The sequence below is a fragment of the Streptomyces sp. NPDC002788 genome (assembly GCF_053592115.1).
The window spans coordinates 111,712-169,382 of the sequence record NZ_JBSFVB010000017.1; the positions used below are offsets into that span (position 1 = coordinate 111,712).

Sequence of the window (57,671 nt, forward strand, 5' to 3'; positions counted from 1 at the left end):
ACCAGGTCGACGAAGCCCCAGGTGCCGCCGTGGCCCGGGTCCTTCACCGGGTTCCAGCCGGCCATGAACATCATCGCCAGCACCAGCGCGCTGAACGCCCAGAGCGGGGGCAGGAGCCGGCGGATCCGGCCCCGGATCACACCGAGCGCCGGGCGGTTCAGCGAGCGCGCCATCAGGGCGCCGGCCAGCGCGAACATCACGCCCATCGACGGGAACACCACCGTCAGCCACGCCCAGCCGAACAGGTGGTAGACGACGACACGGACCAGGGCGATCGAGCGCAGCAGGTCGAGGTAGCGGTCACGGCCGCCGCCCCGGGGCGCCGACGTGGTGGGGGCGGGCGCGGTGGCGGTTTGACCCTCGGGTGCGGGGTGCGTCGTGCGCTGCTGCGGGATGCCGGAGGACGGCCCCGGCGTGCCGGACGCCGCTGATGACGTGTGGATCGGGTTTCCGTGGGTCATGCCACCGGCCTCCGCTCGGAACTGCTCTGGGACCGCTGGGACGGCACGGGGCCGCCGCCGGGCGCGTCGACCACGCCGGTGCGCCGCAGCTTCTGCCAGCGCAGCCGGCCGCCGGTGAGGGCGGTGATCCAGGACTGGAGCAGTACGACGTACATGAGCTGGCGGTAGAGGATCTGCTGCAGGGGCAGCGAGATGAGGTGGGTCATGCGCTCGCGGTCGAGTCGGAAGGCGTAGGCCGCGCAGAACGCCTGGATCGCCAGGACGCCGAGCCACGCCATGATCGTCTTCTGGGTCGGGCCGAACACGAGGCCGTAGACGAGGAACACGTCGATCAGCGGGGCCAGCAGGGGCGCCACGACCATGAAGAGGGACACCAGCGGCAGGCCTACGCGGCCGAAGCGGCCCGAGGGGCCCTTGTCCACCAGGGCCCGGCGGTGTTTCCAGATGGCCTGCATGGTGCCGTACGACCAGCGGTAGCGCTGGGACCACAGCTGCTGGACCGTCTCGGGCGCCTCGGTCCAGGCACGGGCGTTCTCCGCGTAGACCACGCGCCAGCCGTCGCGGTGCAGGGCCATCGTGATGTCGGTGTCCTCGGCGAGCGTGTCGTCGCTCATGCCGCCGACCCGTTCCAGCGCGTTGCGGCGGAAGGCTCCGACCGCGCCGGGGATCGTCGGCATGCAGCGCAGGACGTCGTACATCCGGCGGTCGAGGTTGAAGCCCATCACGTATTCGATGTGCTGCCAGGCGCCGATGAGGGTGTCCTTGTTGCCGACCTTGGCGTTGCCCGCGACCGCGCCCACGCGCGGGTCGCCGAAGGGCTGCACCAGTTCGCGCACGGTGGACGGTTCGAAGACCGTGTCGCCGTCCATCATCACGATCAGGTCGTACCGGGCGTTGGCCACACCGCGGTTGAGCGCGGCCGGCTTGCCCGCGTTGAGCTGGCGGACCACCCGGACGTTCGGCAGGCCCATGACCTCGACGATCCGTGCCGTGCCGTCGGAGGAGCCGTCGTCGATGACGAGGACCTCGATGGGGTGGTCACTGGCGGCGAGGGAACGGACCGTGTTCTCGATGCACTTGGCCTCGTTGTACGCCGGGACCAGGACCGACACCGGTTCGGTGATCGGCGCTCCCCAGCGGAAGCCGCGGCGGCGCACCCGGCGTGCGTGCACCCCGGAGAGCAGCAGCATCAGCACGAAACGGCCGATGACGAGGGTGCCGACGACCGCGAGGCCGACGACCAGCCCGTCGGTGAGGTGCTCCGAGGCCTGGACCAGGAAGATCCACGCCGTGCCCTTCCACCGGTCGAGGCCGGTGACCTGGGAGTGCGCGCTCGGGGCGTCGAGGGCCTCGGTGAGGTTGTGGAACTCGTAGCCCTGCTCGCGCAGGTCGGGAAGCATGCGGTCCAGTGCCTCGACGGTCTGGTGGCGGTCGCCGCCGGAGTCGTGCATCAGCACGATCGCGCCCTTGCCGCCCTTGGGCGTGGCCTTGCGGATGATCTCCTCGACGCCGGGCTTGCGCCAGTCCTCGCTGTCGGTGTTGTTGACGACGGTGATGTAGCCGCGGTCGCCGATGTACTCGGTCACCGGCCAGGACATGTTGTCCATGGCGCCGGCGAAGGAGGAGTACGGCGGCCGGAAGAGAGACGTGCGGATACCCGCGGCGCCCGAGATCGCGAGCTGGTTCTGGGACAGCTCCCAGTCGATGCGCCTCTTGGACTGGTAGGACAGGTCGGGGTGATTGAAGGTGTGCAGGCCGACCTCATGGCCTTCCGCGACCATGCGCCGGACCAGGTCCGGGTAGCGCGAGGCCATGGTGCCGGTGACGAAGAAGACGGCGTGCGCGTCGTGCTTCTTCAGTACGTCCAGGACTTTCGGCGTCCAGACCGGGTCCGGGCCGTCGTCGAAGGTGAGGACCAGGCGGCGGTCGGGCAGGCGCAGGCTCTCGGTGCGGCCGCTGCGGGTGTCGATGACCGGGCCGCCCTTCATGATCTTCTCCGGCACCTGGTGGGTGGCGGCGGGCGGCCGGACCCGGTGGTCGGCGAGGATCTCGCTGTGCACGTAGCCGCGCAGCATCAGCATCGCCATCAGCGCGACCAAAACGAGCAGAGGCAGCAGCAGGCGAAGCGGCAGGCGGCGCCTGGAGCCGCCACGGGCTCGGGGCGCCGGCCCGGAACGGCGGGTACGGGATGCCATGGGTGGTGGTACTCCGGGGTGGTGCGGGATGAAGTGCTGCGGGGACGGTGGGTGGTGCCGGGGGGTGCGGGGAGACGGTGCCGACGTGCTCCGCGGCGCCGTCGGCGGATCCCTCTGGTCAGTGGGGCCGGGAGCTCGGAGCCCGCGACATGAGGCGCCGGAGCGCCCTTCCCCCGGACTTCCCCGGAGGGCGGGCGCGGCAGGCACCGCCCTCCCGGCCGTGCCTAGACGGCGGGCGTCGGTTCGGCGGGCGGCGTCTCGGCCGGGCCTTCGGCGACTGTGCCGGTGTCGTCGCCGTCGCCGGTGCCCGTGGTTCCGGTCGGCTCGGGCGTGGGCTCGCCGGTCGGCGTCGGGTCGGTGGCCGGCGTGGTCGGCGGGTCGGCCGGCTTGGTCGGGGCCGGGTCGGTCACGCCGGTGCCCGGGGCCGGTGTGGTCCGGGTGGCGCTCGGCGAGGGGCCCGCCGTCGCGCCGCCGCGGCCGGGTTCGGCTGTGGCACCGGGTTCGAGGGCGCCGGGATCGCGCGAGGGTGCCGTGGCCCCCTCGGCCGTCGGCGCGCTGCCCGGGGCGGTGGTGCCGGTGCCGGTGGCCGTGGCCGACTGCTCGGGCAGCGGCGGGGTGTCGACCTGCCCGGCCGGCGGATCCTGCTTCTGGCCCGGTACGGGCAGCCAGGGCGCATTGGAGTTGCCCGACAGCAGTGTGGCGACGATGACGACGGCGTAGACCCCGCAAGCCAGGGCGATGACTATGCCGATCCGGCGGAAGCGGCGGCTTCGGCGGCCCGACTCGTCGACGAAGACCGGCCGGTCGGCGGAGGCTACGGGGCCCGCGACCGGGCCTTCCTCGACCTGCCGTACGAACCCGTCCCCGAACTGCACGGCGTCGAGCTGGACGGTGACCTCGTGCGGGTCGTGGGTGTGCCCGGCAGAGCCGGCCGGGTCGTGAGAGTGCCCGACCGGGTCGGCGCCCTCCTGCCAGGGGTCGCGGACGGCGGTCCGGGACCCGGTCTCGGAGGTGAGCGAGTCGGCATCTCCCTCGCTCTGCCGGGGGATGCCGCGCAGTATCTCCGTACCGGCGTGCAGCCGGAAGTCGCTCACCTGGACGTCCCCGCCGGGGAAGGCCTGCGTGACTCTCCGGTCCCGGCCTCTGCCGTCCGCGGAGACCTCACCGCTCACCGTCGCGGCCTCGGGCCATTCAGGTTGGGCGTCTTCTCGCCAATTCGTCACGCGCACGCACTTCCCCCCACGGGATGGTTCAGGTGCGCGTACGACCTGAGCACCCGTCGTCGGATCGGGCCCCCACCCGTCCGAGCGCCCCCCGCTACCACACCGTGCTCAGGACACGAATGTAGCGCACGCGGAGGTTATGTGTGAGCGGCGTATCGAATCGTGTCAGTCGCGAGACGCCATGAGGACATCATCCGCGGCCGGAATCCATCCCCCGGCGGGCCGCCGCAGCCACCCCTCCGCCGCCGCGAGCCGGGCCGCGGCCCGCCGCAGCGCGTCGAACGCGGGGTGGGTCAGACCCTTGCGCCACACCAGGGACAGGGGGGACAGCGGCACGGGGTCGACCAGGGGCGCGACATTGTCGGCGGCAGGGCCAGTGGGTGGGCACGCCCTGAACCTACAGCGGCCGGCGGTCCCGGAGGTCAGGTGGTGTTCCGGGGGTCTCGCCCTCGCCCGGCGCGACGTCCGCACCGGCAGGCTGGGCGACCTGCCCGAGCCGGTGGCGGGGCACCGACCGCAGCGGCGGGCGGGTCAGGGTGATCTGGCGGACGACCTGCTGGAAGCACGCCAGGGCCGCGATCCCGGGCAGGGCCGCCGCCGCGGTGCCGAGGACGGTCCTGGGCGCCTGGACGACACACAGCAGCACGGCGACGCACGAGAAGACCAGCACCACGCACCAGGAGTGCACGGCACGGCGCTGGTGCAGCGCGGCCCGCAGGACGGACAGGGAGGCCACCAGCCAGGGGCCGTACACCAGCAGCGGCCACCAGGTGTGCAGGTTCCGCCCCGCGGGGGACACCGCGACCAGGCGCAGGGGGTCGTAGGCGACCATGCCGCTCAGCAGGCCCACCGCGGAGGCGATGACGGCGGCGAGGGCGGCGACGAGGAAGCTGGTCGTGCGGAGCACGGCCGGGGACTTGGGGTCGCGGACCTTGCGGTGGCGCCTGGTGACGTCCCGCACGGGCGGCAGTTCCTCGGTGATGTCCTGCAGCCGCCGCATGTGGGCGTCCGGGGGCGGGTCCGCCGGCGGTGGCTCGTCGCGGGGGACGGGGACCCTCGCCGCCTGCTCCCCGAGGGCCTCCTCGAGGATGAACGCCAGTTCCTCGGCCGGGTCCCAGGTCGGGTCCGGCGGCGTCAGGGGGGTGATGAAATCCCGGGCCGGGGCCCGGTGCCGGCCGGTGCCCTCGATTCGCTGCTCGTACATGACGCGCCCCGCTATTCCGCAAGAGCGAAAGCGGGCCATTCCGTCGCACTGATCCACCGCCGGGCGAGATCCTTTTCCAGCGTGCTCACGGTGTCGATGAAATCGCGCAGCACCGGTTCGGTCACCTGCAGCGTGACCGGGCAACCGCCCTTGGTGAGCGTGCCGTTGACAGTGGCCGACGAGTGTGCTGGGGCCGGAATATAGGTGTACGGGCCGAGCGTTACCGCCCAGCCGTCTTTCCTGGTCGCCTCGGTCATGTACTGACTAACCGCCGTCCCACTGCGGCGGATGCGCGGCAAACGAGTGAAGGATTTCCCGAATGAACATCTTTTCCATGCGTCATGAGAACCATTAAGAATCTCCATATCGCTGTATGAAGAACAGGCAGCGAACATTTTTCGCCACTGCCTTTCGGCCGTCCTGCAACCCAGGTGCGTGATTCCGCACGGAACAGGTGTCGGACGGCTCGAGCACCCCCGGGCGACGGTGGGCGCATGCCGCAACTCACCCCGTGTCTCCGCCTGTTCCGCCTGCCTGGCGCCCGTGCGTTCACCGCCGGGAACCTCATCACCCGGCTGCCGATGGGCATGTTCAGCGTCAGCGCGGTCGTCATGATCGCCGGCACACGGGGGTCGTACGCGCTCGCCGGTGCCGTCACGGCGACGGGGCTCGCGGCGACCGCGGTGGTCGCGCCGTGGACCACGCGGCTCGTCGACCGCCACGGCCAGGCCCGAGTGGCCCTGCCCGCCACGGTCTTCGCCGCCCTCGGCTCCCTCGCCCTGCTGCTGTGCGTCCGCTACGACGCCCCGGACTGGACCCTGTTCGCCTCCTACGCCGCCACCGCCACGACCCCCAAACCGGCGGCATGTCCCGGGCCCGCTGGGCGCATCTCCTCGCCGGTGACGCGAAGGCCCTGCACACCGCCGACTCCTTCGAGCAGGCGGCGGACGACCTGCGCTTCATGCTGGGCCCGGTGCTCGCGGCGTTCCTGTGTCGGTGGAACTCCGGACGCGGAAACTGAACGGCACCCCCGTGCCGGAGAGCACGCCGCCGCCCCGTCTGACGGAGCGGGCCAGTACGAGCCACGCATGACAAAGGCCCCGCCGCTCGAAAGCGGCGGGGCCTCTGCCCACATGGGATGAGTGGAGATGGCGGGAATCGAACCCGCGTCCAACGGTGTGGAATCAGGGCTTCTCCGTGTGCAGTCGGCTGTGCTTTTCTCGGCCCCGGAGATCACGCCGACAAGTCTCCGACGGGCCCAGTCACTGTGTGGTTTCCCTCTTCACCCCGTGACCGGGATCAAGGTTTAGTTCCCTAAATGATGCCAGGATCCGGGTCGGGAACACCCCCGGGCTGACACTCCCTTAAGTAGGGGAGCCGCTGCTCGCTACCTGAAGATCAGGCAGCGAGGGCGAGCTCGCCCTGGGAGATGGATCGCTTGGAATTGGCGATTATTTTTTTCGGCCTGTGGTTTACGAGATCATGGCCGCTTCCTCGACACGCTTCCCCTGCTTCGACAGCCGCTGTCGAAACCGATCATCCCCATGTTGATTTTTCAAACCGCCCCCGCGAGGGCGCTCGCACCCGCTGTGAGGTGCAGGTGCCATCGTACGTGACCAACGCCCGACTATGCCACCGTATTCCCCGCCGTCGCCCCGTCCTACCCCCGGGCCTTGCGGCGCACCGCCGAGATCGCCCGCTCGGTCTCGCGGCGGTCCTGCTTCTCCCGGAGCGTCTGCCGCTTGTCGTACTCCTTCTTGCCCTTGGCCAGCGCGATCTCGACCTTGGCGCGGCCGTCCTTGAAGTACAGGGCGAGGGGCACGATGGTGTGGCCCGTCTCGCCGGACTTCGACTGCAGCTTGTCGATCTCCTCGCGGTGCAGCAGCAGCTTCCGCTTGCGCCGCGCGCTGTGGTTGGTCCACGTGCCCTGGCTGTACTCCGGCACGTGCACGTTGTGCAGCCACGCCTCGTGCCCGTCCATCTGCACGAAGCCGTCGACCAGCGACGCCCGCCCCTGGCGCAGCGACTTCACCTCGGTGCCGGTGAGGACCAGGCCGGCCTCGTAGGTGTCGATGATGAGGTAGTCGTGCCGCGCCTTCTTGTTCTGCGCGATCATCTTGCGCCCTTTTTCCTTAGCCATAGTGCCGACCATTTTCGCACTACGGAGGGGGCTCGCGGGAAGTCGATTACGAGGGACCGGCCAGGCCGCGCAGTACGGCCTCGGCCCGCCGCAGGGCGCCTTCGTCGCTCTCCAGGTCGGGCGTGATGCCCCGGCCGTCGACCCCGCGGCCGGAGGGGGTGCGGTAGTGCCCGACGGTGAGCTCCGCGACGGAGCCGTCGGGCAGCCGGCTCGGCATCTGGACCGAACCCTTGCCGAAGGTGCGGGAGCCCACGACGAGCGCCCGTCCGCGGTCCTGCAGGGCGCCGGTGAGGAGCTCGGCCGCGCTCATCGTCCCGCCGTCGACGAGCACGACCAGGGGTCTCGTGGTGTCGCCGCCGGGCTCGGCGTGCAGGACACGCTGCTCGCCGTCGACGTCGTAGGTGGCGACCAGACCGGCGTCGAGGAAGGCGGAGGCGGCGGTGACGGCCTCGGAGACGAGGCCTCCGGAGTTGCCGCGCAGGTCGAGGACGATCCCGGCGCCGCCAGGGGCCCGCCGGACGGCTGCGCGGACCTGGTCGCCGGAGTCCCGGGTGAAGGTGTCGACGCTGATGAGGGTGACCGCGCCCGCGAGTTCGCGGACGGTGACCGGATCCGTGGACAGCTGCGCGCGGCGCAGGGTCTCGGTCCATGCGCGGGTGCCGCGTTCCAGGCCGAGGCGGACGGTGGTACCGGCGGGGGCGCCGGTGGCGTCCCCGCGCAGTAAGGAGACGACCTCCGTGACGGGCCGCCCGTCGGTCTTCTCGCCGTCGACGCTGCGCAGCAGGTCCCCGGGGCGGATCCCGGCGCCGGCCGCGGGCGAGCCGGCGCGCACCTTGGTCACCTCGATACGGCCGTCCCGGTCGCTGCGGGCCCACAGACCGACGCCGGTGTACTGGCCGTCGAGGGCGTCCTCGAACTCCTCGTACTCGCCCCGGGAGTAGACCGCCGCCCAGCGGTCCCCGCTGCGGCTGACGGCGCGCTTCGCGGCCTCCATCGGGGACTTGCCGTCGGCCATGGCCTCCTCGGCCGCCCTGGTGACGTCCGCGTGGCGCCCGGCGGTCGCGGCCGAACGGGCCTCGTCCGGCACGGACTTCCGGTCGGCCTGCGGCAACGCCCCGGTGGCCGCACCGGCGACGAGCACGCTCGCGAACACCAAGGTCAGGGCGGCCCCGCGGCGGACGCGGCGGGGCTGACAGAACGGGTCACGACCTGACATGCCGGTGAGTCTAGGACAAGGGGAAGGGCCGTACGGCCGGTTGACCGTACAGCCCCTCTTGGCATGCGTCACACCTTCAAGTACTTGCGCAGCGCGAAGAACGCGGCCAACGCGGGCATCAGAAGGCTCGTCGCGAGGATGAGCGGCAGGGTCTTCAGCACGGCGTCCCAGCCGATGAAGTTGATCAGTGTGAGCTGGTCGGCCAGGGCCAGCCCGTGGTCGATGAGGAAGTACCGCGCGACCAGCAGGAAGGTGCACGCCAGGGTGCCGCCGATGAGTCCGGCGACCGCGGCCTCCGCGATGAACGGCGCCTGGATGTAGAAGCCGGAGGCGCCCACCAGGCGCATGATGCCGGTCTCACGCCGGCGGCTGAACGCCGAGACGCGCACCGTGTTGACGATCAGCATCAGCGCGACGACCAGCATCAGCGCCATCACCGCGCGGGCGGCCCAGTTCATGCCTTCCAGCAGCTTGAAGAGGTTGTCCAGGATGCCCTTCTGGTCCTGCACGGACTGCACGCCGTCCCGGCCGTTGAAGGCGGTGGCGATGACCTTGTACTTCTCCGGGTCCTTCAGTTTGATGCGGTACGACTCCTGCATCTGGTCCGGCGTGAGGGAAGCGGCCAGCGGGGAGTCGCCGAACTGCTCCTTGTAGTGCTTGTACGCCTGATCCTGCGACTCGTACGTGACCGTCTGGACCACGCCCATCTTGTCGAGGTCGGCCTTGATCTGCTTCTTCTGCTCGTCGGTCACCGCTCCCTTGGCGCAGTTGGGATCGGACGCGGCATCGCTCTTGTTGCAGAGGAAGATCGAGACGTTGACCTTGTCGTACCAGAAGCCCTTCATCGTGTTGACCTGGTCGCTCATCAGGAGCGACCCGCCGAACAGGGCGAGCGACAGGGCGACGGAGACGACGACCGCGAAGGTCATCGTCAGGTTGCGGCGGAGACCGACACCGATCTCCGACAGGACGAACTGGGCGCGCATGGCGACTGGTTATGCCTTTCCGTGGATCTCGGGTGCGGTATCAGTGCTGGTAGCCGTAGACACCGCGGGCCTGGTCGCGGACGAGGCGGCCCTTCTCCAGTTCGATGACGCGCTTGCGCATCTGGTCCACGATGTTCTGGTCGTGCGTGGCCATCACCACGGTCGTGCCGGTCCGGTTGATGCGGTCGAGCAGCTTCATGATGCCGACGGAGGTCTGCGGGTCGAGGTTGCCGGTGGGTTCGTCGGCGATGAGCAGCTTGGGCCGGTTGACGAAGGCGCGCGCGATGGCGACGCGCTGCTGCTCACCACCGGACAGCTCGCCGGGCATCCGGTCCTCCTTGCCGCCGAGCCCGACGAGGTCGAGCACCTGCGGCACGGACTTGCGGATCTCGCCGCGCGACTTGCCGATGACTTCCTGCGCGAAGGCGACGTTCTCGCCGACCGTCTTGTTCGGCAGCAGGCGGAAGTCCTGGAACACCGTCCCCAGCTGGCGTCGCATCTGCGGCACCTTCCAGTTGGACAGGCGGGCGAGGTCCTTGCCCAGAACGTGCACCTGCCCGTGACTGCACCGCTCCTCGCGGAGGATCAGCCGCAGGAAGGTGGACTTTCCGGAGCCCGAGGACCCCACGAGGAACACGAACTCGCCCTTCTCGACCTCCAGGGAGACATCCCTGAGGGCGGGGCGGGTCTGCTTGGGGTAGACCTTGGAGACATTGTCGAATCGGATCACGGATGCACCACGGGTCGCCGGGGGTAGATGAGCGTGACCATACGCGAACCGGGTAGGGGGCCGCAGTCACCGACCGCGGTTGCGCCACGGATATGCCGTTTTGCACCGCTCCCAGGGGCGCGGGAACGCACCTCAGGGGCCCTCCGGCCCGCAGCCGCGCACCGATGCACGACCACCCCTTTGAGAGCGAGCCGCGCACCCTCGGGTGGAACCTGGCACAGTGGAGGCGGGGAACATTCCCGTCCCCCCACACGTTGGACACGTGGAACCGGCGCAAGGAGGGCGAGCGCATGACGTACGACCGGCTGGTGTGCGCGAACTGCGCGGCCCCCGTGACCGAGGGCCGCTGCCCTGTGTGCCGCGCGAACCGCGAGCGCCTGCAGCAGGAGAGTTTTTTCGGGAATCTGAACCCCCTGGCGCTGATCGCCCTGCTGACGGTGCTGATCGCGGCCGTGGCGCTCTTGGCGCATCAGACGGCGTGACGCCGTAGGAAGCAGCCCGAAGACACGGCCGAGGGCCCGGAGCGTGACGCTCCGGGCCCTCGGTGTTGAGCTGTGCCCACGGTCCGTGCGGACGTGACTACGGTCAGGCGGCAGCCCCGCCACGGCCGCCCACGAGGCGCGGCAGCAGACGGAAGCCGACACCGCCGGCGATCATCGTGGCGGCGCCGATCACCAGGAAGGTGGTCTGCGCGGCACCGGTCTCGGCGAGCTCCGCGCCGCTGCCCTGGGCCTGCGGCGCCGGGGTGTTGTCCGAGCCGACGTCGGTGAGGGCCGAGGAGCCCTCCTCCTGGGTGGAGGCGCCACCGTCGGGGTCGGTGTTGTTGCCGCCGCCGTTCCCGTTCCCGTTGCCCGGGGTGGTCGGCGCGTCCGTCGGGTCCTCGGTGGGCTCCGTCGGCTCGTCGGTGGGCTCCGGGACCACCGTCGGCTCGGGGTCCGTGGGGGTGCCCGGGTCGGTGGGCGCGGGGTCGGTGGGCGCCGGGTCGGTGGGCGTGCCCGGGTCCGTCGGGTTCGGCGCCGTGGGAATGCCCGGGTCGGGCGGGGTGCCCGGATCGGTCGGGGCGGGGTCCGTCGGGGCGTCCCCGCCGACACTCACGCCGACACCGACATTGGTGTCGCCGAGGCCGACGTTCACGCCCAGGTCGAGAGCGGATGCGGCACCCGCGGCGGTCAGCGAGGCACCGGCGGCGATCACGGCACCGGCCGCTATCCGCGCGACACGGATCCGTGTCTTCTTCGTCATGTGGTTGCTACCCCCAGTAGCTCATCGTCATTAGGCAGCGTTCGGGGCTGTGCTCGACGGGGGAAGCTGCGGTGAAAGGCCCCCCCGGTTCACATGCGCCCCAGAGATACGCATGCCGCGCTTTACCTTTCCCATTTTCCAAGGACACGTCAAGGCCGTTTGCGGGCACCATGTCCGACTACGGGGGCTATGCCGGGAGTCTGACTGTGTGAGTGTGATGCAAAACCCAGACATGCAGGCGCAGAAAAGGCAACTGCCGCCCCGAGGGCGGCAGTTGCCTTGTCGACAAACTTACTTCTCCTGCTGCTTGCGCCAGCGAATTCCGGCCTCGAGGAATCCGTCGATCTCACCGTTGAAAACGGCCTCCGGGTTACCGACCTCGAAGTCGGTGCGCAGGTCCTTGACCATCTGGTACGGGTGCAGCACGTACGAACGCATCTGGTTGCCCCAGGAATTGCCGCCGTCGCCCTTGAGGGCGTCCATCTTGGCCTGCTCCTCCTGGCGGCGCCGCTCCAGCAGCTTCGCCTGGAGCACGTTCATGGCCGTCGCCTTGTTCTGGATCTGCGACCGCTCGTTCTGGCAGGAGACGACGATGCCGGTGGGGATGTGGGTGAGGCGCACGGCCGAGTCGGTGGTGTTGACGCCCTGACCGCCGGGGCCGGACGAGCGGTACACGTCCACCCGCAGTTCGGACTCGTCGATCTCGATGTGGTCGGTCTGCTCGACCACGGGAAGGATCTCGACGCCCGCGAAGGAGGTCTGGCGCCGGCCCTGGTTGTCGAAGGGCGAGATGCGCACCAGCCGGTGCGTGCCCTGCTCGACCGACAGAGTGCCGTAGGCGTAGGGCACCTGGACGGCGAAGGTGGTCGACTTGATGCCGGCCTCCTCCGCGTACGACGTCTCGTAGATCTCGGTCTTGAAGCCGCGCTGCTCTGCCCAGCGCAGGTACATGCGCTGGAGCTTCTCGGCGAAGTCGGCGGCGTCGACGCCACCGGCCTCGGCGCGGATGTTCACCAGCGCCTCACGGGAGTCGTACTCGCCGGAGAGGAGGGTGCGGACCTCCATCTCGTCCAGCGCCTTCTTGACGGCGGCGAGCTCGGACTCGGCCTCGGCGCGGGTGTCCGGGTCGTCCTCCTCCTCGGCCATCTCGAAGAGGACGCCGAGGTCGTCGATACGACCGCGCAGGGCCTCGGCCTTCCTCACCTCCGCCTGGAGGTGGGACAGCTTGCTGGTGATCTTCTGCGCCTCATCGGGGTTGTCCCATAGGGACGGCGCGGCCGCCTGCTCCTCGAGCACGGCGATGTCTGCCCTCATCTTGTCGAGGTCCAGAACGGCCTCGATCGACTCCATGGTCGAGGAGAGGGACTTGAGCTCTTCGGATACGTCGACGACTGCCACGCCCTCCAGCGTAACGGCTCCGCCCGGCGGCCATCGCCGGGCGGCCCGGGCCGGCCGGTGCGGGCGGGGGTCAGGGGGACTGCGGGGCCGAGTTCTTCGTGTCCTGCGGAGGGGCGCTAGCGTCGTCGCCCGACGCGGACAGCCACGCACCGACGCCGACCGCCGCCGCCAGCACGACCGCGCCCGCCCCCAGGGCCACCCGGCGCCGCCGGGTCGCGGCCCGGTTGCGGGCCGAGCCCGGGCGCGGGGCACCGGGGGCGCGCGGGGCCCGGGCCGTGCCGTGGGCGCCGCCGGCCAGCTCGTCGGGGGCCGGGACGCGCATCGAGGTGTGGGTGTCCCGGTTGGAATCGGCCGGCTTCGCGCCCGGCACCAGGGGGACCGCGCCGCGCCGCCGGACCCGCTCCCCGGCCGGTTCCGCTCCGGCGGGCTGCTCCTCGCGCTCGGTCTCCTCGTCGGCCTCCGGGTCCGGCTCGTCCACCTCCAGCGGCGGCATGCCCGCCAGCATCGGCAGCAGCTCCCGCAGCCGGACACCCAGCTCCGAGGCCCGCAGCCGTGAGGCCGGCGCCTTGGCCAGGCACTGCACCAGCAGCTGCCACAGCTCGTCGGGGATGCCGGGCAGCGGGACGACCGTCTCCGTGACGTGCCGGCGCAGGACCGCGCCGGGGTGGCCGCCGCCGAACGGGGTGAAGCCCGCGAGCAGCTCGTAGAGGACCGTGGCGAGTGCGTAGATGTCGACGGACGCGCGCGGGGGCAGGCCCTCGACGATCTCCGGGGCGAGGTAGTCCGGTGTGCCGATGATCTTCGTGGCCTTGGTGCGGCGCGGGGTGTCGATGAGTTTGGCCACGCCGAAGTCGGTCAGCAGCGCGCGGTGGGAGCCGCCGGGCCCGAGGGGGCCCTGCATGTCCAGGAGGACGTTCTCCGGCTTCACGTCCCGGTGCACGACGCCCGCGGCGTGCGCGGCCGCCAGTCCGTCGGCGACGTCGGCCGCGATCGCGACGGCCGCCTCGGGCGCGAGGCGCCGGTCCCGCTCCAGCCGGGTCCGCAGGTCCGTGCCGCGGACGAGGTCCATGACGAGGGCCAGGTCGTTGCCGTCGACGACCAGGTCGCGCACCGACACCACGTGCGGGTGCTCCAGACCGAGCAGCGCCGTCCGCTCCTGGACGAAGCGCCCGACGAGTTCCTGGTCGGACGCGAGGTCCTCGCGCAGCAGCTTGATGGCGACGGGGCCTTCGGGACCGTCACCCAGCCACACCGTGCCGGCGCTGCCCCGCCCCAGGATCTGGTGGGCGGTGTACCGGCTGCCGATCTTCCGTGCCAAGGCTGCTCCTACCGACGCGTGTTGCCGCTAAAACTACGCGTCCGGAGAGCCAACCTTCACCGTGGAGGCGGAAATCACCCCGCCGGTGTCGACAAATCACCAACCTCGCAGGTCGGTTCGGGTCAGTTCGTGCCCGAACCGCTCCCGCCGAGCTTCTCCAACCAGCCGGTCACCGTGCTGAACCAGTCGGTGAGCTGGTCCCAGTAGCCCTTGGTGGTGCCGATCCACTCCTGGAGCGGGCTCAGTTCCCAGATCAGCCAGCCCGCGACGAACAGGATGACGATCGTGAAGAGGCAGCCCTTCAGGCAGCCGAGCCCGGGGATCCGCATCGGGTTGGCGCTGCGCTGCCGCGGCTGCCGGGGCTCGCGCTGAGGAGGCTGCGGCTGCTGGGGCTGGGCCGGCGGCGCGGGCGGGGCGTAGCGCTGCGGCGGCTGGGGCCGCTGGGGCTGGGGGGCGTACTGCTCGGGCTGCTGCTGGGGATGGCCGTAGCCGGGTCCGGGCGGGGGCGCCTGGTGCCGCGGGGGCTGCTGCTGCGGCCGGGCGACCTGGCGCTGGGGGCGGCGGCGCAGCGGGTCCTGGCCGGGGTCGAGGTACTGGACCTGCGTCTGCTCGTTGCGGTCGCGGGCCGCCCGCAGCTGGTTCTGCCAGGGGTGCGGGTCATCGGGCCCGCCTTGCCGGCCCTGCTGACCGGGGTGGCCGGGCGAGCCCGGCGGGACCGGCGGCATGACGGCGGTCGGGTCGGCCGCGCCCCGGCTGGGCAGCACGGCGGTGGGGTCGGCGGCACCGGCGGGGCCGCCGGTCTGCGGCAGGGCGCTGGTCGCGGCGTTCGGGTCGTACGAGCCGGCGCCCTGCGGGAGGACCTGGGTCGGGTCGGCCGCGCCGGGCGTGTCCGGCACGGGCGCGGGGTCCGGGTCGGGCACGAGGAGCATGCCGACGCCCTCGGCGGCGGCGATCTGCGCCGAGTTCGCGTGGACGCCGATGCCGTCGGCGACGACGCGCAGGCCGCGGGCGAGGTTCTCGGCGCTGGGCCGCTCGTCCGGGTTCTTGCGCAGGCAGCGCTCGATGACCGTCCACAGCGGGTCGGGGACGGTGGAGGGGCGGCGCGGCTCGGCGCTCAGGTGCTGGTGCAGCACCTCCAGCGCGGAGCCGCCGGCGAACGGCGGACGGCCGGTGACCAGCTCGTACAGCAGGATGCCGGCGCCGTAGATGTCGACGGCGGAGGTCTGCGGACGGCCCTCGGCGGACTCGGGCGCGACGTACGCGGGCGTGCCCACGAACTCCTGGGTGCGGGTCAGGCCCGGGGAGTCGGCCAGGCGGGCGATGCCGAAGTCGGTCAGCAGCGGGTGCATCTGCCCGTCGTACTGCTGGAGCAGCACGTTGGCCGGCTTGAGGTCGCGGTGGACGACGCCGTCGGCGTGGCTGGCGGCGAGCGCGTCGGCGATCTGGGCGGTGAGCAGCGCTGCGGCGACAGGGCTGAACGGCCCGTTCTCGCGCAGGTAGCGGTGCAGGTCGGGGCCCTCGACGAGGTCCATGACCAGCGCCAGCAGATCGCCCTCCACCACCAGGTCGCGGACCCGGACGATGTTGGGGTGGGTGAGCCGGAGCAGGACGGAGCGCTCCCTCAGGAACCGCATCACGACGTCCGCGTCGCCGGCCAGCTCCTCCTTGAGGACCTTGATCGCGACCGTCTCGCCGGGCTGTCCCGGCACGGCCGCCTCGGCGCCCGCGGTCTCGCGCTGGCGGGCTCGCCAGACGGTGCCCGTGGCGCCGCGTCCGAGCGGCTCCTCGAGCAGGTACTTGCTGCCTACCGGCCGCACGTCATGCGCTCCCTGGTGCTTGCCTTGCCTGCTGACCTGTCCGACCCACTGTAGTGCCGGGCCGCCGAAGACCGGAGTGTCGTCATTCTGTGGGTCTTACGTATCGGCTCTCGCACTCGTTCGACGGAAAGACGCTCACCTCGGTCTCGGGGTTGCCGGGAACGAAAGTGACCGGTCTCAAGAGGTCGCTCGTGGGGCATCTCTCAGGAACTTTTGGGGGCAGAGCCGACCAATCAAGATCACCTTTTCCGGAGCCAGGGGCGCGGTGTCAGTGGCAGGTGCAAGGATGCCTGCAGTACTGGCCGACGTGCTGGGGCGGGGTGGGGGACTCCGCGCCCGGGCAGAAGGGACCGCTGACGGCGATGCAGATCCGGCTGACCGTCGTAGATCCGCTGAGCGCATCGGCTCCGGGGCGGGAGAGCGCCCCGCGCAGCGACGTCCTGGTCACGGCGCCCGCCGGTACGGCGCTCGCGGCGGTTGCGTCGGCGCTCGTCCAAGCGGTCGCCGGCGGCGACGGCTCGGGCACACCGGTGCTGTACGCCGGGGAGCAGCGGCTCGACGCCCAGCGCTGCACACTCGGCGAGCCCCCGCTGACCGACGGTGCCGTGCTGTCCGTGGGGGCGCCGGGGGAACCCGAGCCGCACCCCGAGCTGGACGACGCCCCGGCCCAGCTCCAGGTGGTCGCCGGCCCGGACGCCGGAGGTGTCCATCTCCTGCACGGCGGCGAGATCCGCGTCGGCCGCTCCGCCGACGCCGACGTGCCCCTCGACGACCCGGACGTGTCCCGGCTGCACTGCGCGGTGACGGTGGGCGCGGACGGCCGCGTCTCGGTCGCCGACCTGGACTCGACGAACGGCACGACGCTGGACGGTGAGCGGGTGGGCGGCCGCGCGGTCCGTCTCGCTCCCGGGGCGCTGCTGCGGATCGGCGAGTCCGCCTTGCGGCTGGCTCCCGCCGGGGGGCCGGGGGGCCGGGTGGAGACGACTCCGGACGGGGAGGGGCATGTGCGCGTGCCCGGGCCGGCCGCGCACGCCTCTGAAGCCCGCCCGACGCCCGCCGGACCTTCCGGTCCCGCCTGTCACACCTATGGTTCGGCGGCCTGGGGCGCGCCGGTCAGCTCCGGGGAGCCCGCCGTGGTGCCGGGGCAGGGCGGGGCGCCGCGAATCGAGAGCCGGGGCGCGGACGCGAGGGCCGAGGCGCCGCGGACACATCCCGGGGCGACGGGGACCGCGCACGTCTCCCCGCCCCGGCAGGCACCCGCCGCCTCCCCCGATGCGGTACGGCCCGCCTCGCCCGGAGCAGCGCACAGCCGTCCCTCGGAGGACGTGGTCCGGACCCCCCGGCAGCGGGGGGCGTCACGGGCGGCATTCGGTGACGGGGACACACACGCGGGACGCTCCGGGGTCGAAGACCTGGGCGGGGCGTTCGGCGACACGGGTGCGGACGATGCCGGTGGGCACACCGAAGCGGCGCACGACGCCGACCATCCCGGCCGTGGGCGCAAGGGCACTCCCCTCCGGGGAACCGACGCGCCGCCGGGGACGCGCCGGCGGGGCGGGCTCGGAGCGTGGGCCCGGCGACTGGCCGGAGGGCGCGGTGAGCAGGAAGCGGACGCGCGCGGGACGTACGAGGACGAGCCGGCCGCGGTGGTGGTGGCGGAGCGCTCGGCCGCCGTGCCGGCCGCGCCGGAGACCTGGCCGGACCCGGCCGCGCTGCTGCTGACGGCCCTGGGGCCGGGGCCTCGGCTGTGGGAGCGCGCGCCGGGCCACCCGGAGGCCCTCGCCGTACGCCTCGGTACGGCCGACCGCGCGGCGCCCGACGGGTCGGGCCTGCTGCCCGCGGTGCCGGTGACCGCCGGGCTGCGTGAGGTCGGAGCGCTGGGACTGGCCGGGCCCCGGGGGCGGCTGTCCGGGCTGGCCCGTGCCGTGCTGGCCCAGCTCGCCGCGCTGCACTCCCCGGACACGTTGGAGATCGTCCTGATCGCCGCGGACCACTCCCGCCCTCTGGAGGAACGCACCGCCGAGTGGTCCTGGCTGGGCTGGCTGCCGCATGTCCGCCCGGGGCACGGGCAGGACTGCCGCCTGCTCCTCGCCCATGACCGCGAACAGGCCGCGGCCCGTACCGACGAGCTTCTCCGGCGCCTGGAGGACCAGGAGGCGGAGGTGGCGGGGCCGGGAGCCGCCGCAGGGGCCGGCCACGCCTCCACCCGCACCGCCCGGGCGAACGGCAGCCCGGTGACCGGCGCCCCGGAGGGCCGCAGCCCGCTGACCGGCACCGCGGGTCCCGGAGGCCCGCTGACCGCCACTGCGACCGCCGTCCCGACCGGCAGCAGCCCCCGCCGCCCCTCCTGGGCCCGGGACGACACCCCCGGCCCCGACCGCGCGGACGACTTCCCCGGCCCGTACACCGTCCTCGTGGTCGACGGCGACCCGGGCGGAGCCGCCCTGCGCGAGTCCGTCGCGCGGCTGGCGCTGGAAGGGCCCCGGGCCGGGATTCACGTCGTCTGCCTGGCCGAGACCGCCGCCGCCTCCCCCGCCTCACCGGTGACGGAGACCTACGAGGCGGCCTGCTCCGCCGCGCCGACGTTCCGGCGGTGCGGTGCCGTCGCCCTGCTCAGCGGGGACGTGGCGACGGCGCTGCGGCTGATGCGGGTGGCCCGGGGCGGGGGCGACAGCTCACCGGCCGGACCCGTGGGGCACGGCACCATCGCCACCGTCGACGCCGTCTCCCCCGCCTGGGCCGAGCGGTTCGCGCGGGCGCTGGCGCCGCTGCGGACGGACGGCGCGACGAGCGACCGGCAGCCGCGTGTCTCCGCCCCCTTGCCCCAGGCCGCCCGGCTGCTGGACGAGCTGGGCCTGGCCCGGGCCACCCCGGCGTCGCTGATGGCGCGCTGGGCGGACGCGGCCGACGACGCGGACGCGCTGGGCGGACGGGTGCGCGCGGTGCTGGGCGCCGGACCGCGCGGCCCGGTCTGCGCGGACCTCGCGGCGCAGGGACCGCATCTGCTGATCGAGGGCCCGCCGGGCAGCGGCCGTACGGAGTTGCTGCGGGCCGTCGTCGCCTCCCTGGCCGCGGCCGAGCGGCCGGACCGGCTGGGCATCGTGCTGGTCGACGGCCGGGGCGGCCCGGGCGCGGGCGGCGGGCCCGGCGAGGGCCTGCTGGTCTGTACGGACGTCCCGCACGTCACCACCTACCTCACGGCGCACGACCCGGTCCGGATGCGGGAGTTCGCGCAGTCCCTGAGCGCCGAGCTGAAACGGCGGACCGAGCTGCTGGGGCGGTCCGACTTCGCCGAGTGGCACGCCGGGCGGGAGCTGTCGGGCCGTATGGTCGCCCAACGCACGGCGACGGCCCGGGGCACACAGGAGACCGAGGCCGCCGCGGGGGCGGGGGACCTCGACACCCCGCCCAGTTCCACTCTGCGCCTGCGGCCCGGCGGGGCCCGGCGGCAGACGGAGGCCGCGGCACCCCCGCTTCCCCGGCTGGTCGTGGTCGTCGACGACCTCGACGCCCTGGTCTCCCCCGCCCTCGGCTCGACGGGGCGGCCCGCGGCCGGGTCGGTGATGCGCGCCCTGGAGGCCGTGGCCCGGGAGGGTGAACGGCTGGGCGTGCATCTGGTGGCCGCCACCGGGGCGTGCCCCCGGACGGCGGAGACCGAACCGGCGCGCCGGGCCACCCTGCGCGTGACTCTCGACGCCCCGGCCCCGGGACCGGACGAGCCCGCGCCGGGCCGGGGAAGCCTGAACTGGGCGGACGGGCGGATCACGACGTTCCAGGGCGGGCGGGTCACCGGCCGCATCCCCCGGACGGCGACGCTGCGCCCCACGGTCGTACCCCTCGAATGGCACCGCATGGGTGACCCTCCGGCCCGGCGTCCGGTGCGGGAACTCGGAAACGGCCCGACCGACCTGGCACTGTTGGCCAGCGCGCTGCAAAGGGCGGCGCGGGAGGTCGCGGCGGCGAAGGTGCCGTCACTGCTGTAACACCGGCACGGCCACCGGCCCCACCGGCGTCACGGGGCCGCGTCCCTGGTCACGAGGGAGTCACGATCCCCCGCTTGACAGCGGACGCCATCTTGCCGCCCAGCACACCCGGGCGTAGACCAGATCGCACGGGAGCGCGCTCGACGTTCGACGAGGAACGAAGAACGGGGCAGTCATGCGCATGACGAGCAGCACCATCCGGACACGCTGGTCGCCCAGGCAGGACAAGGCGACCCCCCAGAACCGCAGAGCCGCGAAGGCCGCGGCCGCCGTCGCCGCGGGAGCGCTCGCGCTCTCGCTCACCGCCTGCGGAGGCGACGACAACACCACGGAAAACCCCGACACCACCGAGGAGGTGGCCAACACCGTCACCCTCCCGAAGCTGGACGGCACGAGCCTGGAGATCGCCGCCGTGTGGAGCGGCACGGAACAGGCCAACTTCAAGAAGGTCCTGGCGGAGTTCGAGAAGCGCACGGGCGCCAAGGTCACCTTCGTGCCCGCCCAGGACCCGATCATCAACTTCATCGGTTCGAAGGTGGCCGGCGGGCAGCCGCCGGACATCGCGATGCTGCCGCAGCCGGGTGCCATCAAGCAGGCCGTGGACCGGGGCTGGGCCAAGCCGCTCGGCGCCGACGGCCTCAAGGAACTCGGCGAGAACTACTCGCAGGGCTGGCAGGACATCGGCAAGGTGAACGGCAAGCAGTACGGCGTCTACTACAAGGCCGCCAACAAGTCCCTGATCTGGTACAACAACCAGGTCTTCGAGAACGCCGGGGCGAGCGAGCCCGAGACCTGGCCGGATCTGCTGAAGACCGCCCAGACGGTCTACGACTCCGGCGTCACCCCGTTCTCCGTCGGCGGCGCCGAGGGCTGGACGCTGACCGACTGGTTCGAGAACGTCTACCTCTCCCAGGCCGGGCCGGAGAAGTACGACCAGCTGGCCAAGCACGAGATCAAGTGGACGGACCCGTCCGTGAAGGACGCGCTGACCACCCTCGCGCAGGTCTGGGGCAAGTCCGACTACATCGCCGGCGGGGCGAACGGGGCGTTGCAGACCGACTTCCCGGCGTCCGTCACGCAGGTCTTCACCGGCGGGGACCAGCCCAAGGCCGCCATGGTCGCCGCGGGCGACTTCGCGCAGGTCAACATCCCCTCCTCCATGAAGGTCGGCACGGACGCGAAGGTGTTCCCGTTCCCGGCGGTCGGTGACAACGGGCCGGTGGTCTCGGGCGGCGACGCGGCCGTGATCCTTCAGGACTCGAAGGGGGCGCAGGCCCTGGCCACCTGGCTCGCCTCGCCGGACGCGGCGACGATCCAGGCCAAGCTGGGCGGCTACCTCTCGCCGAACAAGAACGTCGAGAACTCCGCGTATCCGAACGCGGTGCAGCAAAGGATCGCCAAGGCGCTCATCGACGCCGGTGACGACTTCCGCTTCGACATGTCCGACCAGGCCCCGCAGGCCTTCGGCGGCACGCCCGGCAAGGGTGAGTGGAAGATCCTGCAGGACTTCCTGAAGAACCCGAAGGACGTGGCGGGTACGCAGCAGAAGCTGGAGACCGAAGCGGCCGCGGCCTACGGAGGCTGACGGCATGACGTCGGCCACGGCGGCAGGGGGCGTCAAGCCCCCTGCCGCTCCCAAGTCGCGCAGGAGTGTGACCGGCACCCGCAGGTTGGTCGCGGCGCTGTTCCTGCTGCCCGCGTTCGTCCTGCTCGGCGCGCTCGTCGTGTACCCGATCGGGTACTCGGTGGTCCGCAGCTTCTACGACCAGTCCGGCGCCGGCTTCGCCGGAATCGACAACTACGAGGCCCTCTTCACCGACGAGGGCATCCGCACCGCGCTGAAGAACAACATCATCTGGGTGGTGTTCGCGCCGACGGTCGCGACGGTGCTCGGCCTGATCTTCGCGGTGCTGACCGAACGGGTGCGCTGGGGAACGGCGTTCAAGCTGGTCGTCTTCATGCCGATGGCGATCTCGATGCTGGCGGCGGGCATCATCTTCCGCCTGGTGTACGACCAGGACCCGGACAAGGGCGTCGCGAACGCGGTGTGGGTGGGCGTGCACGACACCTTCACCCAGTCGTCGGCGTTCCCGAAGGCCCACCCGGGCCGGGAGTCTCCGCTGGAGCCGGCCGGGGGCGGTGCCTTCATCACCAAGGCGCCCGTCCGCGCCGGAGAGACCGTCTCGCTGCCACTGGTGGGTGTCGCGCCCGACGTGATGCCGGACGGCGCGAAACCGGCCGTGGTGCCGAGGCCCGAGCCGGACAAGATCACGGGAACGACCTGGCAGGACTTCACCCGCGGCAAGGGCGTCGGCAAGCTCAATGACGTCGACGCGGGCGAAGTGGGCTACCCGGGCATGAGGGTCGAGGCAGTGAAGGACGGCAGGGTGGTGGCGTCGGCGACGGCCGCCGGCGACGGCACCTTCACCCTGCCGGCCTCGGCCGACGGGGCCCAACTCCGGCTTCCGGCGAGCAACTTCAAGGAGCCCTACAACGGCCTGGACTGGCTCGGCCCGTCCCTGGTCACCCCGGCCATCATCGGCGCGTACATCTGGATGTGGGCGGGCTTCGCGATGGTGCTGATCGCGGCCGGGCTCGCGGGCGTGCCCCGCGAGCTGCTGGAGGCCGCCCGGGTCGACGGCGCGACGGAGTGGCAGGTGTTCAGACGGGTCACGGTGCCGCTGCTGGCGCCGGTCCTCGCGGTCGTCACCGTCACCCTGATGATCAACGTGCTGAAGATCTTCGACCTGGTCTTCATCATCGCCCCCGGCTCCGCCCAGGACGACGCGAACGTGCTCGCCCTGGAGCTGTACCGCAAGGGCTTCTCCGAGGACCAGCCCGGCATCGCCAGCGCCATCTCGGTGTTCCTGCTGCTCCTGGTGATCCCGGTGATGTGGTTCAACGTCAGGCGGCTGAGGCGGGAGGTGCGGCGATGACCGCGGACGCGGGCAGTCTGCCCGGCAAGGCGGCGCAGCCCACCGGCTCCGTCAAGGCGAAGCACTCGCTGGGGGCCCGGCTGGTCGAGGGGGTCAGCGGCGGGCTGGTGCGGGTGTTCCTGATCGTGGTCGGCCTGTTCTGGCTGGTGCCGACGATCGGTCTGCTGCTGGCCAGTCTCCGCTCGCCGGAGAACATCGCGGCGAGCGGCTGGTGGAAGGTGTTCACGGAGCCGTCGCAGATCACCTTCGACAGCTACGCCAAACTGCTGGAGAACGAGGACATCACCAGCAGCCTGCTGAACACGGTGTGGATCACCGTCCCGGCGACCCTGCTGGTGGTGATCATCGGCTCGCTGGCCGGCTACGCCTTCGCCTGGATGGAGTTCCCGGGCCGTGACTGGTGGTTCCTGGGCGTGGTCGGCCTGTTGGTCGTGCCCGTGCAGGTGGCGCTGATCCCGATCGCCGAACTCTTCGGCAAGATCGGCGTCTTCGGCACGGTGATCGGCGTGGTGCTGTTCCACGTCGGCTTCGGACTGCCGTTCGCCGTGTTCCTGCTGCGGAACTTCTTCGCGGAGATCCCGAGGGAACTGCTGGAGGCGGCACGGCTGGACGGGGCGGGTGAACTGCGCCTCTTCTTCCGCGTCGTGATGCCGCTCGGCGCTCCGGCGATCGCCTCGCTGGGCATCTTCCAGTTCCTGTGGGTGTGGAACGACATGCTGGTCGCGCTGATCTTCTCGGACTCCGAGAGCCAGCCGATCACGGTCGCACTCCAGACGCAGGTACGGCAGTTCGGCAACAACATCGATGTGCTGGCCCCCGGTGCGTTCATCTCGATGGTGGTGCCGCTGGCCGTCTTCTTCGCCTTCCAGCGGCAGTTCGTGTCCGGCGTGATGGCCGGGGCGGTCAAATAGCATTCTCGAAAGGGAAGTTGGAAGGGGCGGGCCGGGCGCGGGCCGCCCCTTCGGCGTTCCCCCGGATGCCGTAGCCGCCGTAACCAAGTGGCCCCACCGGCCGTTCCCGGGCCGAACGCCCGCGCCGACCGATGGATGGCCTCTTGCCCAGGTTCAGTGTCATTGTCCCCGCGTACCAGGTTCAGGCGTACCTGCACGAGTGCCTCGAATCGGTGCTCTCCCAGTCCTGTCCCGATCTGGAACTGATCGTCGTCGACGACTGCTCGCCGGACGCGTGCGGTGCGATCATCGACGAGTTCGCCGCCCGCGACGCGCGCGTCCGTCCCGTCCATCTGCCGGAGAACGTCGGCCTGGGCCGCGCGAGAAACGCCGGTGTGGCCCGCGCGAGCGGCGACTACCTGCTGTTCCTCGACAGTGACGACACCCTCACGCCGGACGCGCTGTGCTCGATCGCCGACCGGCTGAAGGAGACGGGCGAGCCGGATGTCCTGGTCTTCGACTACGCGCGCACCTACTGGACGGGCGAGGCGGTCCGCAACCAGGCGGCCCTGCAGCTCACCGAGCAGGGCCCGGCCCCGTTCCGCCTGGAGGACCGGCCGGGCCTGCTGCGGCTGCTGATGGTCGCCTGGAACAAGGCGTACCGGCGGGAGTTCGTCGAGGACGGGGGGTTCGTGTTCCCGCCCGGCTGGTACGAGGACACGCCGTGGACGTACCCGGTGCTGATGACGGCGGAGTCGATCGCGACCCTCGACCGGGTCTGTGTGCACTACCGGCAGCGGCGGCAGGGCAGCATCCTGCGCACCACCAGCGAACGGCACTTCGACCTCTTCGAGCAGTACGACCGGGTCTTCGCGTTCCTCGATGAACGTCCCGAACTGGCCCGCTGGCGGCCGGCGTTGTTCCGCCGCATGGTCCACCACCTGGCGATCGTGTACTCCCGGCGGGGCCGGCTGCCCCGGGGCACACGCGCGGACTTCCTGCGCCGGGCCCGCGCCCACTACCGCCGCTACCGCACCCCCGGCGTCCCCGTCCCCCTGCGCTGCCGGATCCACCACACCCTGATCCGCTTCGGCCTGCACCGCACCTACCGCACCCTCCAGCTGGTGTCTGCCCTGCACCGCGCCACCGCCCGGACCACCGGGAAGCTGCTGTGCGGCCTGCGGTCCGCCGCGCTCCGGACCCACTACCGCGTACAGCGCTGCCTCCCGCTGCACGCCGACCGGGCCGTCTTCGCCGCCTACGACGGCCGCGGACACAGCTGCAACCCCGGTGCGCTGGAGTCCGCGTTCCGTGATCTCGCGCCGCACATCCGCACGGCGTGGGTCGCCCGTCCCGAGCACCACCACACCGTCCCGCCGGGCCCGCGCCGTCTCGTCCCCGGCACGGCCGCCTACTGGACGGCGCTCGCCCGTTCCCGGTACCTGGTCAGCAACACCGACTTCGACCACCGACTGGCCAAGCGCCGGGGCCAGGTCCTGATCCAGACCGGGCAGGGCACCCCGCTCGGGCACATCGGCCTCGACCTCCAGGAGCGCCCGGCGGCGGCCCGCGGCCGGGACTTCGGGCGGCTGCTCAAGGACGTCGACCAGTGGGACTACGTCCTGTCGGCCAACCGTCACACCACCCTGACCCACGAGCGGGTCCATCCGGGCCGCTACACCATGCTGGAGTACGGCTACCCCCGCAACGACGTGTTCCGGACCGCCACCCCGGCGGACGTGGTTCGGCTGCGCGCCTCGCTCGGCATCCCCGAGGGCTCGGTGGCGATCCTGTACGCGCCGACCCACCGCGACTACCGCCGCTCCCAGCGCCGGAGCCTCGACCTGCAGCGGATCGTGCGCCGCCTGGGCCCGCGCTACGTCGTCCTGGCCCGCGCCCACCACGCCTACGACGCCCCGCTGACCACCACCTGCGGCCGGGTCGTCGACGTCTCCGGCCACCCCAGTGTCGAATCGCTCTGCCTGGCCTCGGACGCCCTGGTCACGGACTACTCGTCGCTGATGTTCGACTACGCCAACCTGGACCGGCCGATCGTGATCCACGCCGACGACTGGGAGGCGTACGAGGCGGCTCGCGGCACGTACTTCGACCTGCGCACCTTCCCGCCGGGGGCGATCGCCCGCGGCGAGGACGAGCTGATCGACATCTTCGCCACCGGCCACTGGCGCGGCTCCCGCTCGGCCCAGCTGCGCACGGCGTTCCGCGAACGGTTCTGCACGTACGACGACGGACGGGCCGCGGAGCGGGTCGTGCGCCGGGTGGTGCTCGGGGAGACGGAGCTGCCGCCGGTCGTACCGCTGGACGAACGGTGCCCGGTGCCCTCGGCGGCGGCGTCGGCGCGGGAGCCGCTCGCCACGGTGCCGCGGCCGGCCGGCGCCGCGGCCGTCACCGACCTTCTCTGAACACGGTTCTCACCCGGGAGTCCGCATGCCCTCCAGCCCGTCGCGGCCGGCACCCAGCCGGCCGCCCTCCTGGCGCCCGTCCGGACGGCCGGGCCGCCGCACCACGGCCTGAGGCGGCCGGCCGCCCCGAGACCCTCCTGCCGAAGACACCCGCTCCCCGAAGACCCGCTTCCCGAAGACCTCGACAGAAAGAGCAGAATGCCCCGCTTCAGCATCGTCGTCCCGTCCCATGGGGTCACGGGCCGGCTGTCCCTGGCGCTGGACTCGGTCCTCGCCCAGTCGTTCGGTGACTTCGAGCTGATCCCGGTGTGCGACGCACCCGACGCACCGGCGGCGGACGTCGTCGCCGGGTACGCCGAGCGGGACTCCCGGATGACGCCCGTGCACTCCCCGCCGTCGGCCGGGCTGGCCGGGGCGCGCAACGCCGGGCTGCGGGCGGCGGTCGGCGGCCATGTGCTGTTCCTCGACGGCGACGACGTCCTGGTCCCGGGGGCGCTGGCGGCGCTGGACGCCCGGCTGGAGGAGACCGACACCGCCGAGAACCCCGTCGACGTCCTGTACTTCGAGCACGAGCGCACCCCCTGGTGGGAGGGCGAGCCGGCCAACCCGGCCGCCCCGCTGCTGGCCAGATCACCGGACGGCGTCTTCCCCCCGGAGCGGGCCCCGCAGCTGACGGGCGTCACGCTCCCGGCGTGGAGCGCGGCCTACCGCCGGGCCTTCCTCACCGATCGGGCCCTCACATTCCCAGGGAACCACTTCACCGATGTCGGGTTCGGCGGGCTGGTCGCCCTGCGGGCGGAGCGGATGGCGGCCCTGCGCACGGTCGTCGTCCGGCATCTGCTGCGCCGGCAGGGCAACCGCCTCAACCTCCCCGGTGAGCACCACGCCGAGCTGCTGGACCAGACCGAGCTGGTGCTGACCCGGGCCGTGGAGCAGGGGCTGCCGGCGGAGCGGCTGCAGCCGCTGTTCGAGCAGCTCTTCGCCGCCGTGCTGAAGACGGCGGCCCACCCGAGGCGGCTGCCGGCCGGGCGGCGTGTCTTCTTCCGGCGGGCGAGCGCGCTGTACCGGCGGTACCGCCCCGCCGGCTACCAGGTGCCCGGCGGCAGCCTCGGCGTCCAGCACCGGCTGCTGGCGTCCGGCTCGTACGCGGCGTTCCGCATCCTGCGCGCCGCCAACAAGAGGGCCGTACGGGCCGCCGCGTCGCTCCCCCGGCCCCGGGGCCTGCGCACCCGGCTGCGGTACGCGGCGGGCCGGCGCCTCCCCCTCGACAGGAACCTCGTCGTGTACTGCGCGTACTGGGGCCGCGGATACGCCTGCAACCCGGCCGCGATCCACGCCAAGGCCCGCGAACTCGCCCCGCACCTGCGCGCGGTGTTCCTGGTGGAGCCGGACGCGGTGGGCAGCATGCCGCCGGACGTGGAGTACGCGGTGATCGGCAGCCGCACGTACTGGGAGGTGCTGGCCCGCGCGAAGTACCTCGTCAACAACGCCAACTTCGCGGACGCGGTCGTCAAGCGCCCGGGCAGCGTGCACCTGCAGACCCAGCACGGCACCCCGCTGAAGAAGATGGGCGCCGACCAGGCGACCTACCCGGTGGTCGCCGCCGCGACCGGGAGCTTCGCCAAGCTGCTGGCCCGGGTCGACCGCTGGGACTACAACCTCACCTCGAACCGGCACTCCACGCAGATGTGGGAGAAGGCGTTCCCCGGTGCCCACGAGACCCTCGAGTACGGCTATCCGCGCAACGACGTGTACTACACGGCGTCCGCCGAGGACATCGCCCGCGTCCGCAGGGAACTGGGCGTCCCCGACGGCAAGAAGGCCCTGCTGTACGCCCCCACGCACCGCGACTACGCCACCGGCTTCGCGTCGGGCCTGGACCTGGCGCAGTTCTGCGAGGCGATCGGCGACGACTACGTGGTCCTGCTGCGCGCCCACTACTTCTACGACCAGGGCTCCTCCCGGGGCGGCGGCCGGATCATCGACGTCACCGGGCACCGCTCCTCGGAGGACGTGTGCCTGGCGGCCGACGCGCTGATCACCGACTACTCGTCGATCATGTTCGACTACGCCAACCTGGACCGGCCGATCGTCGTGTACGCGGACGACTGGGAGGTGTACCGGGAGACCCGGGGCGTCTACTTCGACCTGATGCGGTTTCCGCCCGGCCGGGTCGCCCGTACGCCCGAGGAGCTGGCGGCCGTGTTCCGCGACGGCGGCTGGGCGGACGAGTTCGCGACGGCGCTGCGGGCCGCGTTCCGGGAGCGCTTCTGCCAGTTCGACGACGGGCGGGCGGCGGAGCGTGTCGTGCGCCGGGTGCTGCTGGGCGAGCCGCCCGAGTCGATCCCGCCCGTGACCCCGCTCGCGGAGCGCGTCCCGGCCCCCGCGGCCGCCACCCTCGTGAGGAGCTGACCGAAGAAGTGCCCCGCTTCAGCATCATCGTCCCGGTCTACAACGTGCAGGGTTTCCTGCGCGAGTGTCTCGACTCGGTGCTCGGCCAGTCGTACGGCGACTTCGAGGTGATCGCCGTGGACGACCGCTCGCCCGACGGCAGCGGCGCGATCCTCGACGAGTACGCCGCCCACGACGCCCGGGTGCGGGTGCTGCACCTGTCCGAGAACGTCGGCCTGGGCCGGGCCCGCAACGCCGGCCTGGAGCAGGCGGCCGGCGACTACGTCCTGTTCCTGGACAGCGACGACCACTACACGCCGGGCCTGCTGGCCGCCGTCGCCGCGCGGCTGGAGGTGACCGGCGACCCGGACATCCTGGTCTTCGACCATGTGCGCATTTACTGGTGGGGCCGGGGCGGGCGCAGTGAGGCGGCGGACCTGCTGGCCGCGGCGGGCCTGGGCACCTTCGCCGTCCGGGAGAGCCCCGAGTACCTGAACCTGTTCCTGGTGGCGTGGAACAAGGCGTACCGGAGGTGCTTCTTCCAGGGGCACGGCCTGGAGTACGCGCCGGGGCTGTACGAGGACGCGCCGGTCACCTACCGGTCGATGGTGCTGGCGGAGCGCATCGCCTGCCTGGACCGGATCGGGGTGGAGTACCGGCAGCGCCGGCAGGGCGCGATCACCAAGACGCCGGGGCGCCGCCACTTCGAGATCTTCCCGCAGTACGAGGGCTTGTTCGCGTTCCTGGAGCAGCGCCCCGACCTCGACTGGGCGCGTCCGCTGCTGCTGGAGCGGGCCCTGGACCACATGCTGTTCGTGCTGGCCCGCGAGGACCGCGTACGGCCCTGTGACCGGGGCGACTTCTACCGCGAGATCCGCTCCTTCCACCGCCGGCACCTCCCCGAAGGCGGCTTCCCCGCGCCGGACGGCTGGCGCGGGGTGGAGATGCGGCTGCTGGCGTCGGCGCCCTACGCGTCGTACGCCGCCGTGCGCGGGCTGCGTGGCTTGCGGGCATCCGCCCTGGGCGGGAAGCGGCGGGTGGCTCGGAAGGCGTCGGAGACCGCCCGGCGCACCTGGTACGCGGCCCAGTCGAGGCGTTCCCTCGATCCGCACCTCGCCGTCTACTCGGCGACCCACCACCACGGGGTGTCCGGCGACCCGGCCGCGATCTACGCCAAGGCCCTGGAGATCGCTCCGCACATCCGCGGCGTGTGGGTGGTGAAGGAGGACGCGGTGGACGCGCTGCCGCCCGGGATCGACCATGTGACGCCGGGTTCGCGCCGCTACCACGAGGTCATGGCACGGGCCATGTACTGGGTGAACAACGTCAACTGGCCCGGCACCCTGGCCAAGCGGCCCGGCAGCGTCCACATCCACACCCACCAGGGCACGCCGCTCAAGTACATGGGCGCTGACCTTCTGACCAAGCCGGGCGCCCGGCACGGCTTCGACGTGCCGCAGATGCTGCGCCGCGCCGACCGCTGGGACTACAGCCTGGTCGCCGGGCGGCACGCGGAGCGGGCCTGGGAGCGGGCGTACCCGTGCCACTTCACCTCGCTGCGGACCGGCAGCCCGCGCAACGACGCGCTGGTCGGCGCCGGACCGGAGCGGGGCCGGGCGGTGCGTGAGCGGCTCGGCATCCCACCCGGCCACACGGTGGTGCTGTACGCGCCGACCCGGCGCGACTACCGGCGGGGCGGCCATGTCGACCGGTTCGACCCGGCCCGGTTCGCCGAGGACCTCGGCCCCGGCCACACCCTGGTCGTCCGCCTGCACCCGTCGCTGGCCGGGGGTGTCGCACGCGGTCTGGGCCTGTTCGACCTGCACCGGCGGGGCGTGGTGGTGGACGCGACCGACGAGCCGCACGTCGAGGACGTGATGCTCGCCTCCGACGTGCTGGTCACCGACTACTCCGCCTTGATGTTCGACTATGTGCTGCTGGACCGGCCGATCGTGGTCCACGCCGACGACTGGGGCGCGTTCGCGGCCAGCCGGGGCGCGTACTTCGACATCACGGCCGACGCGCCGGGCCATGTGTCGCGCTCCTACCGGGAGCTGGCCCGGCTGTTCGCCTCCGGCACCTGGCAGGACGGGGAGGCGGCGCGGCTGCGGTCCGGTTTCCGGGAGCGGTACTGCGAGTTCGAGGACGGGCGGGCCGCCGAGCGGGTCGTCCGCCTGCTGATGCTGGGCGAGCGGGGCGGTGCGCTGCTGCCCGCGGCCCGGAAGACACTTGCCGCGTCCGCGCGGTCCGAGGCGCTGATCGAGAGATGACGACACCCGCCACTTCAGAGGCGTTCCCCTCCCTGCCCGGCCGGCGGGCCTCCTCGGCCCGGCCCCCGGCCGCCGCCGAGCGGCCCGGGCCGGCGCACTGGTGGCACGCGGCCCTGGTCGCGGTGCCCACCGCGGCCTTGTTCGTGCTGGGCTACCGGCGCCGCTGGATCTGCGACGACGGGCTCATCTACCTGCGTCCGGTGCGGCAGATCCTGGCCGGCAACGGGCCCGTGTTCAACGTCGGGGAGCGGGCGGAGAGTTCGACCGGAACCCTGTGGCAGTGGCTGCTCGCCCTCGGCACCTGGGTCACCGGCGAGGATCCGGCGTTCCTGGCGGTGGGGCTCGGGCTGCTGCTGAGCACGGCCGGGTTCGCGCTCGCCCTGCTCGCCACGTGCCGGCTGCACCGCGGCGCCGGGCTGCTGCTTCCCGGGGGCGTGTGCGTGCTGCTGGCCGTGCCGCCGTTCTGGTCGTACATGACCTCGGGTCTGGAGAGCGGCCTCGGCGCCTTCTGGACCGGCCTGTCGTGGTGGCTGCTGACCCGCACCCGGCGCGGTCAGGGCGCCCGGGTGACGGGTGCGGCCGCCTTCGTATTCGGGCTGGGACCCCTGGTGCGGCCCGATCTGGCGGTCGTCACGGGGTGTTTCCTGGCGGCGCAGTGGTGGGTGCTGCGTCCCACCCGGCGGGGCACGGCGGCGATGCTGGCCTCGGCGGGAGCGGTGCCGCTGGCGTACGAGGTGTTCCGGGCCGGGTACTACGGGATCCTGGTGCCGCTGCCCGCCATCGCCAAGGAGGCGAGCGCCAGCGACTGGAGCCGGGGCGCCGGGTACGTGCAGGAGACGCTCGGGCCCTACTGGCTGTGGCCCGTCGTCCCCGTGCTCGGCGCGCTGGCCGTGCTGCTGGTGCGCCGCACGCGCCGGCAGCAGCGGGACCACACCCCGGGCCGGGCCCCGCTCGCGGTGCTGCTGGCGCCCCTCGCGGCCGGCCTGCTGCTGGCGGGGTACGTCGTCCGGGTCGGCGGCGACTACATGCACGCCCGCATGATCCTTCCCGCCCTTCTGCTGCTGCTCCTGCCGGTGCTGGTCGTGCCCGCGACGAGGTTCACCGGCGTCGCGAGCGCGCTGCTGGTGGTGTGGCTGTGCGCGGCGGTCAGTCCGCTGCGGACGCCGTTCGACGTGCGCAGCACACCCGGGTCCTTCAACGTGCGCAGCTCCGACGTGGAGGGCCTCGGCGACCACAACCCGGTGCGCACCGCCACCTGGGTGGACAACTGGCCCGCCCTGCCGGAGGGGCGCCGGATGCTGGCGGAGGCCGTCCGCTCACCCCGGCCGACGCTGCTGTACTTCGACGCCGGGCGGCGGCTGCACGCCACGCCGATGCGCACGGACTCCCCGTACCACGTCGTCATCGTGGGACGTCATCTCGGCGTCACCGGGGCGGCGGCGCCGCTGGACGCGTACGTCAACGACGCCTGGGGGCTGGCCAGTCCCGTCGGCGCGCATCTCGCGCTGGAGCGGTGGAGCTGGCCCGGCCACGAAAAGTTCCTGCGTAACCACTGGGTCTTCGCGGAATGGGCGGCCGGGTACCCGCCGCACCGCGATCTGCTGCGGGCCGGGGCCTCGCGGGAGACGGTCGAGGCGGCCCGGGCCGCGCTGGGCTGCGGGCAACTCGCCGAGCTGAGGGAGTCGGTACGCGCACCGCTCACCGCCGAGCGGTTCTGGCACAACCTCACCGGAGCCTTCGAGCGGACCCGGTTCCGGTTCGCGCGCTGGCCGGCGGCGGCGGAGCGGGCGCTCTGCGACTGAACGGGCGGCAGGTGGACGCAGCCGCCTCACTCGATGAAGTGACCCGGCGTCAGGGCACGCGCGGAGGCGGGAACGATCGGCGCATGCCTCAGCCCCTCCCCCTCCCGGCGGTCCTGTGAGCGCCTCGGTCCTCGTCCGGCGGACCGTGCGCGGCGCTACGGCGCTGCGCGGCGGCCGGATGGGGCGGCTCACCCCGTACCAGTTCTACGGCGCCCTGTTCTGGCTGGTGATGACGCTCGCGTACTGGCGCGTCCCGCTGTGCTGCGACGCCGGACAGCACGCGGCGGTCGTCGAGCGGCTCAAGGCCGATCTGCTCCATCCGGCCCACACCATGGCGGACCTGCCGGGCGAGGGCAGCCCGTACTACGGCCCGTACGCCGTCGCCCAGGGTGTGCTCGCGCGGCTGACGGGGCTGTCCGGCTGGGAGATGGTGAAGCTCGCCGGGCCGGTGCATCTGGTGGTGCTGCTGACGGGCCTCGGCCGTTTCGTCAGAACCCTCACCGCCCGCGCCTGGGCGCCGGTCCTTGCCCTGCTGTTCATGACGCTGCTGTGGGGCACCACGCGGATCCTGTGGAGCGGTTACCTCGGGCTGATGTCGATGACGACGAACCTGGGCTATCCGTCCGCACTCGCGATCGGCCTGACGTTCTGGGCCTGGGCCTGGACGGGCACGCGCGCCCGGGACGACGCCCCGGCCGTGCGTTTCGTCGGCCCGAGCGGGCTCGGCGGCTGGTGGGGGTACGCCGGGATCGGCGCCCTGTACGGGCTGATCCTGCTCACCCACCCCGTCACGGCGGCCTCGGCGCTCACCGGGGCGGTGGCGATCGTGGCGTCCCGGCAGCAGGGGTGGCGCCGGCCGGTCCTGGCGCGCTGGGCGCTCGCCGGGGCGGCCTGCGCGGCGGCGGCCCTGGCGTGGCCGTACTACGACGTCCTGACGCTGGTGGGCGACACCGGCATGGACGCGATGCACCGGCAGCTGTACGAGAGGATGCTCGCCAACTCCTGGCTGGCGCTGCTCGCTCTGCCCGCGCTGTGGGTGCGGGCCCGCCGGTCGGTACGTGATCCGCTGCTGCTGATGTTCCTGCTGCAGTGCCTGCTGGTCGCCTACGGCTGGGTCAGCGGGCACTACACGTACGCCCGGGCCCTGTGGGCCGTGCTGGTGCCTCTGCAGTTCGCCCTGGCGGTGGAGCTGGCGGCGCCCCGGCCCTGGCGGCGGGCCCGGAAGGCGCTGGGCGGGGCGGCGGTGGTCGGGGCGTGCGTGGGGTTCGTCACCGTGCACGCCGGGGCGGTGGTGCCGCGCTCGGTCGACCCGGTGGGCTTCACGCAGCCGACGCGCTGGCCGGCGTACGACTGGGCGGCGCGGCACATCGGGCCCGGCGAAGTGGTGATCACCGACGGGTACTTCGCCAGTCACGCCATCGCCGGGTACGGGCCGAACCTCGCCGCGCCCATCTGGCCCGACCCCGCCCTCGACGAGCGGGAGCGGGGGCGCCGGGCGGCCGACGTGCGCGCCTACCTGGCCCGCGACTCGACCCGCGCCGAGCGGGCCGCCGTCGTCCGCCGCTACCACGTGCGCTGGCTGCTGCTGACGCGCTGGCACCCGGTACCCGAGGAGGCCGTGGTGGTGGCGTGGAGCAGACGGACGGGGGAGGTGCTGGCGCGGGTCGGGGGGTGACGTCCGCGGGTGCTTACTCGACGACGAGGTCGACGTCGATGTTGCCCCGGGTGGCGTTGGAGTACGGGCAGACCTGGTGGGCCTGCTCGACCAGCTTGCGGCCGGTCGCCTCGTCCAGGCTGTCGGGGAGCTCCACGCGGAGGGTGACGGCGAGCCCGAAGCCCTCGCCCTGCTTGCCTATGGAGACCTCGGCGGTCACGGCGGCGTCGCTGACGTCGACCTCGGCCTGGCGGCCGACGAGGCCGAGGGCGCTGCCGAAGCAGGCGGCGTAACCGGCGGCGAAGAGCTGCTCGGGGTTGGTGCCCTGGCCGTTGCCGCCCAGCGCCTGGGGCATGCCCAGCGCGAGGTCCAGCACGCCGTCGGAGCTGACGGCGCGGCCCTCGCGGCCGTGGGTGGCGGTGGCGACAGCGGTGTAGAGCGCGTCCATGGAAATTCCCTTCCCTCTCACACGTCGACGTTCGGCGACCCGCTGCGGGCCGCCCGACGGCAGAAGTAGAGCACACAATTAAGTTGTGGACAATTAAATGGCGGGCGCGAGCTACCCTGGAACCATGAACACGCCGGACGACGACTGGCTCCGCCTGGACCAGCAGATCTGCTTCTCGCTGCACGCTGCCTCCCGTGCCTTCAACGGCGTCTACCGCGTGATCTTGAAGGACCTCGGGCTCACGTACCCGCAGTACCTGGTGATGCTGGTGCTGTGGGAGCACGGCGAGCTGCCGGTCAAGAAGCTGGGCGAGCATCTGCGCCTGGACTCCGGCACACTGTCGCCACTGCTCAAGCGGCTGGAGGCGGCCGGCCTGGTGCGCCGGGAGCGCAGCGCGAGGGACGAGCGGTCGGTGGTGGTGCGGCCGACCGAGGAGGGCACCGCACTGCGCGGGCGGGCGCTCGAGGTACCGCGCCGGATCGCCGCCTCGACCGGGTTCGAGGCCGCCGAGATCCGCGCCCTGCGGGCCCGCCTCGACGAACTCACGACCGCCCTGGACGCGGCCTCGCTCGTGGAGCCGCCGGGCGGCTCGTCGGCGCACGAGCGGTCGTAGCGGAATCGGGCGGCACGTCGGGCACGCCGGGCGGCACATCGGCGGACCGCCGACGGACGTGGAGGCGGAGGATCACTCCGTCCCTGACGTGTTCCTCCCGCACGGTGAATTCCTCCGCCAGAACGGCCAGTTTCGTGCGCTCGACCGGGTCGGGCGGAGACCAGCGCGGGTCCAGCGCGTAGGCCTCGGTGACGACCCAGACGCGGTCCACCGAGGCGAGCCGGTGCCGCAGCTCCCCGGGGGGCGCCTCCCGGCCCCACAGCGTCCCGGACCGGGGCGCCGACTCCCTGAGCGCGATGTCCCGCACCCGCCGGAACCCCTTCGGGTAGGCCAGCGCCGCGAGCCTGCCGACCGACGGCACGAACAGCACCGGGTCTCCGGGGCGCATCTGGCGGACGGCGAGCGCGGAGACGACGGCGAGGTTGTCGGGGCGGTGGGCGGCGGACCGGTCCTGGCGGTGCACCGGGAGGTGGGTGAGGAAGGGGACGGTGAGCGCGAGGGCGCCGGTGACGCCCAGCAGGGCGTGCGCCTGCCGGCCGCCGATCCGCACCCGCCGCCCGTCGAACCGCACCCGCCCCAGCGCCCCGGCCACCCGCCCGGCCCCGGCCGCCACCAGCAGGGACGCTCCCGCCAGCGCGTAGAGCACATACCGGTCGTGATAGAGCGGCCGGACCTGCGACACGGTCATCAGGAGCCCCGGCGGCACGAACAGCAGCGGCAGCGCGACCGCCGCGAGTCGCCGCTCTCGGAGCCCCACGGCCATCAGCAGCAGCGACGCCCAGAACACCACCCCGGCCGGGCCCGGAGAGAAGTTCCGCGCCAGCCTCTCGACCCGGTCCCAGCCCGGCGGTACCAGCCAGGCCACCTGCCCGGCCTGCCCCTGCGACACCCACACCAGCGGCAGCAGGAGCACCGCCGCCGCCCCTGCCGCGCGCCCCCAGCCGGACCAGACCCTCCCGGGCACCCGCAGCAGCCCCAGCGTCGCCGCGTGCGCGCACAGCACAGGCACCGCCAGCTCGTGCAGCAGGCAGGTCAGAGCGACGACCGCCCCGTACGGCCACCAGGCCCGGGCGCCCACCCCCTCCACGGCCCGCACCAGCAGCAGCGTCGCCCCTGCCACGCCGGCCGCGACGAGCGCGTACGACCGTCCCTCCTGGGCGTAGTGGCCGGTCATCGGGGTGATCGCGTAGAGGAGCCCGGCCCACAGGCCGACCCGGGGTCCGGCCAGCCGGACACCCAGGGCCGCGACCAGGCCGGCGGCCGTCGTCGCCGCGCACACCGACGGCAGGCGCAGGACGACCTCGCTCGGGTGGACGGCGAGGACGGCGTGCATGAACAGGTAGTACAGGCCGTGCACCGCGTCCACGTCGTGCAGCAGCCGCCAGATCTGCGGGACCGTGCGCTGCGCGACCTGGAAGGTGACGCTCTCGTCGCCCCACATGCCCCCGCGGTTCAGACCCCACAGCCCCACCGCGAGCATCACGGCCATGGGAACCGTCACCGGCACCGCACCCGTGCCGAACCGGTCGCTCCCCCTCGACAGTCCGCTCTCCACGGCCCGATTCTGTGCCGTTGCGTACGCTTTGGCGGTACTCAGTGGTGTGTTATCACTTTCATGTCATTCGCCCGGCTTACGATCCGCCGTAATGAATGCCGACAGGGATGCTGAGAGGACGCTCGCCGAGGTCGCCGTGGTGGTCATCGGCTACGACGACGCCGCCCATGTGACGGACGCCGTGCGCTCGGCGCTGGCCCAGGGCCGGGCCGTGCGCGAGGTCGTGGCCGTCGACGACTGCTCGACGGACGGCAGCGCCGAACTGCTCGACCGGCTCGCCGCGTCGGAGCCCCGGCTGAGGGTGATCCGCCGCCGGGTCAACAGCGGCGGCTGCGGCACTCCGCGCAACACCGGCCTCGACGCGGTGACCTCGCCCTACGTGATGTTCCTGGACAGCGACGACGTCCTGCCGGCCGGTGCGGTCGACGCGCTGCTCGAAGCGGCGGCGGGCGCGCACGCGGAGGTCGTGAGCGGTCTGTGCGTGCGCCGGGAGCTGCCCTCGGGGCGCGAGGTCCCCTGGCAGCCGCGCCTCTACGCGCTGCACGCCGCGGTACCGCACCCCGCGCAGCGGCCACGCCTGGTCCACGACACGCTCTGCGTCAACAAGCTGTACAGCACCGGCTTCCTGCGCGAGCACGGCATCCGCTTCCCCGCCGGCCGCTTCCCGTACGAGGACGTGGTCTTCACCGCGCGCGTGCTGGCCAGGGCCCCGCGCATCGCCCTGATCCCGGACCGGGTGTACATCTGGCACGTGCGCCGGTCCGCCGAGCGGCTGTCGATCTCGCTGGACCGGGCCGGAGTCGCCAACTGGCGGGCCCGCACGGAGGCGTGCGGGCAGGCGTACGGGATCCTGCTGGGCGCCGGGCAGAAGGAACTCGCGCGGGCGGCACGCGCCAAGTTCCTCGACCACGATCTGCGGATGTACCTGCGCGAACTGGGGTTGCGTGACGCCGCCTACCGGCGCGCCTGGTGGGAGATCACGCGGGCGCACCTCGCGGAGTACGACGCCGACGACTGGGCACGGGACCCGGCCGCTCCCGGCCGGCTGGCCGGACGGGTCGTCCTGGCCTCCCCGGAGCCGCGCGACCTGGCCCGGCTGCGGGAACTCGCGGCCCACCCGGCCCGCCTCCGCCCGCCGTACGCCCGGGCCGCCGACGGCACGCCCGTCTGGTCGGACGACCTCCCGCAGATCTCCCTGGAGCCTCTGCTGACCCGGCCGGTGCGCGCGCTCCCCCTCGCCGTGGACGCTGTGCTGCGGCCCCGCGCGCGGGGCACCCGGCTGCGGCTGCGCCTGCACGAACTGTACGGGCGGGTGGCGGACGCGGGCCCGGAGGCCGTGGAGGTGGAGTGGAGGCACCGGGACGACCAAGACGTGGTGGCCCAGGACGCCACCGCGGTGCTCGTGCCGTGCGCCGGGGACTGCGGACCCACTGCCGACGGTGCCGGGTCCGCCGGGTCGGCAGGGTCCGCTTCCGCCCCTGCCGGGTCCGGTGCGGCAGGGGCAGGCGGGTCTGGCGGCACCTTCGGGGCCGACGGGTCTGCCGGGGCCACCGAAGCCGCCGGGTCGGCCGGAAGTACCGGGACCGCCGGGTCCGCCGGAAGTGCCGGGACCGCCGGAGCCGCCGGCACCTGGTGGGCGGAGACCGCCGTCGATCTGCGTGCCCTGGCCGCGCACGGCTCGGGCACCTGGGACCTGCGCGTGCGCGTCCTCTTCCGTGACGGCGCCGGACGGGACGTCTCGGCGCACGCGCTCACGGGCGCCGGCCCCCTGCGCCGTCGCGCCGTCCCGAGCGCCCGGTACGGCGTGGTACTGGTACAGCCCTACGCCACCCACTCCGGTGCGCTGGCACTGCGGGTGGCGCCCGGTGTACGCGGGATGCTGTCGGTCGTACGCGGACGACTGCGCCGCCTGCTTCACTGAGAGCACCACGAGGATCAGCGCGCAGCAGCACCACGGGCCAACTGACGAGGGGACGGCCGCACATGACCTGGTTGATCACCGGCGGCGCCGGCTACATCGGCGCGCACGTCGTACGGGCGATGACCTCCGCGGGGGAACAGGCGGTGGTCTACGACGACCTGTCCACCGGCATCGCCGAGCGCGTGCCCGACGGGGTGCCGCTGGTGGCGGGCTCGACGCTGGACGCCGAGCGGGTCGCGCGCGCGCTCGCGGACCACGAGGTCACCGGCGTCGTCCACCTGGCCGCGAAGAAGCAGGTGGGCGAGTCGGTCGAGCGGCCGCTGCACTACTACCGGGAGAACGTCGAGGGCCTGCGCGTCCTGCTGGACGCCGTGACCACGGCGAAGGTGCCGTCCTTCGTCTTCTCCTCCTCGGCGGCCGTGTACGGCATGCCCGACGTGGACCTGGTCACGGAGGAGACCCCCTGCGTGCCGATGTCGCCCTACGGCGAGACGAAGCTGGCCGGTGAGTGGCTGGTCCGCGCCACGGGCCGGGCGACCGGGCTGTCGACCGCCTCCCTGCGCTATTTCAACGTGGCGGGCGCGGCGGGCCCGGAGCTCGCGGACGTCGGCGTGTTCAACCTCGTGCCCATGGTCTTCGAGAAGCTCACGGAGAACGCGCCGCCGCGCGTCTTCGGCGACGACTACCCGACCCCGGACGGCACCTGTGTACGCGACTACATCCACGTCGTCGACCTGGCCGAGGCCCATGTCGCCGCGGCCCGGGCCCTGCGCTCCTCCCCCGGCCGCGACCTCACGCTCAACATCGGCCGGGGCGAGGGGGTCTCCGTCCGGGAGATGATCGACCGCATCAACGCGGTCACCGGCCACGACCTCCCGCCCACGGTCACACCCCGCCGCCCGGGCGACCCGGCCCGCGTCGTCGCCTCCGCCGAGCGCGCGGCGGCCGAGCTGGGCTGGAAGGCCCGGCACGACGTCCAGGACATGATCACGTCGGCCTGGGAGGGGTGGGTACGGCTGCATCCCGAGGCGGGGCGGGGCTGATCGCCCCGGCAGCGCGACGGAGCCCCGGCACGCCCGACCAGGCGTCCGGGGCTCGTTCCCGCCCGGGGCGTGTCCGCGCGAGGCCGGGGTGCCACGCTCATGCCGCGGCCTCCCGCAGACGCCCCGGCCTCCAGCCGCCGACGGACACAGAACACCATTGCCCCCTGCCGGCCCGAGGGCACGGGAGGCGACGCCCCGGCGGCAGCCCCGTCGGGCCCGAGGGCCAGGTCTACAACGCCCGCAACCCCTCCGCCGTGGCCCGGGCCAGTGCCCCCAGGTAGCCCTTCGGCAGTTTCGGGCTGCGGATCACCACCGAGCGCCAGTAGAGCGGGCCGGAGATCAGGTCGAGGGCCAGGTCGCGGTCGAGGCCCTCGCGGACCTCGCCCCGCCGTTGCGCCGCCGTCACGATGCCGGTGGCGACCCCGTCCTGGCCCTCCCGCAGGGCCTTCTGAAGGGCGTCGGCGATGTCCGGATTGCGGGCCGCCTCCGCCTGGAGGTCGGGGATGACCTGCGAGGCGACAGGGTGGCGCAGGGCCCGGGACGTCACCTCGTACAGCAGCCGCAGGTCGCCCTCGAGGGAGCCGGTGTCCGGCGCGGGCAGCCCCTGCACGGCGAGCGCCGAGACGATGTCGAGGACCAGGTGCAGCTTGGAGCGCCAACGGCGGTACACCGCCGTCTTCCCGACCCCCGCCCGGCGTGCGATCCCCTCGATGGACATCCGCGCGTAGCCCACGGCCGCGAGCTCCTCGAAGACGGCCGTCCGGATGGCTTCGGTCACGTCCTCCCGCAGTACGGCCGCCCCCGCGGGGGCCCGGCGGCGCGGGGGCTGCTGGGGCTCGTCGGGCTTCGTCGTCATGCCGACAGCATAGGGCGTCACGACGGGACGGTTGCGTTCCGACGCTCGACCTGCGTACGCTCCCGTTACGACGATACGGTCCCGTCCCGACGTAAGAAGTCGTGAAGAGTCCGGTAAGAACCGCCTTTTGCGCACCGCTCTTCTCGACCTCACAGGCCCCACCCCCTCCCCCGAACGAAAGCAGCGGATGTGAGCCAGGTCCTCCACACACCGCCCCCGACACCGACCCCGGCCGACGACCTCGCGGCGCTCGCAGCCCGTCACGGCCTCACGGTCAGCGGCGCCCGCCCCGCCCTGCCCGAGTACGTCCGTCAGCTGTGGGCCCGCCGCCACTTCATCACCGCGTTCGCCACCGCCAAGCTCACCGCCCAGTACAGCCAGGCGAAGCTCGGCCAGGTCTGGCAGGTGATGACCCCACTGCTGAACGCGGCGGTCTACTACTTCATCTTCGGCGTGCTGCTGAACACCAAGAAGGGCGTGCCCGACTACATCCCGTTCCTGGTGACGGGCGTGTTCATCTGGACGTTCACGCAGAGCTCGATCATGGCGGGCACCCGCGCCATCTCCGGCAACCTCGGGCTCGTGCGGGCCCTGCACTTCCCGCGGGCCGCACTGCCGATCTCCTTCTGCCTCCAGCAGCTCCAGCAGTTGCTGTTCTCGATGGCCGCCCTGGTCGTCATCCTGCTCTGCTTCGGCGTGCCGGTCGCCGCCTCCTGGCTGCTGGCGGTCCCGGCCCTGACACTGCAGTTCACCTTCAACGCCGGCATGTCGTTGATCATGGCCCGGTGGGGTGCCAAGACCCCGGACATCGCGCAGCTGATGCCGTTCGTCCTGCGCACCTGGATGTACGTCTCGGGCGTCATGTGGAGCCTGGACAAGCTGGCCAAGAACGACCACCTGCCGCACGTGGTGAAGGTGGCACTGTCATCCAACCCGGCCGCCGTCTACATCGACCTGATGCGCTACGCCCTGATCGACAGCTTCCACGCGCGCCAGCTGCCGCACCACGTGTGGCCGCTGGCCATCGGCTGGGCGCTGGTCGCCGGCGTCGGCGGCTTCATCTACTTCTGGAAGGCTGAGGAGACCTACGGCCGTGGCTGAGAACCTGGGCGAGAAGATCCCCACCGTCGTCGCCGACGGCGTCGACATCGTCTACCGCGTCAACGGCACCGGCGCCGGACGCGGCTCCGCGACCGCCGCCCTCAACCGCATCCTGCGCCGCAAGCAGACCGAGAAGGCGGCGGGCGTGCGCCGCGTGCACGCCGTGAAGAACGTGTCCTTCGTCGCGTACCGGGGCGAGGCGATCGGCCTGATCGGCACCAACGGCTCGGGGAAGTCGACCCTGCTGAAGGCCGTCGCGGGGCTCCTCCCGGTGGAGAACGGCCATATCTACACCGACGGCCAGCCCTCCCTGCTCGGTGTCAACGCGGCCCTGATGAACGACCTGACCGGCGAGCGCAACGTGCACCTCGGCGGCCTGGCCATGGGCATGTCCCGCGAGCAGATCCGGGACCGCTACCAGGAGATCGTCGACTTCTCGGGCATCAACGAGAAGGGCGACTTCATCACGCTGCCGATGCGGACGTACTCGTCCGGCATGGCCGCCCGGCTGCGGTTCTCCATCGCCGCCGCCAAGGACCACGACGTGCTGCTGATCGACGAGGCGCTGGCCACCGGCGACCGCTCGTTCCAGACGCGCTCCGAGGAGCGCATCCGCGAGCTGCGCAAGCACGCGGGCACGGTGTTCCTGGTCAGCCACAACAACAAGTCGATCCGCGACACCTGTGACCGTGTGCTGTGGCTGGAGCGGGGCGAGCTGCGCATGGACGGGCCGACGGAGGACGTCCTCAAGGAGTACGAGGCGTTCACCGGGGACAAGTCCGCCAAGCCGAAGGTGCCCGTTCCCTCATGAGGCGCACCCAGGTCGGTCCTTTTGTCACATTGATGGCACCATGACCGAATAAGGTCCGCCTGGTGTGACGAGAGGGAGGAGCCCCGTGATGCCCGAGCTCAGCATCATCGTCCACGGGCCGAACGTGCAGGGCCACCTGACGGAACTCCTCGACTCCCTCGCCGCCCACCCCCTGCCGGACGCCGAGCTGATCGTGGCCGCGGTCGGCGACTGGGCCCGGGAGACGGCCGAACGGCACACCCCGGACGTCCAGGTCGTGCCGCTGCCCGACGGCACGGCCGACGCCGCGGCCCGGGCGGCGGGCGCGGCACGGGCCTCCGGGCACTGGCTGCACTTCGTCCACGCCAAGGACGGCCTGCCCGCCGGCACCCCGCGCACGGTTGCCGAGCGGGTCGCCGAACTCCCGGCCGAGGTGGACGTCCTGCTCCTGGACCACCTCCGCAGCACCTGGCACACCTCCGGCATGCCCTCCCCGGACGGCTCCCTGCTCGCCCGGGCGGGCCGTGCCGACGTCGCCCTCGACGACTGCGCGCCCCTGCTGCGGCTGACCCCGCTGCTCGGCACCCGCGTGCTGCGCGCGGACTTCTGGCGGGCGCACGAGCAGCAACTCACCACCGACGACGAGCCGTACGCCGCGCTGGCCGCCCTGCTGCTCGCCGACCGCGTCGCCTGCCTGCCGCACGTCGCCTACGAGGACCGCCGACTGCGCCCCGCGAGTCTGCCCCCGGTCACGCCCGAGCAGCGCTACGGCCTCGTCGAGCGCTACGAGTCCCTCCTCGACCTCACCCGTGACCGCCGCGCCGCGCACACCGTGCTCTACGACGTGATGGTCCGTGACTGCCTGCGTACCTTCGCCCGCGGTGGCATGGAGGATGAAGTCGCGCGGGAGTTCTTCCGCCGGGCGTCCCTGGCCGCCCTGCGCCGCCGCCCCGAGGGCCACCGCCGCCCGGCCGGCCTGGAAGGCGTCCGCCGCTCCCTGCTGGAGGAGGGCGCGTACGCAAAGTACCGGGCCTTCCAGGCCGTCAACCGCACCCGCCGCACCGCCAGGTCGGTCGTGCGGACCCGCAAGCGCCAGGTCGGCGCCAAGCTCCGCGACCACCAGTACCGCAGGGCACTCGGCCGCCCCGTGAACCCCCATCTGGCGGTGTTCTCGGCGTACTGGAACCGCGGGGTCGCCTGCAACCCGGCCGCGATCGCCGCCAAGCTCGCCGAACTCGCCCCGCAGATCCACCCGGTGTGGGTGGTGACCGGGGAGAGCGCGGCCCTCCTCCCGCCCGGAACCGACCATGTCGTGCCCGGCACCCGCCGCTACTGGGAAGTGCTGGCGAGCGCCAAGTACCTGGTCAACAACGTCAACTTCCCCAACGCGGTGGTCAAACGCCCGGACGCGATCCACGTCCAGACCCACCACGGCACACCGCTGAAGCGCATGGGCCTGGACCAGATGGCGTACCCGGCGGCCGCGAAGGGCATGGACTTCCAGGCGCTGCTGGAACGCATCGACAAGTGGGACTACAGCGTCTCCGCCAACAGCCACACCACCCGCATGTGGGAGCGCGCCTACCCCTCGCACTACGTCTCCCTGGACCACGGCTATCCGCGCAACGACGTCTACTACACCGCCGGCGCCGCCGACATCCGCGCGATCCGCGACCGCCTCGGCATCGCCCCGGGCGACCGGGCCGTCCTCTACGCGCCCACCCACCGCGACTACGAGGCCGGCTGGACGCCCCGCCTGGACCTCGCGGCCCTCGCCGACCGCCTCGGCGAGGACACGGTCCTGCTCGTCCGCGGCCACTACTTCTACGGCGGCGCCGCCTCCCCCCTCAGCAACCTGCGCCGCACGGGCCGGATCATCGACGTCTCCTCCTACGACCCGGTGGAGGAGCTGTGCCTGGCGGCCGACGCCCTGGTCACGGACTACTCCTCGATCATGTTCGACTACGCCAACCTCGACCGGCCGATCGTCATCCACGCCGACGACTGGGAGACGTACCGCACGACCCGCGGCGTCTACTTCGACCTGATGGCCGAGGCCCCGGGCCCGGTGGCACGCACCCAGCAGGAGCTGACGGAGATCCTCACCACCGAGGCCTGGCGCGACGAGGGCGCCGCGAAGACCCGGGCCGTCTTCCGGCGCCGGTTCTGCGAGTACGACGACGGACGCGCCGCCGAACGCGTCGTACGCCGGGTCTTCCTCGGCCAGGACGAGGGGGACCTGCCGCCGGTGCTGCCGCTCGACGAGCGCACCCCCGCCCCGACCCCGCAGGAGGCGACCGCATGAGCACCCCCGACGTCACCGTGACGGTCATCGTCCACAACGACGCCGAACGCCTCACCCGCGCGGTCGACTCGGTGCGCCGGCAGACCCACCCGAACCTCGAGATCGTCATCAGCGACGACCACTCGACGGACGGGACACCGGAGGTGGCCAGGCGGCTGGCGGCCCAGGACCCCCGCATCCGCTACCTCCGTCTGGAGCGGAACAGCGGCGGCTGCAGCGCACCCCGCAACCGGGCCCTGGAGATCGCCCGGGCGCCGTTGCTGATGTTCCTCGACAGCGACGACGAACTCCCCGACAACGCCGTCGAACTGCTGCTCGCCGCGCACCGGGAACGCGAGCTCGACTTCGCGATGGGCGCGGTGCAGCGGGTCCGGGTGGACAACGGCCGCCGCTCGACGTGGATGCCGCACCTGGTCGCCGAGCGCCGCACCCTCGACGGCATCGAGGCCGACCCGCGCCTGCTCTTCGAGCACCTGTCGACCAGCAAGATGTACAGCCGCGCCTTCCTCGACCGGCACGGCCTGCGCTTCCCCGAGGGCATCCACTACGAGGACCAGCTGTTCTCGGCGCAGGCGTACTGCCTGGCCGAGAGCTTCACGATCATCCCGGAGCCGGTCTACCGCTGGTACGTGGCCCCCTTCGCGGCCTCGGAGGCGGCCTCGATATCCAACCAGCGGCACAAGCTCGCCAACGTCCGGGACCGGATCCACGTCCAGCACCTCATCGACGCGTTCCTCGCCGAGAGCGGGCACGCCTCGCTGCGCGAGGACAAGGACCACAAGTTCCTCAAGCACGACTTCCGGATGTACGCCGGTGACCTGCCCTACCGGGACGACGCCTGGCTGACGTCCTTCGCGGACCTCGTCACCCCCTACCTCGACACCCTCGCCCCGGGCGCGTTCGCCCGCCTTCCCCGTGCCGAGCGCGTGGTCCTCCAGCTGATCCGCGACCGACGCCTGCCGGAGGCCCGACTGGCGGCCCGGGTCCTGGGCCACGGCGTGGCACCGCGGCACGTGACGACGGATGAGGAAGGCCGCACCTACTGGGGCGAGAAGGTCCCCGCGTCGGAGTGGTCCCGCCGCGAACTGGACGTCACCGACCTCGAGTTGGAGACGCGCCCCTTCCCGAGCGCCCAGTTCCGCCACGAGATCACGGACATCACCAGAGGCCCGGGCGCTTCGATCGACCTCACGATCCGCACGTACGACCCGGCGCTGCGCCTCCCCGTCGGCCCCCGGCGCGCGACACTCCTCATCGCCCCGGGCGGCCGCCGCCTCAGCGTCCACTTCCGTCTCTCCCCGCTCCGCCCGGGCATCTTCGAGGGCCACGTCCACCTGGACCTGGCGGCAGCCTCCCTCCCCGTCCAGGGCTTCGCGGGGATCCGCCACCCCCTGCTCCGCCTCCAGCACCAGGGCCTGTCCCACACGGGCCTTCTCCTGGCCCCCTTGACCTTCCCGACCCTGACGACACGCGTACCGTCCCACCACCTGACGGTGGAACCGGAGGGTCACGGCCCGGGCCGCCTGCAGGTCCGCTGGGAGCCGGTGGGCGTGACGGCCAGGGTGATTCGCCCGCTGGTCCGCCGAGCGGCCCGGCCGAGGGTGAAGAGGGCGGTGCGGTTGGTGGCGAGCGCGCTCGGGTAGACCGCGCCGCCGGGGCGACACCCCTCGCGCCTCTCCAGGCGGGCCGCGCCTGATTCACCGCACCACCGCGTACAGCACCTGCCCCTGCGGCCCCCGGACCACCTCCCGCAGCCCGGCGGCCCGCGCACCCACCCCCGCGACAACCCACCGCACGCCGTACTCCCGCAGAATCTCCCGCCGTTCCTTCTCCGGCGTCCCGGCCGCGAAGTACCGCCGCACAGCCCGCTCCCGGCCCGCCTCGTCCGGCAGGAAGAAGTCGGGGTACCCGGGCGCCACCGTGTACGCCCCGTACGCCGGGATCTGCCGGGCCGGCCGCCCCGCCCGGGCCATCACCACGTCCCCGTACTTCACCCAGGGCGTCATCCAGTGGTACCCCGCCCACGGCCGCCGGTACCTCTCCGCGACGGCCTCCGGCAGAAGGCCTGGCTTGACGACGTACCCGACCGTCCCCACCTGCGTCCACGCGCCCAGTGCCAGCGCCGCGCCCAGCACACACGCCCACCCCACCCGCACGGCACGTCGCCCGGCTCCCACCACCTCCAGCCCCGCCGCGATCTGCGCCGGGATCAACGCCGCCGGCAAGGCCCGCCCCCACGAGTAGTGCCCGCTCAGCCCACCCGCCGCCACCACGACCACCCCGAGCACGAAGAACAGCACCAGCGGATCCCACCGGTCCCGCCCCCAACGCACCCCGAGGGCGACCACCCCGAGCAGCACCAGCCAGTACCGCCCGATCAGGTCGTCGTACAACGGCCGGTGCACCGCCTCCAGCCCGTCCCCCGCTCCGAGCAGCGCGAAGAAGTCGTAGTACGGCCACAGGAGCAGCACCCCGAGCCCGACCGCCAGGCCGCCCCCGAGCCGCAGCCACACGCTCCGGTCCGGCCGCGCGGCGACCACCGTCGCGATCACCCCCAGCGACGCCACCACGCCCGAGAACTGATGGCACAGCAGGATCACCGCCCACAGCACCCCGAGCCCGAGCCACGCCCCCGGCCCGGCGTCACCGCGCACCGCCCGCCCCAGCCACGCCCAGAGGTGAAACGCGAGCCCCAGCGCGAACACGCTCGGGTACGACACCGTCAGGGCGAGCGAGTTGAGCCCGTAGAAGCCGCTCCAGTTGAACAGGGCCGTCCCCCACAGCAACAACAGACTCAGCACGGCCAGGGCGGGCGCGGCGCGATGGCCGCTCAGCGTCCGTACGTACCGCCACACCCCCGTCACCAGCAACCCGAGCCCGGCCAGCGCTCCCAGCCGCAGCACCACGAAGACGGACAGGTCGCTCACCCGTGCGAGGCAGCCGAGCACCAGCATCCAGGGCGAGTAGTACGGGCTCGGCGTGGCCGCGTCGACGAGCGGATTGCCCGGGGCGACGAGACTGTGGCGCAGACGCTGGATGGTCGCCGCGTGCATCCCGAGGTCCCCGGCCCACGGCAGCCGGACGATGACCAGGAGCAGGAGCAGGACGACCACCGCGGCGGCGGCCTGCGCGGCGACGACGGCCGGCCTAGGCGCGGCGCGCATCGTGCTGGAACACCCAGGTCCGGTAGACGAGGAAGCGGAAGGCGGAGGCCAGGAGGATGGACAGCGCCTTGACCGCGTTCGATTCGAACGGCCCGGCCAGCCCGAGCCCGTGATAGCCCGCGTAGAACAGGCCGCTCTCCATGACGACACCGATCCCGCTGAAGGCGAAGAACAGCACGATCTGGCTCCGGGTCCGGGACGCCCGGTCGCGGTAGGTGACGTACCGGAAGCCGAGGTAGTTGCTGCTCATGGCGACCAGACTGGCCAGCACGGTGGCCACCATGGCGGGCCAGAGCAGCCCGTGCAGGAGCACGTTGAACACCAGGAGGTTCACGGCCACACCGCTGCCGCCGACCAGCGCGAAGTTCACCACTTCGAGGACGACGCGCCGGATCGGCCGGGCGGGAGCGGCCACGCGCTCCTCGGACAAATTCACAGTCACGCCCCAAGCCTTAGCCGGATTCGGTAAGTCCTCCACTCGAATCGCCCTAAAGCGGGCCAAGAACAAGCGCCCCGGGCCGGCACCGGCCCGGGGCGCTCAGAACGCCGTACGCCCTACGAGTGCGTCCGCAGCAACGTCCTCATCGTGCGCATCGCCACCGACAGGTTGGCGAGGTCGAACGCGTCGGAGCTCTGGATCTCCTCCAGTGTGCTGCGCGCCCGGCCGAGGATCGCCGCGTTCTTCTGCTCCCAGGCCTTGTAGCGCTGCTCGGGCGTCGAGCTGCCGTCGCCCACCGCGAGGACGTCGGCGGTCAGCGCCGCGTGCGCCGCGTACAGGTCCTCGCGGATGGCCGCGCGGGCCATGGACTGCCAGCGGTCGGCGCGGGGCAGCTCGATGATGCGGTCCATGAGCTGGGTGATGCGCAGCCGGTCGGCGAGGTCGTAGTAGACCTCGGCGACGTCCATCGGCTCCCGGCCCATCCGGTCCGCGACCGAGACGATGTCCAGTGTCGGGAAGGCGGAGGAGAAGCCCGCCACCCGCGTGGCGAGTTCGTCCGGGACGCCCGCGTCCGTCAGCTCGTCGTGGATCTTCTGGTACCACTCCAGGTCGGCGCCGCGCAGCAGCTTCGGCAGCTGCCCCCAGACCTGCTCGACCCGGTCGGCGAAGAAGTCGACCGTCTCCGCCAGCTGCAGCGGCTGCGGCCGGTTGTTGAGCAGCCAGCGCGTGCCGCGCTCCACCAGGCGCCGGGAGTGCAGCCGGATCCGGGTCTGGACATCGGCCTCGACCTTGTTGTCGAGCGCCTCCACCCCGTCCCACACCGGGTACTGGCGGAAGATCTCCCGGGCCGCGGTCTGCGCCCGCACGATCTCCTCCAGCGACGCCCCGGTCTCCTCGCGCAGGCGGTGCAGATACGTCGTTCCGCCCGTGTTGACCGTGTCGTTGACCAGGACCGTCGTGGTGATCTCGCGGCGCAGCGGGTGGCCGTCGAGCCGGTCGGGGAACTGCTCGCGCAGCTCGGTCGGGAAGTACGCGTGCAGCAGACCCTTGAGGTAGGGGTCGTCCGGCAGCGAGGTGTGCAGCAGTTCCTCGGCGACCGTGATCTTCGTGTACGCCAGCAGGACGGCCGTCTCCGGGCCGGTCAGGCCCTGGCCCTGGGCGAGGCGCTCGCGGATCTGCCGGTCGGTGGGCAGGAACTCCAGCGCCCGGTCGAGGTGCCTCTCCCTGACCAGGTGCTTCATGAAGCGCTGCTGGGCGTGCAGCATGGCGCCGGACTGGGCGAGGGCGTTGGCGATCGCCGTGTTCTGCGCGTAGTTGTTGCGCAGCACCAGGTGGCCGACTTCGTCGGTCATGTCGGCGAGCAGCTTGTTGCGCTGCTTGACGGTCATGTCGCCGTCCGCGACCAGGCCGTTGAGCAGGATCTTGATGTTCACCTCGTGGTCGGAGGTGTCCACGCCCGCGCTGTTGTCGATGGCGTCGGTGTTGATCCGGCCGCCGTGCAGCGCGAACTCGATCCGGCCGAGCTGGGTCAGGCCCAGGTTGCCGCCCTCGCCGACGACCTTGACGCGCAGGTCCTTGCCGTCGACGCGGATGGCGTCGTTGGCCTTGTCGCCGACGTCGGCGTTGGACTCGGCCGAGGACTTGACGTACGTGCCGATGCCGCCGTTCCACAGCAGGTCCACCGGGGCCTGGAAGATCGCCTTCATCAGGTCGGCGGGGGTCAGTTTGGTGACCTTGGCCTCGATGCCGAGGGCCTCGCGGATGTGGGCGTTGACCGGGATCGCCTTGGCCGTGCGCGGGAAGATGCCGCCGCCGGCCGACAGCAGCTCCTTGTCGTAGTCCTCCCAGCTGGAGCGGGGCAGCTCGAACAGGCGGCGGCGCTCGGCGTAGGAGGTGGCGGCGTCCGGGTTCGGGTCGATGAAGATGTGCCGGTGGTCGAAGGCGGCCACCAGCCGGATGTGCTCGGAGAGCAGCATGCCGTTGCCGAACACGTCGCCGGACATGTCGCCGATGCCGACGACCGTGAAGTTCTCGGTCTGGGTGTCCACGCCCAGCTCCCGGAAGTGCCGCTTGACGGACTCCCAGGCGCCGCGGGCGGTGATGCCCATGCCCTTGTGGTCGTAGCCTGCGGAGCCGCCGGAGGCGAACGCGTCGCCGAGCCAGAAGTTGTACTTCTCGGCGACCCCGTTGGCGATGTCGGAGAAGGTCGCGGTGCCCTTGTCGGCGGCGACGACGAGGTAGGTGTCGTCCTCGTCGTGCCGGACCACGTCGGCCGGGGGCACGACCTCGCCGGCGACCATGTTGTCGGTGATGTCGAGCAGTGCCGAGATGAACGTCTTGTAGCTGGCGATGCCCTCGGCCATCCACGCGTCCCGGTCGACGCTCGGGTCGGGCAGCTGCTTGGCGACGAAGCCGCCCTTGGCACCGACCGGCACGATGACGGTGTTCTTCACCATCTGCGCCTTGACCAGGCCGAGGATCTCCGTGCGGAAGTCCTCACGCCGGTCGGACCAGCGCAGGCCACCGCGCGCGACCTTGCCGAAGCGCAGGTGCACGCCCTCGACGCGCGGCGAGTACACCCAGATCTCGAACGCCGGGCGCGGCGCCGGCAGGTCGGGGATGGCCTGCGGGTCGAACTTCATGGAGACGTAGTCGTGCGGCTTGCCGCCCGCCGCCTCCTGGAAGAAGTTGGTCCGCAGCGTCGCCTTGATGACGGTGAGGAAGGACCGGAGGATCCGGTCCTCGTCGAGGGAGGCCACCTGGTCGAGGGCCGCGTCGACCTCTTCGAGCAGCGCGTCCACGATCTCGTGTCCCGCGCGCTGCCGGTCCGGCGACATCCGCGCCTCGAACAGGGAGACGAGCAGGCGGGTGGTGTGGACGTTGTTGCGGAGGGTGTCCTCCATGTAGTCCTGGCTGAACGTCGACGCCGCCTGCCGCAGGTACTTCGCGTACGCCCGCAGCACCGTCGCCTGCCGCCAGGTCAGCCCGGCGCTCAGCACGAGGGCGTTGAAGCCGTCGTTCTCCGCCTTGCCGGTCCAGGTGGCGGCGAAGGCGTCCTGGAACCGCTCACGGGCGTCGTCGCCGAGGTAGTCGCCGCCGTTCCGCGAGCGGGGCATGCGCAGGCCGAAGTCGTAGATCCAGGCCACGCTCCGGTCCGGGCAGCGCAGGTCGTAGGGCCGCTCGTCGACGACCTCGACGCCGAGCCGGTTGAGGACCGGCAGCACGGCCGACAGGGAGATCGCGTCACCCGTGCGGTAGATCTTGAAGCGCCGCTCCTCGGGGGCGGCACCCACCGGCTCGTACAGACTGAGCGCGAAGTCAGTGCCCTCCTCGGCGTTCAGCTGTTCGAGGTGGATGAGGTCGGCGACCGCGGCGCGCGGGTTGTGGTCGGCCTTGTAGCCCTCGGGGAAGGCGTGCGCGTACCGGCGCATCAGTTCCGCCGCGTGCTCCTCGCCGAGCTCGGCGTTGAGCGCCTCGGCGAAGGCGTCCTCCCAGGAGCGGGCGGCCTCCACCAGCCGGGCCTCGATGCGCTCCTTGTCGGCGTCGGACAGCTGCTCCAGCTCGGTGCCCTGCGGGACCCGGACCACGAAGTGCAGCCGCGAAAGGATCGACTCGGTGTTCCACGCCGTGAAGTCGACGCTGATGCCGCCGAGCTCCTCCTTCAGGATCTCGATGATCCGCAGGCGGACGGCCGTGGTGTAGCGGTCGCGCGGGAGGTAGACGAGGGCCGAGTAGTAGCGGCCGTACTCGTCCTGGCGCAGGTAGAGCCGGAGACGCCGGCGCTCCTGCAGGTAGAGCACGGAGGTGACGATGGCCCGCAGCTCGTCGACCGGGGTCTGGAACAGCTCGTCGCGCGGATACGTCTCCAGGATCTGCAGCAGGTCGCGCCCGTCGTGGCTGTTGGGCGAGAACCCGGCCTGCTCCAGGACCTCCTCGACCTTGCGCCGGATCACGGGGACCCGGCGCACGGACTCGGTGTAGGCGGCGGAGGAGAACAGTCCGAGGAACCGGCGTTCACCGACGACATTGCCGTCGGCGTCGAACTTCTTCACCCCGATGTAGTCCAGGTACGACGGCCGGTGCACGGTCGCCCGGCTGTTCGCCTTGGTCAGCACGAGCAGCTTGTGCTCACGCGCCTTGGCCCGGGCGTCGGCGGGCAGCCGCTCGAACGACGGGCTGACCGGGTGGCTCTCCTCGGCGGCGTGGTGCGGGTCCGCGCGCAGTATGCCGAGCCCGGTGCCGGGGACGGCGGCCAGCGAGTCGTCGTCGCGCAGCTGGTACTCGCGGTAGCCGAGGAACGTGAAGTGGTCGTCGGCCAGCCAGCGCAGCAGCTCGCGGGCCTCCTCGACCTGGGGTCCGGGCAGGTCGCCGGGGATGGGCTCGTCCGGCAGCCCCTCCGCCAGCCGGATCGCCGCGTCCCGCATCTTGCCCCAGTCCTCGACGGCCTCACGGGCGTCGGACAGCACGCGCAGCAGGTCGGCGGTGATCTGCTTCAGATCGGCGCGGTCGGTCTCGCGGTCGATCTCGACGTGGATCCAGGACTCGACGTGCGCGTCGTGCGGGAGGTCGCCGGTGGCCGGGGTGGGCAGCAGCTCGATGAGCTTTCCGGTGACGTCGCGCCGCACCACGAACTGGGGGTGGATGACCACGTGGATCCCGCGCCCCTGCCGCGTCAGCTCGTTGGTGACGGAGTCGACGAGGAAGGGCATGTCGTCGGTGACGACTTCCACGACCGAGTGGCTGCAGGTCCACCCGTTCTCTTCGACGGTGGGAGTGTGCACCCGCACGTTGGCCGTGCCCTGGGGGCGGTTCTCGGCCAGCCGGTAGTGCGATACGGCGGCTCCGAAGACATCGACCGGGTCGCGGTCGGCGAGGTCCTCCGGGGCCGTGTGCAGGTAGTAGCGCTGGAGGAACGTGAGCAGGGACTCGCGGTCCGGAGCTTCCTGGGCGTCTGGGGTCTCCTCGCCCGTCGACCCGGTCGGTAGGTGCCCCCCGACCGGGCTGTTCTCAGCTACCCGGGTGGCCCTCTCGAGCAACTCGGCCTTGGCTTCGTCCAGCTTGGTCTGCATTGTCCTCTGGCTCCTGTCGCGCGCCTTTGCGTGACGTAGAAGGAAGTACGGCCTCTGCGCTTACGACGTCACGTCGTGACACGGGGTATCCGGTCTGTGCCGACGCTATGCCGCAAGGTGAGATGAGCGGGGGTGTCTGAGCCATTCTTGAGCTGCTCCACCGGTGTGACGCTGCCCTCTGTGACGCCTGGGTCCGGGTGGCGCTCGGCGTCCCGGGAGTCTGTGATGCCCCGACCCGCCCGCGAAGACCAGCGACCGCCGCCCGGACACGGATGTCGTCCGTGCTCTCCGGGCGCAGGGCAGGGACGACGATGTCCCCGCGAACTATCGCGCTGATCACGCCACCAAGGCTATCGCTCCCGACGGGGGCCCCGTCATGAGCCGTATGTGTACAAAACCAGCCGTGGAAGTTTGACGTTCTGCACAGTGCCGCCGCGGGAAGACGGACTCAGCAGCGCCCCATCGGCCTCAACAGCGACACCGAGCGCCTCTGGCTAGGCCGCCAGCTGCTCCGCCTCAGCGACCGCTTCCTCCAGCGTGTCCACCACAGGCACTCCCACCGCTTCCAGGCTCGCCCGACTGTGCGACCCCCCGGTGTACAGCACAGCCCGCGCCCCCACATGCAGCGCGGCCACCGCATCGTCCGCGGCGTCCCCGATCACCACCGTGCGCTCAGGGTCCACCCCAGTCAGCGACCCCAGATGCCGCACCATGTGCTCGGCCTTGCTGCCCCCGGACGGCCCGGTCCGCCCGTCCACCCGTATGAAGTGCGGCTCGATCCCGAACCCCCGCACCAGCGGCACGAGCTCCTCGTGCACGTACATGCTCAGAATCGACTGGCTGCGCCCCGTGGACCGCCACCCGGCCAGCAGCTCCACGGCCCCCACGGTCAGCCCGCAGGCCGTCCGATGCTCGGCGTAGTACCGATGGAAGACGTCATCCATGGCCTCCCACTCGGCCTCGGTCGGCAGCCGCCCCATCAGCCGCTCGTAGAACTTCGGCACCGGCACGCAGTACAGCTCCCGGTACTGCTCCAGCGTCAGCGGCGCCAGCCCCAGCTCGGCGAACGCCGCGTTCGTCGCCCCGATGATCGCGTCGATGTCATGGAACAGCGTCCCGTTCCAGTCCCAGACAATGTGCGCGCCCGTCTTCGTCCCCATGCCCCAGAACGTACCCGCCCCCACTGACAATCAAGAGAGCGGCACCTCAACGCGCCCCCGCCGGGAGGTTCGCTCAGTCCTCGCGCCCCACCAGGTTCGGGATCTCCTGCGTGGCGAACCACAGCAGCTCGTGGTCCTCCGCCCCGTCCACCACGAACCGCGCGTCGTCGTCCCCGCCGTCCGCCGCCGGCAGCGCATCGGCCGCCGCCGTCACGTCCGCCTCCGCGTCCGCCGCGTCGACATGCACCGACGCCGCCTTGCTCAGCGGCATCGGCCCCGCGACCCGCACCTCCCCCAGCGCCGCCGGATCGAGCCCCCGGTCGGGGTCCGCGCTCGCGGCCCGGTCGGCCACGTCGACGGCGACCACGACCCGGCGCCGCGGCGCCTGCGGGTCGGCCGCCAGCAGCCGCAGCGAGGCCAGCGCGGCCCTGCTCAGCGCCGCGTACTCCAGTTCCTCGATGTCGTCGGAGAGGTACCACTCGCGCAGCCCGGGCGTCACGGCGTACGCGACGAACGGCCCGTCCGCGAGCTCGCCCGTTTTGTACGCCTCGGCGAGACCGGGGAGGGTCAGGGGCACGTAGACACGCATGGCTGGCCGCTTTCGTGGGGGGCGGAGGGCTACGGAGGGCCTTCAGGATACGTGCGGGGCGTCCCCTTTCGAGTCCCGCCCCGTGACGCCGGACGCGTCCACCCCGGGCCCAGAATTCACCCGCCGCACCCCCGTGGCTGCGGGCTTCACCCCCGAGACATCACCCGGATAAGTGAACCTCCCGGCGCCGCCGACGCGAGCTCCGTCTCCTTGCTCCGGTCCCGACCCACCCCGTACAAGATCCCCAACCTGAAGTTACTCCCCGGTATCCGCCGGGCCCACGAAACGGGGACCCCCGATGCACAAGGTCATGACCAGGGCACACCGCCCGGCCTCCCGCCCCCCGGTCCGCCGGGACCAGCGCGGCCCCGGCACCACAGCCGTGTCCCGCGCCCCGGGCAGCACCGCGGCCCGCGCCCCGCGCACCACGGCCCCACCCGCGGCCGGCACCCCGGTCTCAGGCGCGACGGGCGCCACGCCCCCGGCGACCACCGCCGGCCCCGCCCCACGCACGACCGGCACCACGCCCCCACCCGCTACGGACCCCACTGTCGGCAGCACCGTCCGACGCACCACGGGCACCACCGCTCCACCCACCGCCGGCAGCACCGCCCTGCCGCGCACCTCCGGCGGTACCACCCCACCCCGTACCCCCGGCGGCGGCTCCATCCGTACAACGGCGGCCGACGGTCGCCCCCCGGCCTCCACCCGCGCCGAGCGCCCTCGCACCCGCCCCATCGACACGCGCCCACCGGCCGCTTCCGGCACCCGCCGACCGCCTCTCCACGGCGCGCGCACAGCACTCCACAGCGCTCCGCACAGCGCTTCCTCGACGCCCACCCGAGCCATCACCCCTGCGCCCTCGGACGCCGCCTCCCCGGCGTCCGTGAAGACCACCACCCCGGCCTCCCCGCAGACCACCCCTCGCGTCCCGCCGCAGAGCCCCCGCCGGCCGATCCCCCACCCCCTCCCCACCGACCTCTTCGCCGATCTCCTCCTCGCCGTCCTGAGCGGCCAACGCCCCGTCCACTCGATGCTCCGCCACACCCGCGGCCGCGCCTACGACGAACTGGCCTGGCTGGCCGAACGCGGCCCCCTGCGCACCCGCGGTGTCCGCCCCGTCGTCCGGGACATCGGCTACTTCGAACCCCGCCCGGGGGCCATCGAGGCCTTCGCCCGGATCGGTGCCGGCGACCGACTGCGCGCGATGGCCTTCCGTCTGGAACTCGGCCAGGACCGCCGCTGGCGCTGCACGGCCGTGGAACTCGGCGGCCCCCGCCCACCGCGTGCCGAGGCCGACTGAACCGCCCGGGTTCGCACCCGGCGGCCTGGCCGGCCCACGGGAAAGCCGAAGGGCCGGACACCCTCGGGTGTCCGGCCCTTCAAGCCACTACCGTGCCTCGGTGGGCGTCACTTCTTGCGACGCCCCCGGCCCTTCGCCTGCTTCCGGCGCTCCGCGCGCGTGAGGCCGTCGGCCTCGGAACGCACCGGCTCGCCGTCCTCGGTGAAGTCGCCCTCGATGGTGCCGCCCTCACCGTCGACGGTCGGCGCCGAGAAGTGGAGGTTGCGCCGCTGGGGGACGTCGAGCCCCTTGGCGCGGATCTCCGGCCGCGCACCGGCCTGCGCCGGCACCGCGTCGTGCTTCTCCAGGTCGGCCACCGGCTTGGTGTCCTCGACCGGGACCTCCTCGACCTGCTGCTCGACCTGGACCTCCAGGTTGAACAGGTAACCGACGGACTCCTCCTTGATGCCGTCCATCATGGCCTGGAACATGTCGAAGCCCTCGCGCTGGTACTCGACCAGCGGGTCCTTCTGCGCCATCGCGCGCAGGCCGATGCCCTCCTGGAGGTAGTCCATCTCGTAGAGGTGCTCGCGCCACTTGCGGTCGAGGACCGACAGCACGACCCGGCGCTCCAGCTCACGCATGATCTCGGAGCCGAGCTGCGCCTCACGCGCCTGGTACTGCTCGTGGATGTCGTCCTTGATGGAGTCACCGATGAACTCCGCGGTCAGCCCGGCCCGGTCGCCGGCCGCCTCCTCGAGCTCCTCGACCGTGACGTTGCACGGGTAGAGCTGCTTGAAGGCACCCCACAGCCGGTCGAGGTCCCAGTCCTCGGGGAAGCCCTCGGCGGTCTCGGCCTGGACGTACGCGTCGATGGTGTCGTCCATGAAGTGCTGGATCTGCTCCTGCAGGTCCTCACCCTCCAGGACGCGGCGCCGCTCGCCGTAGATGACCTCGCGCTGGCGGTTGAGGACCTCGTCGTACTTCAGGACGTTCTTGCGGGTCTCGAAGTTCTGCTGCTCGACCTGCGACTGGGCGGAGGCGATCGCCCGCGTGA

General features: G+C 72.4%; 40 protein-coding genes, 1 other RNA gene and 2 pseudogenes (2 of these 43 only partly in view). 19 read left to right on the forward strand and 24 right to left on the reverse strand.

Annotated features, from left to right (window positions below; genetic code table 11):
- From ACWD1U_RS28615 to ACWD1U_RS28640, 6 genes and pseudogenes are all read right to left on the reverse strand, one after another.
- Positions 1 to 461, reverse strand: partial view of an acyltransferase family protein gene (locus ACWD1U_RS28615; RefSeq protein ID WP_451111795.1) — the 5' portion only. The gene continues 829 nt to the left of window position 1, outside the view; only the first 461 of its 1,290 coding nucleotides appear in the window; its start codon is at positions 459 to 461; its stop codon lies off the left edge, out of view.
- Positions 458 to 2,656: a glycosyltransferase gene (locus tag ACWD1U_RS28620; RefSeq protein WP_451111797.1), complete on the reverse strand. Its 2,199-nt coding sequence runs from the start codon at positions 2,654 to 2,656 to the stop codon at positions 458 to 460. Before ACWD1U_RS28620 ends, ACWD1U_RS28615 begins: the two co-directional genes overlap by 4 nt.
- A 224-nt stretch (positions 2,657 to 2,880) precedes the next feature.
- Positions 2,881 to 3,879, reverse strand: a complete 999-nt coding sequence (locus tag ACWD1U_RS28625; protein WP_451111799.1) for a hypothetical protein — start codon at positions 3,877 to 3,879, stop codon at positions 2,881 to 2,883.
- A gap of 165 nt (positions 3,880 to 4,044) precedes the next feature.
- Positions 4,045 to 4,230, reverse strand: a pseudogene (locus tag ACWD1U_RS28630) (LysR family transcriptional regulator); the annotation flags it as partial.
- A gap of 46 nt (positions 4,231 to 4,276) precedes the next feature.
- Positions 4,277 to 5,083 carry a hypothetical protein gene (locus ACWD1U_RS28635; protein ID WP_451111801.1) on the reverse strand — a complete coding sequence of 269 codons (807 nt, stop codon included), beginning with the start codon at positions 5,081 to 5,083 and terminating at the stop codon, positions 4,277 to 4,279.
- An 11-nt stretch (positions 5,084 to 5,094) separates the two neighbouring features.
- Positions 5,095 to 5,340 carry a hypothetical protein gene (locus ACWD1U_RS28640; RefSeq protein WP_451111803.1) on the reverse strand — a complete coding sequence of 82 codons (246 nt, stop codon included), beginning with the start codon at positions 5,338 to 5,340 and terminating at the stop codon, positions 5,095 to 5,097.
- Between the two features lie 237 nt (positions 5,341 to 5,577).
- On the opposite strand from ACWD1U_RS28640, the pseudogene ACWD1U_RS28645 reads away from it, so the two are divergent.
- Positions 5,578 to 6,077 (forward strand): annotated as a pseudogene (locus ACWD1U_RS28645) (MFS transporter); the annotation flags it as partial.
- 146 nt (positions 6,078 to 6,223) lie between these two features.
- Here the strand turns inward: ACWD1U_RS28645 and ssrA are convergent.
- The 5 genes from ssrA to ftsE all read right to left on the reverse strand — a co-directional run bounded on the left by ssrA (position 6,224) and on the right by ftsE (position 10,155).
- Positions 6,224 to 6,627, reverse strand: a transfer-messenger RNA (tmRNA) gene (gene ssrA / locus ACWD1U_RS28650).
- Between the two features lie 116 nt (positions 6,628 to 6,743).
- Positions 6,744 to 7,223 carry an SsrA-binding protein SmpB gene (smpB, locus tag ACWD1U_RS28655; RefSeq protein ID WP_451111805.1) on the reverse strand — a complete coding sequence of 160 codons (480 nt, stop codon included), beginning with the start codon at positions 7,221 to 7,223 and terminating at the stop codon, positions 6,744 to 6,746.
- 46 nt (positions 7,224 to 7,269) lie between these two features.
- Positions 7,270 to 8,439 carry a S41 family peptidase gene (locus tag ACWD1U_RS28660; RefSeq protein ID WP_451111806.1) on the reverse strand — a complete coding sequence of 390 codons (1,170 nt, stop codon included), beginning with the start codon at positions 8,437 to 8,439 and terminating at the stop codon, positions 7,270 to 7,272.
- 68 nt (positions 8,440 to 8,507) lie between these two features.
- A complete protein-coding gene (gene ftsX / locus ACWD1U_RS28665; RefSeq protein WP_451111808.1) occupies positions 8,508 to 9,425 on the reverse strand; it encodes a permease-like cell division protein FtsX in 918 nt (305 codons plus the stop codon).
- A 40-nt stretch (positions 9,426 to 9,465) separates the two neighbouring features.
- On the reverse strand, positions 9,466 to 10,155 hold the full coding sequence (ftsE, locus tag ACWD1U_RS28670) for a cell division ATP-binding protein FtsE (RefSeq protein ID WP_003990615.1): 690 nt from the start codon (positions 10,153 to 10,155) through the stop codon (positions 9,466 to 9,468).
- A 290-nt stretch (positions 10,156 to 10,445) separates the two neighbouring features.
- Here ftsE and ACWD1U_RS28675 point away from each other — a divergent pair, with 290 nt between their 5' ends.
- The gene (locus ACWD1U_RS28675) at positions 10,446 to 10,637 is read left to right on the forward strand and encodes a hypothetical protein (RefSeq protein WP_451111810.1); all 192 of its coding nucleotides are present in this window, start codon (positions 10,446 to 10,448) and stop codon (positions 10,635 to 10,637) included.
- A gap of 103 nt (positions 10,638 to 10,740) precedes the next feature.
- Here the strand turns inward: ACWD1U_RS28675 and ACWD1U_RS28680 are convergent, their stop codons facing one another.
- The 4 genes from ACWD1U_RS28680 to ACWD1U_RS28695 form a co-directional block, all read right to left on the reverse strand.
- Positions 10,741 to 11,397, reverse strand: a complete 657-nt coding sequence (locus tag ACWD1U_RS28680; protein ID WP_451111812.1) for a hypothetical protein — start codon at positions 11,395 to 11,397, stop codon at positions 10,741 to 10,743.
- Positions 11,398 to 11,688: 291 nt separating this feature from the next.
- Positions 11,689 to 12,795, reverse strand: a complete 1,107-nt coding sequence (gene prfB / locus ACWD1U_RS28685; RefSeq protein ID WP_451111814.1) for a peptide chain release factor 2 — start codon at positions 12,793 to 12,795, stop codon at positions 11,689 to 11,691.
- Positions 12,796 to 12,865: 70 nt separating this feature from the next.
- Positions 12,866 to 14,113, reverse strand: a complete 1,248-nt coding sequence (locus tag ACWD1U_RS28690) for a serine/threonine-protein kinase (protein ID WP_451111815.1) — start codon at positions 14,111 to 14,113, stop codon at positions 12,866 to 12,868.
- A 122-nt stretch (positions 14,114 to 14,235) separates the two neighbouring features.
- Positions 14,236 to 15,930, reverse strand: a complete 1,695-nt coding sequence (locus tag ACWD1U_RS28695; RefSeq protein WP_451111817.1) for a protein kinase domain-containing protein — start codon at positions 15,928 to 15,930, stop codon at positions 14,236 to 14,238.
- Positions 15,931 to 16,292: 362 nt separating this feature from the next.
- Here ACWD1U_RS28695 and ACWD1U_RS28700 point away from each other — a divergent pair, with 362 nt between their 5' ends.
- The 9 genes from ACWD1U_RS28700 (at position 16,293) to ACWD1U_RS28740 (ending at position 34,300) form a co-directional block, all read left to right on the forward strand.
- Positions 16,293 to 19,913: an FHA domain-containing protein gene (locus tag ACWD1U_RS28700; RefSeq protein ID WP_451111819.1), complete on the forward strand. Its 3,621-nt coding sequence runs from the start codon at positions 16,293 to 16,295 to the stop codon at positions 19,911 to 19,913.
- Positions 19,914 to 20,088: 175 nt separating this feature from the next.
- A complete protein-coding gene (locus ACWD1U_RS28705) occupies positions 20,089 to 21,498 on the forward strand; it encodes an ABC transporter substrate-binding protein (RefSeq protein WP_451111821.1) in 1,410 nt (469 codons plus the stop codon).
- A 4-nt stretch (positions 21,499 to 21,502) separates the two neighbouring features.
- Positions 21,503 to 22,849 (forward strand): carbohydrate ABC transporter permease, encoded by a 1,347-nt coding sequence (locus ACWD1U_RS28710; RefSeq protein ID WP_451111822.1) that lies wholly within the window; start codon positions 21,503 to 21,505, stop codon positions 22,847 to 22,849.
- Positions 22,846 to 23,760 carry a carbohydrate ABC transporter permease gene (locus ACWD1U_RS28715; protein WP_451111823.1) on the forward strand — a complete coding sequence of 305 codons (915 nt, stop codon included), beginning with the start codon at positions 22,846 to 22,848 and terminating at the stop codon, positions 23,758 to 23,760. Before ACWD1U_RS28710 ends, ACWD1U_RS28715 begins: the two co-directional genes overlap by 4 nt.
- A gap of 143 nt (positions 23,761 to 23,903) precedes the next feature.
- The gene (locus tag ACWD1U_RS28720) at positions 23,904 to 26,162 is read left to right on the forward strand and encodes a bifunctional glycosyltransferase/CDP-glycerol:glycerophosphate glycerophosphotransferase (RefSeq protein ID WP_451111824.1); all 2,259 of its coding nucleotides are present in this window, start codon (positions 23,904 to 23,906) and stop codon (positions 26,160 to 26,162) included.
- 198 nt (positions 26,163 to 26,360) lie between these two features.
- Complete coding sequence (locus ACWD1U_RS28725) at positions 26,361 to 28,574, forward strand: bifunctional glycosyltransferase/CDP-glycerol:glycerophosphate glycerophosphotransferase (RefSeq protein WP_451111826.1); 2,214 nt, start codon at positions 26,361 to 26,363, stop codon at positions 28,572 to 28,574.
- A gap of 8 nt (positions 28,575 to 28,582) precedes the next feature.
- Positions 28,583 to 30,823: a bifunctional glycosyltransferase/CDP-glycerol:glycerophosphate glycerophosphotransferase gene (locus ACWD1U_RS28730; RefSeq protein WP_451111828.1), complete on the forward strand. Its 2,241-nt coding sequence runs from the start codon at positions 28,583 to 28,585 to the stop codon at positions 30,821 to 30,823.
- Positions 30,820 to 32,625, forward strand: coding sequence for a hypothetical protein (locus ACWD1U_RS28735; protein WP_451111830.1), 1,806 nt, complete (start codon positions 30,820 to 30,822; stop codon positions 32,623 to 32,625). The genes ACWD1U_RS28730 and ACWD1U_RS28735 overlap by 4 nt, the downstream gene beginning before the upstream one ends.
- A 115-nt stretch (positions 32,626 to 32,740) precedes the next feature.
- A complete protein-coding gene (locus tag ACWD1U_RS28740; protein ID WP_451111832.1) occupies positions 32,741 to 34,300 on the forward strand; it encodes a hypothetical protein in 1,560 nt (519 codons plus the stop codon).
- Positions 34,301 to 34,313: 13 nt separating this feature from the next.
- Here ACWD1U_RS28740 and ACWD1U_RS28745 read toward each other — a convergent pair whose 3' ends face one another.
- Complete coding sequence (locus tag ACWD1U_RS28745; protein WP_451111834.1) at positions 34,314 to 34,727, reverse strand: organic hydroperoxide resistance protein; 414 nt, start codon at positions 34,725 to 34,727, stop codon at positions 34,314 to 34,316.
- Positions 34,728 to 34,851: 124 nt separating this feature from the next.
- On the opposite strand from ACWD1U_RS28745, the gene ACWD1U_RS28750 reads away from it, so the two are divergent.
- Entirely contained in the window at positions 34,852 to 35,340 is a 489-nt protein-coding gene (locus ACWD1U_RS28750) for a MarR family winged helix-turn-helix transcriptional regulator (RefSeq protein WP_451111836.1), read from the forward strand.
- Here the strand turns inward: ACWD1U_RS28750 and ACWD1U_RS28755 are convergent.
- Entirely contained in the window at positions 35,270 to 36,829 is a 1,560-nt protein-coding gene (locus ACWD1U_RS28755) for a glycosyltransferase family 39 protein (RefSeq protein WP_451111884.1), read from the reverse strand. The genes ACWD1U_RS28750 and ACWD1U_RS28755 overlap by 71 nt on opposite strands.
- A gap of 157 nt (positions 36,830 to 36,986) precedes the next feature.
- Between ACWD1U_RS28755 and ACWD1U_RS28760 the strand changes: the two genes are divergently transcribed.
- Both ACWD1U_RS28760 and galE read left to right on the forward strand, forming a co-directional pair.
- On the forward strand, positions 36,987 to 38,816 hold the full coding sequence (locus tag ACWD1U_RS28760; RefSeq protein ID WP_451111838.1) for a glycosyltransferase family 2 protein: 1,830 nt from the start codon (positions 36,987 to 36,989) through the stop codon (positions 38,814 to 38,816).
- Positions 38,817 to 38,878: 62 nt separating this feature from the next.
- A complete protein-coding gene (galE, locus tag ACWD1U_RS28765) occupies positions 38,879 to 39,859 on the forward strand; it encodes a UDP-glucose 4-epimerase GalE (RefSeq protein ID WP_451111840.1) in 981 nt (326 codons plus the stop codon).
- A gap of 229 nt (positions 39,860 to 40,088) precedes the next feature.
- On the opposite strand, the gene ACWD1U_RS28770 is transcribed toward galE, so the two are convergent.
- The gene (locus tag ACWD1U_RS28770; RefSeq protein ID WP_451111841.1) at positions 40,089 to 40,715 is read right to left on the reverse strand and encodes a TetR/AcrR family transcriptional regulator; all 627 of its coding nucleotides are present in this window, start codon (positions 40,713 to 40,715) and stop codon (positions 40,089 to 40,091) included.
- Between the two features lie 189 nt (positions 40,716 to 40,904).
- Here ACWD1U_RS28770 and ACWD1U_RS28775 point away from each other — a divergent pair, with 189 nt between their 5' ends.
- From ACWD1U_RS28775 to ACWD1U_RS28790, 4 genes are all read left to right on the forward strand, one after another.
- The gene (locus tag ACWD1U_RS28775; RefSeq protein WP_451111843.1) at positions 40,905 to 41,816 is read left to right on the forward strand and encodes an ABC transporter permease; all 912 of its coding nucleotides are present in this window, start codon (positions 40,905 to 40,907) and stop codon (positions 41,814 to 41,816) included.
- Positions 41,809 to 42,627, forward strand: a complete 819-nt coding sequence (locus tag ACWD1U_RS28780) for an ABC transporter ATP-binding protein (RefSeq protein WP_451111844.1) — start codon at positions 41,809 to 41,811, stop codon at positions 42,625 to 42,627. The genes ACWD1U_RS28775 and ACWD1U_RS28780 overlap by 8 nt, the downstream gene beginning before the upstream one ends.
- An 88-nt stretch (positions 42,628 to 42,715) precedes the next feature.
- Positions 42,716 to 44,911 carry a CDP-glycerol glycerophosphotransferase family protein gene (locus ACWD1U_RS28785; protein ID WP_451111845.1) on the forward strand — a complete coding sequence of 732 codons (2,196 nt, stop codon included), beginning with the start codon at positions 42,716 to 42,718 and terminating at the stop codon, positions 44,909 to 44,911.
- Positions 44,908 to 46,554 (forward strand): glycosyltransferase family 2 protein, encoded by a 1,647-nt coding sequence (locus ACWD1U_RS28790; RefSeq protein ID WP_451111847.1) that lies wholly within the window; start codon positions 44,908 to 44,910, stop codon positions 46,552 to 46,554. Before ACWD1U_RS28785 ends, ACWD1U_RS28790 begins: the two co-directional genes overlap by 4 nt.
- 54 nt (positions 46,555 to 46,608) lie before the next feature.
- On the opposite strand, the gene ACWD1U_RS28795 is transcribed toward ACWD1U_RS28790, so the two are convergent.
- The 5 genes from ACWD1U_RS28795 to ACWD1U_RS28815 all read right to left on the reverse strand — a co-directional run bounded on the left by ACWD1U_RS28795 (position 46,609) and on the right by ACWD1U_RS28815 (position 55,332).
- Positions 46,609 to 48,075 carry a hypothetical protein gene (locus ACWD1U_RS28795; RefSeq protein ID WP_451111849.1) on the reverse strand — a complete coding sequence of 489 codons (1,467 nt, stop codon included), beginning with the start codon at positions 48,073 to 48,075 and terminating at the stop codon, positions 46,609 to 46,611.
- Positions 48,059 to 48,517 carry a GtrA family protein gene (locus tag ACWD1U_RS28800; protein ID WP_451111851.1) on the reverse strand — a complete coding sequence of 153 codons (459 nt, stop codon included), beginning with the start codon at positions 48,515 to 48,517 and terminating at the stop codon, positions 48,059 to 48,061. Before ACWD1U_RS28800 ends, ACWD1U_RS28795 begins: the two co-directional genes overlap by 17 nt.
- Before the next feature lie 113 nt (positions 48,518 to 48,630).
- Complete coding sequence (locus ACWD1U_RS28805; RefSeq protein ID WP_451111853.1) at positions 48,631 to 53,583, reverse strand: NAD-glutamate dehydrogenase; 4,953 nt, start codon at positions 53,581 to 53,583, stop codon at positions 48,631 to 48,633.
- A gap of 494 nt (positions 53,584 to 54,077) precedes the next feature.
- Positions 54,078 to 54,743 (reverse strand): HAD family hydrolase, encoded by a 666-nt coding sequence (locus tag ACWD1U_RS28810; RefSeq protein WP_451111855.1) that lies wholly within the window; start codon positions 54,741 to 54,743, stop codon positions 54,078 to 54,080.
- Between the two features lie 73 nt (positions 54,744 to 54,816).
- The gene (locus ACWD1U_RS28815) at positions 54,817 to 55,332 is read right to left on the reverse strand and encodes a DUF6912 family protein (protein WP_451111856.1); all 516 of its coding nucleotides are present in this window, start codon (positions 55,330 to 55,332) and stop codon (positions 54,817 to 54,819) included.
- 310 nt (positions 55,333 to 55,642) lie between these two features.
- Here ACWD1U_RS28815 and ACWD1U_RS28820 point away from each other — a divergent pair, with 310 nt between their 5' ends.
- Entirely contained in the window at positions 55,643 to 56,635 is a 993-nt protein-coding gene (locus ACWD1U_RS28820) for an Rv3235 family protein (RefSeq protein WP_451111858.1), read from the forward strand.
- Positions 56,636 to 56,742: 107 nt separating this feature from the next.
- Here the strand turns inward: ACWD1U_RS28820 and secA are convergent, their stop codons facing one another.
- Positions 56,743 to 57,671 carry the 3' portion of a preprotein translocase subunit SecA gene (gene secA / locus ACWD1U_RS28825; protein WP_451111859.1) on the reverse strand. It continues 1,918 nt past the right edge of the window, so only the last 929 of its 2,847 coding nucleotides appear in the window; the start codon falls outside the window, past its right edge; the stop codon is at positions 56,743 to 56,745.

What these genes read in the sequence shown, in the direction of transcription:
- ACWD1U_RS28620 (WP_451111797.1), bottom strand. Translation starts at nt 2,656, where the DNA reads ATGGCATCCCGTACCCGCCGTTCCGGGCCGGCGCCCCGAGCCCGTGGC.
- ACWD1U_RS28635 (WP_451111801.1), bottom strand. Translation starts at nt 5,083, where the DNA reads ATGTACGAGCAGCGAATCGAGGGCACCGGCCGGCACCGGGCCCCGGCC.
- ACWD1U_RS28640 (WP_451111803.1), bottom strand. Translation starts at nt 5,340, where the DNA reads ATGACCGAGGCGACCAGGAAAGACGGCTGGGCGGTAACGCTCGGCCCG.
- smpB (WP_451111805.1), bottom strand. Translation starts at nt 7,223, where the DNA reads ATGGCTAAGGAAAAAGGGCGCAAGATGATCGCGCAGAACAAGAAGGCG.
- ACWD1U_RS28660 (WP_451111806.1), bottom strand. Translation starts at nt 8,439, where the DNA reads ATGTCAGGTCGTGACCCGTTCTGTCAGCCCCGCCGCGTCCGCCGCGGG.
- ftsX (WP_451111808.1), bottom strand. Translation starts at nt 9,425, where the DNA reads ATGCGCGCCCAGTTCGTCCTGTCGGAGATCGGTGTCGGTCTCCGCCGC.
- ACWD1U_RS28675 (WP_451111810.1), top strand. Translation starts at nt 10,446, where the DNA reads ATGACGTACGACCGGCTGGTGTGCGCGAACTGCGCGGCCCCCGTGACC.
- ACWD1U_RS28680 (WP_451111812.1), bottom strand. Translation starts at nt 11,397, where the DNA reads ATGACGAAGAAGACACGGATCCGTGTCGCGCGGATAGCGGCCGGTGCC.
- ACWD1U_RS28700 (WP_451111819.1), top strand. Translation starts at nt 16,293, where the DNA reads ATGCAGATCCGGCTGACCGTCGTAGATCCGCTGAGCGCATCGGCTCCG.
- ACWD1U_RS28705 (WP_451111821.1), top strand. Translation starts at nt 20,089, where the DNA reads ATGCGCATGACGAGCAGCACCATCCGGACACGCTGGTCGCCCAGGCAG.
- ACWD1U_RS28710 (WP_451111822.1), top strand. Translation starts at nt 21,503, where the DNA reads ATGACGTCGGCCACGGCGGCAGGGGGCGTCAAGCCCCCTGCCGCTCCC.
- ACWD1U_RS28715 (WP_451111823.1), top strand. Translation starts at nt 22,846, where the DNA reads ATGACCGCGGACGCGGGCAGTCTGCCCGGCAAGGCGGCGCAGCCCACC.
- ACWD1U_RS28725 (WP_451111826.1), top strand. Translation starts at nt 26,361, where the DNA reads ATGCCCCGCTTCAGCATCGTCGTCCCGTCCCATGGGGTCACGGGCCGG.
- ACWD1U_RS28735 (WP_451111830.1), top strand. Translation starts at nt 30,820, where the DNA reads ATGACGACACCCGCCACTTCAGAGGCGTTCCCCTCCCTGCCCGGCCGG.
- ACWD1U_RS28745 (WP_451111834.1), bottom strand. Translation starts at nt 34,727, where the DNA reads ATGGACGCGCTCTACACCGCTGTCGCCACCGCCACCCACGGCCGCGAG.
- ACWD1U_RS28750 (WP_451111836.1), top strand. Translation starts at nt 34,852, where the DNA reads ATGAACACGCCGGACGACGACTGGCTCCGCCTGGACCAGCAGATCTGC.
- ACWD1U_RS28755 (WP_451111884.1), bottom strand. Translation starts at nt 36,829, where the DNA reads ATGGCCGTGATGCTCGCGGTGGGGCTGTGGGGTCTGAACCGCGGGGGC.
- ACWD1U_RS28760 (WP_451111838.1), top strand. Translation starts at nt 36,987, where the DNA reads ATGAATGCCGACAGGGATGCTGAGAGGACGCTCGCCGAGGTCGCCGTG.
- galE (WP_451111840.1), top strand. Translation starts at nt 38,879, where the DNA reads ATGACCTGGTTGATCACCGGCGGCGCCGGCTACATCGGCGCGCACGTC.
- ACWD1U_RS28770 (WP_451111841.1), bottom strand. Translation starts at nt 40,715, where the DNA reads ATGACGACGAAGCCCGACGAGCCCCAGCAGCCCCCGCGCCGCCGGGCC.
- ACWD1U_RS28785 (WP_451111845.1), top strand. Translation starts at nt 42,716, where the DNA reads ATGCCCGAGCTCAGCATCATCGTCCACGGGCCGAACGTGCAGGGCCAC.
- ACWD1U_RS28790 (WP_451111847.1), top strand. Translation starts at nt 44,908, where the DNA reads ATGAGCACCCCCGACGTCACCGTGACGGTCATCGTCCACAACGACGCC.
- ACWD1U_RS28795 (WP_451111849.1), bottom strand. Translation starts at nt 48,075, where the DNA reads ATGCGCGCCGCGCCTAGGCCGGCCGTCGTCGCCGCGCAGGCCGCCGCC.
- ACWD1U_RS28805 (WP_451111853.1), bottom strand. Translation starts at nt 53,583, where the DNA reads ATGCAGACCAAGCTGGACGAAGCCAAGGCCGAGTTGCTCGAGAGGGCC.
- ACWD1U_RS28810 (WP_451111855.1), bottom strand. Translation starts at nt 54,743, where the DNA reads ATGGGGACGAAGACGGGCGCGCACATTGTCTGGGACTGGAACGGGACG.
- ACWD1U_RS28815 (WP_451111856.1), bottom strand. Translation starts at nt 55,332, where the DNA reads ATGCGTGTCTACGTGCCCCTGACCCTCCCCGGTCTCGCCGAGGCGTAC.
- ACWD1U_RS28820 (WP_451111858.1), top strand. Translation starts at nt 55,643, where the DNA reads ATGACCAGGGCACACCGCCCGGCCTCCCGCCCCCCGGTCCGCCGGGAC.